Origin of the sequence: Streptomyces sp. MST-110588 (genome assembly GCF_022695595.1) — a bacterium.
Taxonomy (GTDB): domain Bacteria; phylum Actinomycetota; class Actinomycetes; order Streptomycetales; family Streptomycetaceae; genus Streptomyces.
The window spans coordinates 6,893,187-6,950,857 of the sequence record NZ_CP074380.1; the positions used below are offsets into that span (position 1 = coordinate 6,893,187).

General features: G+C 69.7%; 39 protein-coding genes, 1 tRNA gene and 7 pseudogenes (2 of these 47 cut by a window edge). 19 read left to right on the forward strand and 28 right to left on the reverse strand.

What is annotated here, in order from left to right:
* Nucleotides 1-489 carry the 5' portion of a LysR substrate-binding domain-containing protein gene (locus KGS77_RS30180; protein ID WP_242586285.1) on the reverse strand. It extends 396 nt beyond the left edge of the window, so the window shows 489 of its 885 coding nt (coding positions 1-489); it begins with the start codon at nt 487-489; its stop codon lies beyond the left edge, outside the window.
* Nucleotides 490-640: 151 nt separating this feature from the next.
* On the opposite strand from KGS77_RS30180, the gene KGS77_RS30185 reads away from it, so the two are divergent.
* Nucleotides 641-1,768, forward strand: coding sequence for a bile acid:sodium symporter family protein (locus KGS77_RS30185; RefSeq protein ID WP_242586286.1), 1,128 nt, complete (start codon nt 641-643; stop codon nt 1,766-1,768).
* Here the strand turns inward: KGS77_RS30185 and KGS77_RS30190 are convergent.
* Together KGS77_RS30190 and KGS77_RS30195 are read right to left on the reverse strand one after the other, a co-directional pair.
* A pseudogene (locus KGS77_RS30190) lies at nt 1,666-3,708 on the reverse strand (sialidase family protein); the annotation flags it as partial. The gene KGS77_RS30185 and the pseudogene KGS77_RS30190 sit on opposite strands and share 103 nt — an antisense overlap.
* Before the next feature lie 228 nt (nt 3,709-3,936).
* Entirely contained in the window at nt 3,937-4,887 is a 951-nt protein-coding gene (locus KGS77_RS30195; RefSeq protein WP_242586287.1) for a zinc-binding dehydrogenase, read from the reverse strand.
* Between the two features lie 110 nt (nt 4,888-4,997).
* On the opposite strand from KGS77_RS30195, the gene KGS77_RS30200 reads away from it, so the two are divergent.
* Nucleotides 4,998-5,444: a MarR family winged helix-turn-helix transcriptional regulator gene (locus KGS77_RS30200; protein WP_242586288.1), complete on the forward strand. Its 447-nt coding sequence runs from the start codon at nt 4,998-5,000 to the stop codon at nt 5,442-5,444.
* Nucleotides 5,445-5,612: 168 nt separating this feature from the next.
* Here KGS77_RS30200 and KGS77_RS30205 read toward each other — a convergent pair whose 3' ends face one another.
* Nucleotides 5,613-6,383 carry a MerR family transcriptional regulator gene (locus KGS77_RS30205; protein WP_242586289.1) on the reverse strand — a complete coding sequence of 257 codons (771 nt, stop codon included), beginning with the start codon at nt 6,381-6,383 and terminating at the stop codon, nt 5,613-5,615.
* A 200-nt stretch (nt 6,384-6,583) separates the two neighbouring features.
* On the opposite strand from KGS77_RS30205, the gene KGS77_RS30210 reads away from it, so the two are divergent.
* A complete protein-coding gene (locus KGS77_RS30210) occupies nt 6,584-7,078 on the forward strand; it encodes a GNAT family N-acetyltransferase (protein WP_242586290.1) in 495 nt (164 codons plus the stop codon).
* A gap of 167 nt (nt 7,079-7,245) precedes the next feature.
* On the opposite strand, the gene fdhD is transcribed toward KGS77_RS30210, so the two are convergent.
* Complete coding sequence (fdhD, locus tag KGS77_RS30215; RefSeq protein ID WP_242586291.1) at nt 7,246-8,199, reverse strand: formate dehydrogenase accessory sulfurtransferase FdhD; 954 nt, start codon at nt 8,197-8,199, stop codon at nt 7,246-7,248.
* Nucleotides 8,200-9,135: 936 nt separating this feature from the next.
* Between fdhD and KGS77_RS30220 the strand changes: the two genes are divergently transcribed.
* The 9 genes and pseudogenes from KGS77_RS30220 to KGS77_RS30260 all read left to right on the forward strand — a co-directional run bounded on the left by KGS77_RS30220 (nt 9,136) and on the right by KGS77_RS30260 (nt 18,065).
* Nucleotides 9,136-10,362, forward strand: a complete 1,227-nt coding sequence (locus KGS77_RS30220; protein ID WP_242586292.1) for an inositol-3-phosphate synthase — start codon at nt 9,136-9,138, stop codon at nt 10,360-10,362.
* Between the two features lie 127 nt (nt 10,363-10,489).
* On the forward strand, nt 10,490-11,524 hold the full coding sequence (locus KGS77_RS30225; protein WP_347404548.1) for an SCO3242 family prenyltransferase: 1,035 nt from the start codon (nt 10,490-10,492) through the stop codon (nt 11,522-11,524).
* Complete coding sequence (locus KGS77_RS30230; protein WP_242586293.1) at nt 11,521-12,573, forward strand: sugar phosphate isomerase/epimerase family protein; 1,053 nt, start codon at nt 11,521-11,523, stop codon at nt 12,571-12,573. Before KGS77_RS30225 ends, KGS77_RS30230 begins: the two co-directional genes overlap by 4 nt.
* Nucleotides 12,574-12,806: 233 nt before the next feature.
* A complete protein-coding gene (locus KGS77_RS30235) occupies nt 12,807-13,541 on the forward strand; it encodes an EboA domain-containing protein (protein WP_242587782.1) in 735 nt (244 codons plus the stop codon).
* Nucleotides 13,541-14,388, forward strand: a pseudogene (locus KGS77_RS30240) (TatD family hydrolase). Before KGS77_RS30235 ends, KGS77_RS30240 begins: the two are co-directional and overlap by 1 nt.
* A gap of 2 nt (nt 14,389-14,390) precedes the next feature.
* Nucleotides 14,391-15,725: a metabolite traffic protein EboE gene (eboE, locus tag KGS77_RS30245; RefSeq protein ID WP_242586294.1), complete on the forward strand. Its 1,335-nt coding sequence runs from the start codon at nt 14,391-14,393 to the stop codon at nt 15,723-15,725.
* Between the two features lie 45 nt (nt 15,726-15,770).
* The gene (locus KGS77_RS30250; protein WP_277994285.1) at nt 15,771-17,246 is read left to right on the forward strand and encodes a nucleotide pyrophosphatase/phosphodiesterase family protein; all 1,476 of its coding nucleotides are present in this window, start codon (nt 15,771-15,773) and stop codon (nt 17,244-17,246) included.
* A 258-nt stretch (nt 17,247-17,504) separates the two neighbouring features.
* The gene (locus tag KGS77_RS30255; protein WP_242586295.1) at nt 17,505-17,876 is read left to right on the forward strand and encodes a chorismate mutase; all 372 of its coding nucleotides are present in this window, start codon (nt 17,505-17,507) and stop codon (nt 17,874-17,876) included.
* Between the two features lie 104 nt (nt 17,877-17,980).
* Nucleotides 17,981-18,065: transfer RNA gene (locus KGS77_RS30260), tRNA-Leu, on the forward strand.
* On the opposite strand, the gene KGS77_RS30265 is transcribed toward KGS77_RS30260, so the two are convergent.
* Together KGS77_RS30265 and KGS77_RS30270 are read right to left on the reverse strand one after the other, a co-directional pair.
* Nucleotides 18,047-19,837 carry a recombinase family protein gene (locus KGS77_RS30265; protein WP_242586296.1) on the reverse strand — a complete coding sequence of 597 codons (1,791 nt, stop codon included), beginning with the start codon at nt 19,835-19,837 and terminating at the stop codon, nt 18,047-18,049. The two genes, KGS77_RS30260 and KGS77_RS30265, sit on opposite strands and share 19 nt — an antisense overlap.
* Before the next feature lie 473 nt (nt 19,838-20,310).
* A complete protein-coding gene (locus KGS77_RS30270) occupies nt 20,311-21,351 on the reverse strand; it encodes a transposase (RefSeq protein ID WP_242586297.1) in 1,041 nt (346 codons plus the stop codon).
* Nucleotides 21,352-21,677: 326 nt separating this feature from the next.
* Here KGS77_RS30270 and KGS77_RS30275 point away from each other — a divergent pair, with 326 nt between their 5' ends.
* On the forward strand, nt 21,678-23,828 hold the full coding sequence (locus tag KGS77_RS30275) for a hypothetical protein (RefSeq protein WP_242586298.1): 2,151 nt from the start codon (nt 21,678-21,680) through the stop codon (nt 23,826-23,828).
* Nucleotides 23,829-24,477: 649 nt separating this feature from the next.
* On the opposite strand, the gene KGS77_RS30280 is transcribed toward KGS77_RS30275, so the two are convergent.
* Nucleotides 24,478-25,254 (reverse strand): hypothetical protein, encoded by a 777-nt coding sequence (locus tag KGS77_RS30280; protein ID WP_242586299.1) that lies wholly within the window; start codon nt 25,252-25,254, stop codon nt 24,478-24,480.
* A 361-nt stretch (nt 25,255-25,615) separates the two neighbouring features.
* On the opposite strand from KGS77_RS30280, the gene KGS77_RS30285 reads away from it, so the two are divergent.
* Both KGS77_RS30285 and KGS77_RS30290 read left to right on the forward strand, forming a co-directional pair.
* Entirely contained in the window at nt 25,616-26,191 is a 576-nt protein-coding gene (locus KGS77_RS30285) for a DUF998 domain-containing protein (protein ID WP_277994335.1), read from the forward strand.
* A 48-nt stretch (nt 26,192-26,239) separates the two neighbouring features.
* Nucleotides 26,240-27,007: pseudogene (locus KGS77_RS30290) on the forward strand (transposase).
* A 1,400-nt stretch (nt 27,008-28,407) separates the two neighbouring features.
* Here KGS77_RS30290 and KGS77_RS30295 read toward each other — a convergent pair.
* The 3 genes from KGS77_RS30295 to KGS77_RS30305 form a co-directional block, all read right to left on the reverse strand.
* Nucleotides 28,408-28,782 (reverse strand): hypothetical protein, encoded by a 375-nt coding sequence (locus KGS77_RS30295; protein WP_242586301.1) that lies wholly within the window; start codon nt 28,780-28,782, stop codon nt 28,408-28,410.
* Complete coding sequence (locus KGS77_RS30300; protein ID WP_242586302.1) at nt 28,779-30,689, reverse strand: pre-toxin TG domain-containing protein; 1,911 nt, start codon at nt 30,687-30,689, stop codon at nt 28,779-28,781. The genes KGS77_RS30295 and KGS77_RS30300 overlap by 4 nt, the downstream gene beginning before the upstream one ends.
* An 822-nt stretch (nt 30,690-31,511) precedes the next feature.
* Nucleotides 31,512-32,183, reverse strand: coding sequence for a hypothetical protein (locus tag KGS77_RS30305; RefSeq protein ID WP_242586303.1), 672 nt, complete (start codon nt 32,181-32,183; stop codon nt 31,512-31,514).
* Between the two features lie 159 nt (nt 32,184-32,342).
* Here KGS77_RS30305 and KGS77_RS30310 point away from each other — a divergent pair.
* Nucleotides 32,343-33,364, forward strand: a pseudogene (locus KGS77_RS30310) (IS630 family transposase).
* Between the two features lie 54 nt (nt 33,365-33,418).
* Here KGS77_RS30310 and KGS77_RS30315 read toward each other — a convergent pair.
* From KGS77_RS30315 to KGS77_RS30330, 4 genes and pseudogenes are all read right to left on the reverse strand, one after another.
* On the reverse strand, nt 33,419-33,793 hold the full coding sequence (locus KGS77_RS30315; RefSeq protein WP_242587784.1) for a peptidase inhibitor family I36 protein: 375 nt from the start codon (nt 33,791-33,793) through the stop codon (nt 33,419-33,421).
* Nucleotides 33,793-34,443, reverse strand: a complete 651-nt coding sequence (locus tag KGS77_RS30320; RefSeq protein ID WP_242586304.1) for a hypothetical protein — start codon at nt 34,441-34,443, stop codon at nt 33,793-33,795. The genes KGS77_RS30315 and KGS77_RS30320 overlap by 1 nt, the downstream gene beginning before the upstream one ends.
* Nucleotides 34,444-34,582: 139 nt before the next feature.
* Nucleotides 34,583-35,820: pseudogene (locus KGS77_RS30325) on the reverse strand (IS701 family transposase).
* A gap of 123 nt (nt 35,821-35,943) precedes the next feature.
* Nucleotides 35,944-36,318, reverse strand: a complete 375-nt coding sequence (locus KGS77_RS30330) for a VOC family protein (protein ID WP_242586305.1) — start codon at nt 36,316-36,318, stop codon at nt 35,944-35,946.
* 882 nt (nt 36,319-37,200) lie between these two features.
* On the opposite strand from KGS77_RS30330, the gene KGS77_RS30335 reads away from it, so the two are divergent.
* From KGS77_RS30335 to KGS77_RS30345, 3 genes are all read left to right on the forward strand, one after another.
* The gene (locus KGS77_RS30335) at nt 37,201-37,650 is read left to right on the forward strand and encodes a hypothetical protein (RefSeq protein ID WP_242586306.1); all 450 of its coding nucleotides are present in this window, start codon (nt 37,201-37,203) and stop codon (nt 37,648-37,650) included.
* Nucleotides 37,651-37,826: 176 nt separating this feature from the next.
* Nucleotides 37,827-44,309 (forward strand): type I polyketide synthase, encoded by a 6,483-nt coding sequence (locus KGS77_RS30340; RefSeq protein WP_242586307.1) that lies wholly within the window; start codon nt 37,827-37,829, stop codon nt 44,307-44,309.
* Nucleotides 44,306-45,508 (forward strand): cytochrome P450, encoded by a 1,203-nt coding sequence (locus KGS77_RS30345; protein WP_242586308.1) that lies wholly within the window; start codon nt 44,306-44,308, stop codon nt 45,506-45,508. Before KGS77_RS30340 ends, KGS77_RS30345 begins: the two co-directional genes overlap by 4 nt.
* 194 nt (nt 45,509-45,702) lie before the next feature.
* Here the strand turns inward: KGS77_RS30345 and KGS77_RS30350 are convergent, their stop codons facing one another.
* The 13 genes and pseudogenes from KGS77_RS30350 to KGS77_RS30410 all read right to left on the reverse strand — a co-directional run.
* Nucleotides 45,703-45,984, reverse strand: coding sequence for a hypothetical protein (locus tag KGS77_RS30350; RefSeq protein ID WP_242586309.1), 282 nt, complete (start codon nt 45,982-45,984; stop codon nt 45,703-45,705).
* On the reverse strand, nt 45,978-46,409 hold the full coding sequence (locus tag KGS77_RS30355) for a hypothetical protein (RefSeq protein ID WP_242586310.1): 432 nt from the start codon (nt 46,407-46,409) through the stop codon (nt 45,978-45,980). Before KGS77_RS30355 ends, KGS77_RS30350 begins: the two co-directional genes overlap by 7 nt.
* A gap of 975 nt (nt 46,410-47,384) precedes the next feature.
* Nucleotides 47,385-48,359: a condensation domain-containing protein gene (locus tag KGS77_RS30360; protein ID WP_242586311.1), complete on the reverse strand. Its 975-nt coding sequence runs from the start codon at nt 48,357-48,359 to the stop codon at nt 47,385-47,387.
* A gap of 619 nt (nt 48,360-48,978) precedes the next feature.
* The gene (locus KGS77_RS30365; RefSeq protein WP_242586312.1) at nt 48,979-51,693 is read right to left on the reverse strand and encodes an amino acid adenylation domain-containing protein; all 2,715 of its coding nucleotides are present in this window, start codon (nt 51,691-51,693) and stop codon (nt 48,979-48,981) included.
* A gap of 64 nt (nt 51,694-51,757) precedes the next feature.
* Nucleotides 51,758-52,615 (reverse strand): SDR family oxidoreductase, encoded by an 858-nt coding sequence (locus tag KGS77_RS30370; protein ID WP_242586313.1) that lies wholly within the window; start codon nt 52,613-52,615, stop codon nt 51,758-51,760.
* Nucleotides 52,612-53,319 carry an alpha/beta fold hydrolase gene (locus tag KGS77_RS30375; protein WP_242586314.1) on the reverse strand — a complete coding sequence of 236 codons (708 nt, stop codon included), beginning with the start codon at nt 53,317-53,319 and terminating at the stop codon, nt 52,612-52,614. The genes KGS77_RS30370 and KGS77_RS30375 overlap by 4 nt, the downstream gene beginning before the upstream one ends.
* Before the next feature lie 182 nt (nt 53,320-53,501).
* Nucleotides 53,502-53,717, reverse strand: coding sequence for an MbtH family protein (locus KGS77_RS30380; protein WP_242586315.1), 216 nt, complete (start codon nt 53,715-53,717; stop codon nt 53,502-53,504).
* A 62-nt stretch (nt 53,718-53,779) separates the two neighbouring features.
* Nucleotides 53,780-54,400, reverse strand: a complete 621-nt coding sequence (locus tag KGS77_RS30385; RefSeq protein WP_242586316.1) for a DsbA family protein — start codon at nt 54,398-54,400, stop codon at nt 53,780-53,782.
* Nucleotides 54,401-54,450: 50 nt separating this feature from the next.
* Nucleotides 54,451-54,651 (reverse strand): annotated as a pseudogene (locus tag KGS77_RS30390) (SDR family oxidoreductase); the annotation flags it as partial.
* Nucleotides 54,606-54,860 carry a hypothetical protein gene (locus KGS77_RS30395; RefSeq protein WP_242586317.1) on the reverse strand — a complete coding sequence of 85 codons (255 nt, stop codon included), beginning with the start codon at nt 54,858-54,860 and terminating at the stop codon, nt 54,606-54,608. The pseudogene KGS77_RS30390 and the gene KGS77_RS30395, both read right to left, overlap by 46 nt.
* A gap of 106 nt (nt 54,861-54,966) precedes the next feature.
* Nucleotides 54,967-55,689 (reverse strand): thioesterase family protein, encoded by a 723-nt coding sequence (locus KGS77_RS30400; protein WP_242587852.1) that lies wholly within the window; start codon nt 55,687-55,689, stop codon nt 54,967-54,969.
* A 1-nt stretch (nt 55,690) separates the two neighbouring features.
* Nucleotides 55,691-56,761: pseudogene (locus tag KGS77_RS30405) on the reverse strand (beta-ketoacyl-[acyl-carrier-protein] synthase family protein); the annotation flags it as partial.
* Between the two features lie 31 nt (nt 56,762-56,792).
* Nucleotides 56,793-57,671: the 3' portion of a thioesterase domain-containing protein gene (locus tag KGS77_RS30410; protein WP_242586318.1), read on the reverse strand. The gene runs 102 nt beyond the window's last position; 879 of the gene's 981 nt are visible here — the last part of the coding sequence; its start codon lies beyond the right edge, outside the window — the gene reads right to left on this strand; its stop codon occupies nt 56,793-56,795.

Here is a 57,671-nt window from a genome sequence, read left to right on the forward strand (position 1 = left end):
CACCAGCCGGTCCCGCCACACCAGCCGTCCGCGCGGCCCCTGGGGGCGCCGCTTGGCCAGCACCAGGTCCAGCCGGCCGGCCGCGAGCCGCTCGTGCAAGGTGCCCGACAGCTCGACGGACAGCTCCAGCTCCACCTCGGGATGCGCCCGCCGGAACTCCTCCAGCACCTCCGGCAGCCGGGTCAGTACGAAGTCCTCCGACGCGCCGAAGCGCAGCCGGCCGCGCAGCCGCCTCCCGGTGAAGTGCCCCACCGCCCGCTCGTTGGCCTCCAGGATCGTACGGGCGAAGCCGAGCATCGCCTCGCCGTCCTCGGTCAGCTCCACGGTGTGGGTGTCCCGCGCGAACAGCCGGCGGCCGGCCGCCTCCTCCAGCTTCCGTACGTGCTGGCTCACCGTGGACTGCCGCAGTCCCAGGCGGTGGGCGGCCTGGGTGAAGCTCAGGGTCTGCGCCACGGCCAGGAAGGTCTGAAGCTGCGCCGGATCGAACACGGGGCCAGCCTAGTGCGCTCATCGCGATGTGTGATGGCAGTCAGCGCGATCAGAGGGGTTCCCGATCATCCTCGGGACGGGCAGGGTGGGAAACCGACACCGTACGCACCCGCCGCCACCCACCGCCCGCCGGTCCGGGGGAGAGGAACCCATGCGCCGCCCTCAGCTCAAGATCCCCTCCCGGCTGCCGGTGGACGGCTTCATCCTGGCGCTGGCCGGCACGGTCGCCCTCGCCGCCCTGCTCCCCGCCCGCGGCAGCGCCGCCACCGTCGTCGACGGCGCCTCCACCGGCGCGGTCGCGCTGCTCTTCTTCCTCTACGGCGCCCGCCTGTCCACCTCCGAGGCGCTGGCCGGCGCCAAGAGCTGGCGGCTGCACCTGGCGGTCCTGGCCTGTACGTTCCTGGTCTTCCCGGCACTCGGCCTGGCGGCCCGCGCCCTGGTCCCGTACGTCCTGACGCCCTCCCTCCACACCGGCCTGCTCTTCTTGTGCCTGGTCCCCTCCACCGTCCAGTCCTCGATCGCCTTCACCTCGATCGCCCGGGGCAACGTCCCGGCGGCGATCTGCGCCGGCTCCTTCTCCAGCCTCGCCGGCATCGTCTTGACCCCGCTGCTGGCGGGCCTGCTGCTCGGCGGTGCCGGTACCGGCGGCTTCTCGGCCGGCTCGCTGCTGTCGATCGTCGAAAAGCTCCTGTTGCCCTTTGTCGCCGGGCAACTGCTGCGCCGCTGGACCGGCGGCTTCCTCACCCGCCACCGGCGGATCCTGGGGTACGTCGACCGCGGCTCGATCCTGCTGGTCGTCTACGGCGCGTTCAGCGCCGGCGTCGTCCAGGGCGTCTGGCACCAGGTCTCACCCTGGCAACTGCTCGCCCTCCTGGGCGTGGAGGCCGTCCTGCTGGCCGTCATGCTGACGCTGACCTCCGCCGGCGCCCGGCAGCTCGGCTTCCCGCGCGCCGACCGCATCGCGATCACCTTCGCCGGGTCCAAGAAGAGCCTGGCCGCCGGGCTGCCGATGGCCACCGTCCTGTTCGGCGGCCACGCCGGGACGGCGGTGCTGCCCCTGATGCTCTTCCACCAGTTGCAGCTCATGGTCTGCGCGGTCCTCGCCCGGCGGTACGCGGCCACGGCCGGCCCGGAGGACGGCGGCCTGGGCCCGGCACGTCACGGGCCGTCGGACGGACGGACGCGGTCCAGCGGCAGCGCCAGCACGGCCGGTCCGCCCGAGGGTGCCTCGCCGGCGCGTACCGCCGTCAGCTCCTCCTCGCTCAACTCCCGGTCATAGACCCGTACGTCGTCCAGCGCGCCACTGAACTGGGCCCGGCTGTCCACCCTCTGCCCCAGGTGCACGCCGAAGACCGAGGTACGGCTGACGGAGCCGGGCACGTCCGGCGCGACCGTGCTCGCCGTGCCGTCGACGGTGAGCGTCAGCCGGCCGCCCGCCCGGCGCAGCGCGAGGTGGTGCCACCGCCCGTCGTTGCCGGCGCCGGCGGCGGCGACCTGGGCGGTCGCGGCGGTCCCGGTACCGCGCAGGGTGGTGATGTGGGCGAGGAGCCGGCCCGCGGCGGGGTCGCCGCGCAGCGCGATCTGCGGGGACCTGGGGCCTGCCCCGCCCATCCACAGGAACGGCTGCTCGCCGCCGGTGGCCCGGTAGCGGAACCACAGACTGCACGTGAAGTCACCCTCGCCCAGCGCCAGGGAGCGCCGGAAGGGCAGGCGTACGGCGTCGTCCTTGCCGTCGAAGGCCAGCGCGTCGCCGAACCGGCCGTCGGCCGGCCGGGCACCGCCCAGGACCAGGGCCGGCCGGGCGCCGGGCGCGCGGTCGGGCGTGGTGGGATCGGGCCCTCGGCGCGGGCCGAGCCAGTCCTCGGTGAAGCGTGCGAAGCGGATCTCGTCGCGGGCGTCCACCGCGCCGCCCTCGTACAGCAGGCCGGTCACCTCGCGGTCGACGGACACCAGGTCCGAGTAGCCGGACCAGTCGGTGGTCACCAGCGCGCCCCGCTCCACGCCCTCCCAGGTGCGCCCCCCGTCGTACGAGGAACGGATCATCATGGTCCGGCGGCGGTCCGGATCGGCGGGCGCGGCGAGCAGCAGGCGCTCGTGGTTCCCCGTGATCCGGCGGTTCCCCGTGGTCCGGCCGTGGCCACCGCCGCGGGACCGCAGGCGCAGCACCGAACCCTGCACCATCGGCGTGTAGAGCCCCGGCAGCGCCCGGAAGGGCGCGGCGAAGGAAGCGCCGCCGTCCCGGCTGATCGCGGCCGTACGGTGGCCCAGATCCGTACCGTCCTGCTCGCGGCCGTTGACGTACACCGACCCGTCCGCCCGCTCCAGCAGCGCCAGTTCCGAGGGCTTCTGCCGGAAGCTGCCGTCCGGCGCGGTGGGCCAGGTGTCCAGCGCGCCGATCCGCCAGGAGCCGCCGCCGTCGTCGCTCAGGGCCAGCGCGGCGTGGTTGGCGCTTATCCGGCCGCCGCGGTAGCTCTCGGCGTTGACGCCGAAGACCAGCCGGCCCGTGTGCCGTCCCCGGGTGAGCTGGATGCCGTGCACGGGCCCGGTGGCGTACCAGGAGTTCCACCCCGCCGGGCGCAGGGCCGCGGACAGGTCGCGGGGCGCCGACCAGGTGGCGCCGTCGTCGTCGCTGTACTGGAGGTGCGGGGTGCGCTCGCAGGGCACCGGACAACTGCGGCCGTCCGTACGGCCCTTGTTGTAGGTCTCGGCGAGCAGGACACGGCCGGTGCGGCGGTCCACGACGGGGGCCGGATTGCCGTGGGTGTCACCGCCGCCCTCGTTGACGACCTGGAGCGGGCCCCAGGTACGGCCGCCGTCGGTGGAGCGCTTGAGCACGAGGTCTATGTCCCCGGCGTCGCCGCAGTCGTGCACCCGGCCCTCGGCGAAGGCGAGCAGCGTGCCGCGGACGGAACGGACGACGGCGGGGATGCGGAAACAGGCGTAGCCCTTGTCCCGGCCGGCCTTGAAGAGCACCTGCTGTTCGAGCCCGGCGGGGGAGGGGGGAGCGGCCGGTGGTGGTGTGGCGGTGGCGTCCCGGGCCTGTGCGGGCGGCGGCGGGGCCAGGAGGACGAGACAGGTGAGGAAGGCAAGGAAGGCGAGGAAGGCAGGAAAGGTGAGGCGAGTGAGGCGGGTGAGGACCGCGGCGGCCGGCGGGGTGACGGCGCGATGGCGCCGGGGTCTGGAGCGGGCGCCGTGGTGCGTACGGATCACTGACGTCATTGTCCGGCCTGCCCTTCGCGGCATCGGCGTCGGCTTACGCGTGGTTGACGGGGCGTCTGGTCGTCGTCTGAGCGTCTGGCGTTCCTGCGGATGACCCGCGCTTGTCGGGTCATCCGGACATCCCATGTCCCTGTACGGTGCGCAGGAAGCTACTGGCGCCACGCGCACCGACACAAGGCGTGTGCGCCGTACGGGCCCGGAATTACCTCACATGGTGCGGCCCGGCACTCAAGGCACCAGCACGACCTTCCCGAGGTTCGTCCGCGCCTCGATGACCTCGTGGGCCGCCGCGGCCTCGGCCAGCGGGAAGCGCGCGTGGACGACGGCCCGCAGCCGCCCGGAGCCGTGCAGGTCCCACAGCTCCCGGCCGTGCCGGTCGTACAGGTCGCGCCGGGTGGTGGCGAAGCGGGCCATGGTCATGCCGGTGATGGTCTTGGAGCCGGCGAGGAGGTCGAAGGCGGGCACCGTACCGCCGCCGGAGTTGAAGAAGACCAGCCGTCCGCCCGGCACAAGGGCGGCCACGGCGCGCGGCAGCAGGTCGCCGCCGACGCCGTCCAGGACGATGTCGACGGGCTCGCCCCAGGAGGCGTCCTCGTACGTCACCACCTCGTCGGCACCCAGGTCGCGCAGGAAGGCCGCCTTGGCGTCCCCGGCGTCCGCACCGACCGCCGCCACCACCCTTGCCGCGCCCTGGATCCTGGCGAGCTGGACCGCGAGATGGCCGGTGGCGCTGGCCGCGCCGGTGATCAGGACGGACTCGGTGCCGGCGGGCCGCGCGGTGGCCAGCGCGGCCAGCGCCACATGCCCGCCGCGGACCAGTGCCACGGCGTCCTCGGCGCTCGCGCCCCGGGGAATGCGCGAGGCCAGGGCGGCGGGCACGGTGGTCAGGTCGGCGTAGGAGCCGAGGAAGGACAGGCCGGTCACCCGGTCGCCGATCGCGTGGCCGGTGACGTCCGGTCCGACGGCGACGACCTCGCCCGCCACCTCGCCGCCGAGCACCCCGGGCAGCGGTACGCCGCCGCCGTTGCCGTCCCCGCGCACCTTCCGTACGGACGGCAGCGACACCCCGATCGCCTCTACGCGCACCAGCAGTTCGCCGGGCCCCGGCTCGGGCACCTCGGCCTCCTCCAGGCGCAGCACCTCGGGACCGCCGTACTCGTGAAACCGGACGCGCCGCATGGGCGTACACCTCCACGGCGATGGAATCGCCGGTCGAAATTCATTGGGCGCCCCAACGATAACCAGAGATTCATTGGTGAGTCCAATGGTTTCTTCGGTACCCTCCTCCCATGGCCGACACTCCCCGCACCCCCTATGTGCCCACCCGCATCGGCAACCTCCCCAGTTGGCTGCTGGGCCGGGCCGCCGCCCGCGGCCATCGGCTCGTCGCCGAGGCGCTGGCCGGCGAAGGCATGCGGATGATGCACCACGCCGTCCTGTCGGCCGTCGCCGAACTCGGCCCCGTCTCACAGGCGCAGCTCGGCCGCACCCTGGGCATCGACCCCAAGGACGTGGTCGCGATCGTCAACGACCTCCAGAGCGACGGCCTGGTCACCCGGACCCCGGATCCCGACGACCGGCGCAAGAACGCCATCGCGATCTCGGCGGCCGGCACCCGTCGGCTGCGCCGTACCCAGGAGCTGGGCGAGCGGGCCAACGACGAACTGACCGCGGACCTGACCCCCGCCGAACGCAACCAGCTCATGGGGCTGCTGCGGCGGATCGCGCAGGTGTGAGGGGTCGGGGGCTCGCTCGGTCCTCGTCCGGGTAGCGCCCGGTCCTCGCCCCGGTGGCGCCCGGTCCTCGCCCCGATGCCGCCCGGTTCTTGTCCCGGTGGCGCCCGGTTCTGCGTCGGAAAGCGATCAGCGTCCACCAGGGAGCGATCAGCCTCCCTCAGACAGTGATCAATCCTCCGTCAGATAGCGGTGCAGCCGGCCGGAGCCCTCCAGCATCGCCGTCGCCCGCTGTGCCAGCGCCGCGTGCCGCCGGGCGATCGCCGCGCGCAGCGCCTCGCCGCCGCCCGTACGGCGCAGGTCCTCCAGTACGGGGCGGATCTGGAGCAGCGGATAGCGGCTCTGCCGCAGCAGGCTGATCATCCGGGCGTCCCGGACGTCCGCGGGACCGAAGCGCCGGTACCCGGTGCCCGGTTCACGGCCCGGTACCAGGAGCCCGGCGGACTCCCATACGCGCAGTGCGGAGGTCCGTACGCCCAGCCGGGCCGCCACCTCTCCGATCCGCAGCCCCGACCGCGGCACCGCCGCCTCGCCCGGGGCCTGCGCCGCGACCGCCTCCAGCGCCCGGCTCGTCGCCTCCAAGGAGAGCCGCTGGTCGTGCAGCGCCGCATGGGCGGCGTTCACGGCGGCCAGCGCCGCGGGCACGTCACCGGCGTGCACGGCCCGCATGACCGTCTGGGCGGTCCCCGTCCCGTACCCCCTGACGAGCACCCGGTACGTCAGCAGCGCCCGGCGGTGCCGGTCCTCGTACACGCGGTACCCGGCCGCGGTCCGCTCGGCCGGCGGCAGGATTCCGGCGTCCTCGTAATTGCGCACCTGCTGCGTCGAGACCCCGGCCACCCGCGCCAGATCGACCGGCCGCAGCCGCGTGCTCTCCGGCCTGCCCGTCCCCCTCGGCCTCCTCGTCCCCCTCGTCCTCTCCGTGCTCCCCGTACCTCCCATGCTCCCCGTGCTCCTCGTGCTCCTCGTGCTCTTCGTATCGGCAGGGCTCATGCGTACGTCCTTCCGGCGGGGGCTGCGGGCCGGCCCGTTTCCGGTCGGAACGTTATCCGGGCGGAGATCCGCGGACGGCCGGCTCCGGCCTCCCATCGGGCGGGTAAATCCGGTGCGGTCCACCTGCGGCGCGTGATAGTCACTCCGCCATGGATGATCTTGTGACGGAGCGGCTCATACTCCATCCCCTCAACGCCGGTGAAGCCGAGGCGATCGTGGCGGGTACGCCGGACGACGGTGCCCGCTGGGCGCCCGAATACCCCATGGACGACGACGTGGCGGCGGCCAGGCGATTCCTGCGCCACCGTGAGGAGGGCAACGGGGCCAGGCACCTGGGCGCGTACGAGATCCGGCGCCGTGAGGACGGGTACGCGATCGGGGGCGCGGACTTCCACGGCCCCGCGGACGCGGACGGCAGCGTCACGATCGGCTACGGCCTGGTCCCTTCGGCGCGCGGCCAACGGTACGCGGCCGAGGCGCTGCGGGCGCTGCTGACGTACGCGCGGGAGTGCGGCGTCGCCCGGGTCAAGGGCGACGCCGACCACGACAACGTCGCCTCCCAGCGTGTGATGGCCGCGGCCGGTATGCGGCTGGTGGGCGAGGACGAGCGGGTGAAGTACTACGAGACGGCCTGGACGGTGTGACGGCGGAGGCCGCTTGGGCGTACCGGCCGCTTGGGACGCACTGGCCGGTCGGTTCATGCCGGTCGGTTCATGCCGGCCAGTGCATGCCGACCGGTCAGTGTATGTCGACCGGTCAGCGCATGCCGACCGGTCCGTGCCGGTCGGTCGCTGCCGGTCGGTCCTGCCGGTCAGTCCGTGTCCGTCGGCGCCGCGTCGAGGGCGATCCGGTGCTCGCCCGCGTACACGTTCATCGACGTCCCGCGCAGGAAACCGACGAGTGTCAGACCGGTTTCGACGGCCAGGTCCACGGCGAGGGAGGACGGGGCGGAGACGGCGGCGAGAACGGGGATGCCGGCCATGACCGCCTTCTGGGCCAGTTCGAAGGAGGCCCGGCCCGACACCATCAGGACGGAGTCGGACAGCGGCAGCCGGTCCCGCTGCAGCGCCCGCCCGACGATCTTGTCGACGGCGTTGTGCCGGCCCACGTCCTCGCGTACGTCGACCAGTTCGCCGTCCATGGTGAACAGCGCGGCGGCGTGCAGGCCCCCGGTCCGGTCGAAGACGCGCTGGGCGTCCCGGAGCCGGCCGGGGAGGGCGAGGAGGGTGGCAGGGGTGAGGCGGGCCGGGGAGCCGCCGGGGGAGTCCAGGGGCCAGCGGGCGGTCGTACGGACCGCGTCGAGGCTGGCCTTGCCGCACAGGCCGCAGGAGGAGGTCGTGTAGACGTTGCGTTCGAGGGTGATGTCCGGGACGGGGACGCCGGGCGCGAGGCGGACGTCCACGACGTTGTAGGTGTTGGAGCCGGTGGCCGGCACCATGGGCAAGGCCGCGCCGGTGCCGCCGTTGGCGTCGTCGTCGATGTCGTCGTCTTTATCGTCGATGTCGCCTTCGGGGTCCTGCGGGGCGGTGGCCCCCGCACAGTAGACGATGTTCGCCAGGTCCCCGGCGCCTCCCAGGACGCCTTCGCTGACGAGGAACCCGGCGGCGAGCGCGAAGTCGTCACCCGGTGTGCGCATGGTGATGGCGAGCGGCCTGCCGCCGAGCCGGATCTCCAGCGGCTCCTCGGCGACCAGGGTGTCCGGGCGGGCGCTCACCGCGCCGTTCCGGATGCGGATGACGCGGCGTCGCTCGGTGACCCGTCCCATGTCTGATCAGTCCTGTCCGGTGATATACGTGCTGGTCGCCGTGGGCAACCCTTGAGGTAGAGGTTGTCATACGGATTTCCGCGCCCCGACGCTGGACGCACCGGGCTCAGGGCGTACGGATCTGGGCCGCAGGCGTACGGATTCGAGTTGCCCGCCGCGCCCTTCGACGCGGTGTGCGACATGGGCCGGGTGGCTTCCCGAGCCCCTTCTGCGGAAGGGCTTTCGGAGACGGTGGAACCGGGCTACGGTCCAGAAAATGTCACGGGCATGCCACGCAGGCACAGTCAGGGGCGCGCAGCGCGACGAGGGCACACCAAACACACTGAGCACGCCAAGCACGCCAAGCACGCCGAAACGTTCCTCCTCATCATCGACCCGCTTCGGGAGGCACGCGTGTACAGGAATCGGTCCGACGCGGCAGAGCCCCTTCCGCACGTACACCGGGAGCGGCACCTATACGTACACGGCGAACGTCACCGTCAAGGGCACTACCGGCCGGACCGTCGATGGCATCCGCGACGGTGACCGGATCACCCTCCGGCCTTATATCGTGGGCGGGGCAAGGGAGTTGACCGCACGGGGCGCCTCGGATGGATCCGGGAGCCCCGGAGATTCGTACGGGCGCGGCTGACGGCCGACCGGCCGACAGCGCCAAGGCGCCGGGAACCATCACCGACGCCATCGCGGACCCGGCGGTCCGGCCGCCCACCAGCAGCAGCACCACGCTCCACCCGAGGCAAGGGCACCGGCGCGCTGTACGCCGTGGACGGCTTCCCCGTGGACGGGGCTTCCCCTTCTCCACCGGGTGAGCGGGCCGCGCCCCCGCATCGGAACCGGAGCAAGCCACATCGGAGCGTGCGACCAGGGGGAGGGGGACGAGGTGTCCTTCCGTTTCGTCCGGAACGAGGAACAGCTTGCGGCTGAGGGGCGTGGGTTATGAACGGGCGGGGGAGGGAGGACCGTACCGGCGTCTGGCTGATCGGCGCGCGTGGGTCGGTCGCCACCACCGTGGTGGCCGGCTGTGCCGCAGTCGTCGCCGGGCTGCACCCGCCGACCGGCATGATCACCGAGACCGAGCCGTTCGCCGGTGTTCCGCTGCCGCCCCTGCCCTCGCTGGTCTTCGGCGGCCATGACACCGCATCGGACCCGCTGCCCAAACGGGCCGATGAACTGGCGGCGGGTGGCGTCCTGCCGTACGGGCTGCCGCGGGCCGTCCACGCCGAGCTGTCCGCGGCCGACGAATCGATTCGCCCGGGAGGCCCGCAGCCCGGCGAGACCCGCACCGACGAGGAACTGATCACCGCATTTGCCACTGACCTGCGCGCCTTCGTCCGCACCCACGCACTCACTCGCGCCGTCGTCATCAACGTCGCCTCGACGGAACCTGCCGCCTCGGCGGAACCTCCCACGTCGGCAGGACCGGCCGCGTTGGCGGGACCTCCCACGTCGGCGGGACCGGCCGCCTCAACAGAATCCGCAGGACCGTCCGCTCCCGCAGGACCCGTCGATGACCGCCTGCCACCGAGCTCCCTCTACGCGTACGCCGCCCTGCGCGCCGGCTGCCCGTACGTGAACTTCACCCCCTTCACCGGCCTGCACCACCCCCTCCTCCACCAGATGGCGATCTGCAGCGGCCTCCCGTACGCGGGCCGGGACGGGAAGACGGGACAGACCCTGTTGCGCTCCGTGCTCGCGCCGATGTTCGCCCAGCGCGCGCTGGCCGTACGGGCCTGGTCGGGCACCAATCTGCTCGGCGGCGGGGACGGTGCCGCCCTGACCGACCCGGCCGCCGCGACCGCCAAGAACGCCGGCAAGGCCCGCGTCCTGGCCGACACGCTCGGCGGACTGCCGCCCGGAGACGTACACATCGACAACGTCCCGGCCCTGGGCGACTGGAAGACCGCCTGGGACCACATCGCCTTCGAAGGGTTCCTCGGCAACCGCATGGTGCTCCAGACGACCTGGCAGGGCTGCGACTCGGCCCTGGCCGCACCCCTGGTCCTCGACCTGGCCCGCCTGGTCGCCGCCGCGCACGCCGCGGGCCTCTCGGGTCCGCTGCCCCTCGGCTTCTACTTCAAGGACCCGTACGGCGGCCCCTCCGCCCTCGCCGACCAGTACGCCGCCCTGCTCACCTTCGCCCACCACCTGCGAGCCCGCCCATGATCAACCGCCCACCCCACCCCCGCCCCACTTCCCCGGCCTCGCCCCCACCCCTACTCCCACCTCCACCTCTGCCCCCGCCTCTGCCTCCGCTCATCCGTCCGCCCGGGCCTGGGCCGAACTGCTGCGGGTGTCCGCGCTGTGCACCGTGCCCGGCGCTCAGCTCGCGGGAGCCGCCGCGGCCGGTCACCGCCCTGACCGGCGCACTCTCCTCGCCATCTGCTCGTCCCTGTGCCTGTACGAAGCCGGGATGGCCCTCAACGACTGGGCGGACCGCCACACCGACGCCGTCGAACGCCCCGACCGCCCGCTGCCCTCCGGCCGTATCGCACCGTCCGCGGCTCTCGGCGCAGCGACCGGACTGACCCTCGCGGGCCTCGCCCTGGCCCGTACGGCCGGCCGCCCCGCCTTCCTCAATGCCACCGCCCTCGCCACCACGGTATGGGCCTACGACCTCCACCTGAAGAACACCCCGGCGGGCCCGGCCGCCATGGCCTGCGCTCGCGCCCTGGACCTCCTCCAGGGAGCGACGACCGGTCGCCCGTCCCCGCGCGGGGCGTCACACCCCCGGCACACCCCGCGCGGGACATCGCACCCCTGGCACACCCCGCGCGCGGCGCTGCTCCCGGCACTGCCCTCGGCCGCACTGCTCGGCGCTCATACGTACGCGGTCACGACCGTCTCGCGCCGCGAGACACAGGGCAGCTCCTCCGCCCTGCCACTGACCGCCCTCGCCGCGATCACCGCCATCACCCGCACCCTCACCCCTCACATAGCCACCCCCCGAACCACCCCCCTCGAAACCACCGCCATCCGCCCGCCCACCGCCTCTACAAATCCCCCCTCACCCAATACACCCACCACCCCCATCGCACTCCGCACATCCGACACCACCCTGAACCCCGCCCACGCAGCCGTCTGTACGACCCTGAGTACCGCCATCTGCGCCACCGTCTACGCCGCCACCGCCGGGCGCCCACTGTTCCACGCGGCCCTGAACCCCTCCCCGTACCTGCTGCGCCGTGCCGTAGGCGGCGGCATCCGCGCCACGATCCCGCTGCAAGCGGCACTCAGCGCCCGCGCCGGAGCGCCGGGGAGAGCCACCGCGCTGCTCGCACTGCTTCCCCTCGCCCGCCGGCTGTCCCGGAAGGTCAGCCCGACATGACCCCCTCGACAGCCCCGTTACGCCAGTTGCGACTGGCTTACGGAACCAACGGCCTCACCGACCTCCGCCTGGACGACGCCCTCCGCCTCCTCGCCGACCTCGGCTACGACGGCGTGGCGCTGACCCTGGACCACATGCACCTGGACCCGCTCGCCCCCGGCCTGGCAGCCCGTACATCCCAAGTGGCGTGCACTCTCGCTGAGTTGCGGCTGTCGGTCGCCGTCGAGACCGGCGCCCGGTACGTCCTGAACCCGCTCCGCAAGCACCACCCCACCCTCCTGGAATCGGATCCGGACGCCCGCGCGTCCCGTATCGCACTGCTGCGCACCGCCGTACGCGTCGGCGCGGACCTCGGTGCGACCGCGGTCCACTGCTTCAGCGGCGTACGTCCGCCCGGCACCCCCGAGGACGCCGCCTGGCGCCGCCTCGCCGACTCCCTCAGCCCCGTACTCGACGCCGCCACCGCGGCCCACCTCCCGCTCGCCGTCGAACCCGAACCCGGACACCTCCTCCACGACCTGTCGGGGTTCCACCGGCTGCGCGGCGCCCTGGGCGACCCGGACCCGCACACCCTCGGCCTGACACTGGACATCGGCCACTGCCAGTGCCTGGAACCCGCCCCGCCCGCGGACTGCGTACGGGCCGCCGCGCCATGGCTGCGCCACGTCCAGATCGAGGACATGCGACGCGGCGTCCACGAACATCTGCCCTTCGGCGACGGAGAGATCGACTTCCCGCCGGTACTGGCCGCCCTCGCGGACGTCGGCTACCGGGGTCTCGTCAGCGTCGAACTGCCCCGCCACTCCCACGCGGGCCCCGAACTGGCCCGCACCTCCCTCTCCTTCCTACACCGATCCCACCCCTCCCGCCCCTCGACAACACCACCGCAAACGTCCCCACCCGCCCCCCTGGCAACGGACCGAACCACGCCGGACCGAACCGCGCCGGACGAAGCCGCGCCGGTCCGAAGTGCACCAAAAGGCACCCTGCCGAAAGGAACCCCGCCGGAAGGACCCCCGCCGGAAGGAGGAGAACAACCGAGATGCTGACTCCCGACGAGTGGATAACCCGACTCCACAAGGCACTTCGCGACCGCCTCAGTGGCGGCGCACGAGCCTGGCTGGACGAGGCACTGGCCGAAGCCGAACACGCCGCCACCCGTAACCACAACCACAGCGCCACCCCCACCCTCGCGACCAGGCCCGATACAACGACCGACCCCACCCCCAAGACTGACCTCACCCCCGTGACTGACCACACCCCCAAGACCGACCTAACTCCCGTGACCGACCCCGCTCCCACGACCGGTTCCGCCCCAGAGCCGACGGCCCCGGCCCCGACCCCCGACCCGCTCGCCGCCTACATCCCGCCGCCTGTATGGGAGATGCGCTTCGCCTCGGCCGGCCGGCACTGCACCCGCCGCGTCCCGCCGCACGCGACGGACCCGGAGGCCGCCGAGGCGGCCCGCATCCTCATCCTCCATACGGCCCGCGCCGACACCTCCACCGTCACCCGGCTCTACGAGCACGGCACCGCCGCCGAACGCCGCGCCGTGCTCATCGCCCTGCCCCACCTGGGACTCGGCCCGCACGCCCGCTCGCTCGTCGAGGACGCTCTGCGCACCAACGACACCCGGCTCGTGGCGGCAGCCGTCGGACCGTACGCGGCCCGCTACCTCGACGCCCACACCTGGCGGCACGCCGTACTCAAGTGCCTGTTCACCGGCGTACCGGTGGCGGCCGTCGCCGGACTGGCCGAACGCGCCCGCGGAGACGGCGAACTCGCCCGCATGCTCCGCGACTACGCCCGCGAGCGCACCGCCGCCGGCCGTGCCGTGCCCGACGACCTCCACCACGTCCTGGACCTCACCGCATCCGCACCCTCCTCCCGTGCCACATACTCCCCGCCTTCCTCGTACTCCCCGTCCTCCTCGCCTTCGCCCGCCACCGGGCCATCGGCAGCCCCCGGAAACCCGCCGCCTCGCCCACCAGCCGCCCCCGCACGCGAGGAGCCCTGATGCGCATCTTCGACCCGCACATCCACATGACCTCCCGCACCACCGACGACTACGAGGCCATGTACGCCGCGGGTGTACGAGCCGTTGTCGAACCCTCCTTCTGGCTCGGACAGCCCCGCACCTCGCCCGCCAGCTTCTTCGACTACTTCGACTCCCTCCTGGGCTGGGAACCCTTCCGCGCCGCCCAGCACGGCATCGCCCATCACTGCGCCCTGGCCCTCAACCCCAAGGAGGCCAACGACCTCCGCTGTACCCCCGTTCTCGACGCCCTGCCCCGCTACCTCGTAAAAGACTCCGTCGTCGCCGTCGGCGAGATCGGCTACGACTCCATGACCCCCGCCGAGGACGCCGCCCTGGCCGCGCAGCTCCAACTCGCCGTGGACCACGGCCTGCCGGCCCTCGTCCACACCCCCCACCGCGACAAGGCCGCGGGCCTGCGACGCACCCTTGACGTCCTGCGCGAATCCGCTCTTCCCCCGATCGTGTCGTGCTCGACCACCTCAACGAGACCACCGTAGAGCAGGCCACTGACAGTGGCTGCTGGCTGGGCTTTTCCGTCTACCCCGGCACGAAGATGGACCCCGGGCGCATGGTGCGGATCCTGCGGCTGCACGGTACGGAACGGGTGCTGATCAACTCCGCCGCCGACTGGGGCCGCAGCGACCCCCTCAAGACCCGCCACGTCGCGGACGCCATGCTCGCCGCCGGTTTCGGCGAGGACGACGTGGACCGCGTCCTGTGGCGAAACCCCGTCGCCTTCTATGGACAGAGCGGACGCCTCGACCCGTACCCCCACGACCCCGGCGCCCTGTACGAAGGCAACTCCATCCTCCGCGGCGGAGAGTGAACGTGCGCTTCCGGCACCTCGACGGATCCACCGTCCACCTCGCCTACTGCACCAACGTCCACCCTGCCGAGACCCTGGATGGCGTCCTGGCCCAGCTCCGGAACCACTGCGAACCCGTACGCCGGCGCCTGGGACGCGACCGCCTGGGCATCGGCCTGTGGCTGGCCCGCGACGCCGCCCGCGCCCTGAGCGCCGACTCGTCCGCACTGCGCCGGCTACGCCGGGAACTCGACACCCGGGGCCTGGAAGTCGTCACCCTCAACGGATTCCCCTACCAGGGATTCGGCGACCACCACGTCAAATACCGGGTCTACCGCCCGGACTGGACCGAACCCGCGCGACTGGACCACACCGTCACCCTCGCCCGGCTACTGACCGCGCTCCTCCCGGACGATGCTGCGGAAGGCACCATCTCCACCCTCCCGCTTGCCTGGCGCACCGACTTCGACCCCTCACGTGACGCCGCGGCCCGGCAGGACACCGCCCTCACCGCACTGCGCACCCTCACCGCACACCTGGACGCCCTGCACGAACGCACCGGCCGCAGCATCCGCGTCGGCCTGGAACCGGAACCCGGCTGCGTCATCGAAACCGTCGATGACGCGATCGCCCCACTGACCCTCCTCACCACCCCCACAGCGACACCACCCCTCACCCACCCAACCCCCACCCGCCCGACTCCCACCCACCCAACCCCCACCCACTCAACTTCCATCCACCCCACCACCCCCACACCCCGTATCGGCGTATGTCTGGACACCTGCCACCTCGCCACCTCCTTCGAAGATCCCCGCACCGCCCTCCACGCCCTTCACCGGGCTGCCGTCCCCGTCGTCAAGGCCCAGCTCTCCGTCGCCCTGCACGCCGAGCACCCGCACCGTACGGACGTACGCGCCGCCCTGAGCGCCTTCGTCGAACCCCGCTTCCTGCACCAGACCCGTACCCGTACGCCCCAAGGCACCCTGCTGGCCACCGACGACCTCAACGAGGCACTGTCCGCGACCCCGCCCCTGCCCCCGTCGCCGCCCCCGCCCGATGCCTCCACGGGCGGCCTGCCCCGCACCACCCCCTGGCGTGCGCACTTCCACATCCCCCTGCACACCCCGCCCGAGCCCCCGCTCACCTCCACCCTCACCGTCCTCCGAGAGGCCCTCGCCCTGCTCGTCGGCGGCCCGGCCGCCCTCACCCACCACCTCGAAGTAGAGACCTACACCTGGCAGGCCCTGCCGCCCGCGCTCCGCCCCCGCACCCCCGGCCGGCTGGCCGACGGCATCGCCGCGGAGCTCTCCCTCGCCCGCGACCTGCTGACCGATCTCGGCCTGCGGGAACTCCTCTGACACCTCGCCCCGCTGCCCACGTCACCCAGCCCGCCAAGGAGCACCGTGACCACAGCATCCGGAAATCCGCTCCCCGACCCACAGCCACAGCCAGAGCCACAGCCCGAGCCGGAGTCGGAGCCGGAGTCGGAGCCGGAGTCGGAGCCACGACCGCATCGGCTCCTCGTCCTCGACATCGTCGGCCTGACGCCGCGCCTCCTGGACCACATGCCCCACCTGAAAGCCTTGGCCGCCAAAGGCTCACAAGCACCCCTGGAAACCGTCTTCCCCGCCGTCACCTGCACCGTCCAGTCCACCTTCCTGACCGGTGTGCCGCCCGCCCGGCACGGCATCGTCGGCAACGGCTGGTACTTCCGTGACATCGGCGAAGTGCGTCTATGGCACCAGCACAACGCGCTCGTCGGCGGCGACAAGCTCTGGGACGCCGCCCGCCGCACTCACCCCGGCTATACGGTCGCCAACATCTGCTGGTGGTACGCGATGGGCGCCGACACCGACTGGACCGTCACCCCCCGTCCTGTCTATTACGCCGACGGCCGCAAAGAACCCGACTGCTACACCAGGCCACCCGGCCTCCACGACGAGCTCACCTCCCTCCTCGGCCCCTTCCCCCTCTTCTCCTACTGGGGCCCCACCGCCTCGATCCGCTCCTCCCGATGGATCACCGACGCCACCCGGCACATCCTGCGCACCCGCCGCCCCGACCTCACCCTCTCCTATCTCCCGCACCTCGACTACGACCTTCAGCGCTACGGGCCCGACGACCCCCGTGCCCACACCGCCGCAACCGACCTCGACACCGTCATCGCCCCGCTCCTCACCGACGCCCGCGCCACCGGAGCCACCGTCGTCGCCCTGTCGGAGTACGGCATCACACGCGTACACCGCCCGGTCGACATCAACCGCGCCCTGCGCCGGGCCGGCCTCCTGGAGGTACACACCCAGGACGGCATGGAATACCTCGACCCCACCGCCTCCCGGGCCTTCGCCGTGGCCGACCACCAGATCGCCCACGTCTACGTACGCCGTCCCGAAGACCTCGACGCCACCCGCAAGGCCCTGACCAGCCTCCCCGGCCTGGCCCAGCTCCTGGACGACAAGGGCAAAAAAGACCGATCCCTGGACCACCCCCGCTCCGGCGAACTCGTCGCCCTGGCCGAACCCGACGCCTGGTTCACGTACTACTACTGGCTCGACGACGCCCGCGCCCCCGACTTCGCCCCCCTCGTCGACATCCACCGCAAACCCGGCTACGACCCCGCCGAGCTCTTCATGAACCCCCGCGACCCCTACGTACGCCTACGGGCCGCCGCCGCGCTCGCCCGCAAGAAGACCGGCATGCGCTATCGCATGGCCGTCGTCCCACTCGACCCCGAGCCCGTACGCGGCAGCCACGGCCTGCTCCCACCCGACCCCGCCGACGGCCCCATGATCATCTGCTCCCCTCCCGGCCAACTCCCGTCCCCCCTAACCGCAACCGAAGTGAAGCCCCTACTCCTCCATCTTGCCCACCCCCACTGACAACCCCCCTGACCACCCCAAACCCCCTTCCACCCCCTCCCACCCCCACCCGCACCCCTACCCCCCATCCCCACCCATCCGACCTCCAAATCTCTACCTTCCGTAACCGTGCCGTCACCCCAGCTCCCCCCGCCCACGCGCCCGCCCTACCTGCACGCCCCCGCACAGACCACACGGCTTCGCCGGTTAGCCACCCCCTCCCGGCCGGGTAGTGTGCAGGCGATCACGCACCACCCGACCAGGATTGGCGAGAGAAATATGAGCGAGGGGACAGTCCCGCCCGCCGGCGACGCGACCTCCGTAGCGGACGAGGCGGCGCGCGAGCGTCTGCTCTATCTGCGCGGCAGCATCGACAACCTCGACGCCGCACTGGTGCACCTGCTCGCCGAGCGCTTCAAATGCACCCAGCAGGTCGGCGAGCTCAAGGCACGGCACAGCCTCCCGCCCGCCGACCCGGCCCGCGAGGCCACCCAGATCGCACGCCTGCGCCGACTGGCCGAGGACGCCAAGCTCGACCCCGCCTTCGCCGAGAAGTTCCTGAACTTCATCATCGACGAGGTCGTACGCCACCACAAAGCCATCGCCGACCGCTCCGCCCCCGACGACACCCCCGCTTCCTCCGCCCCATAAGCCCAACTTATGCCCTTCCGGGATACGCAGGTGAAAGCCACCCCGAAACCTTGGTATTGTTGTCCATGTCGCCGCGGGGAACGCCCCGCCAAGACAGACACCTAGTCCGGGTGGCGGAATGGCAGACGCGCTAGCTTGAGGTGCTAGTGCCCTTTATCGGGCGTGGGGGTTCAAGTCCCCCCTCGGACACAGACCATTTCCCCACGGTTTCTCTGGAACCGTGGGGTTTTGTCGTTGTTGGGGGTGTGTGAGCTGGGCGGGCTGGGAGTGATCTCGGCTCGTACGGTGGTCGTGCTGGGGTCGTAGGTCAGCTGCAGCCCGAGGTGCCGGTAGATCTCGGTTTTGTCCTCGGCCGCTGCTTCGCGGATGACGCCGATGAGATCGCTGATGGAGCGGACGAGGCCGGCGATCTCGTCGCGGGACATGCGCGCGCCCGCGCCCATGGTGGCGGTGCGCAGGTCGGCTTGGGCTCTGGCACGGGCCGCTTGGGTCTCGGCGAGCCACCGGGTGACGACGGCGGGGTCGGCTCCGGCTTCGAGGGCGGCGCGGTGGGTGGTGAGTTTGGCGTCGCACTCGGCGATGGTGGCGCGGGCTGCGGTGGCGGCTGCTTGGTTGATCTCGGGCACGTCTTCGGTGGCGGCCATCGAATCGATCGTGTCGTCCAGGCGGTGTGGGGCGAAGACCGTGCCGAGCCAGTCATCCAGCGGCGGGGTGATCCAGCTTTCGCGGAGGTAAACGTTGCGGGGGTGCAGGATGCGCTGGACCAGGGCGTATTCCTCGGGGAAGCGGCAGCGGTAGTAGGCCTCCCCGTGGGACCACTGGCCTTGCATGCGGCGGGTGCAGGAGCCGCAGGTGATCCGGCCGCGGAACAGGTACGGGTTGCGGGTGCGGTGCGTGGGGTGGGGAGCGCCTTGGGTGGCGCGGGTGTGGAGGAGGTCCTGGGCGGCGGCGAAGGTGTCGTCGTCGATCAGCGGGGTGTGCACGATGTGCCGGGAGACGATCCACTCTTCCTTGCCGTTCCAGCGCATCACGGTGGTATGGCCCAGGGTGACGTCCTGGATGTCGAGCAGGGTCTCGTGCTTGTGCTGCCGGTTCCAGACCTGGCGCCCGGTGTAGCGGGGGTTGCCGAGGATGGCGCGGACCGCGCTCTTGGCCCAGGCCCGGGTGTCCCGGTGGCGGTTGCGGGCCGGGTCGTGGGCGGACGGGCTGGGGATGCCGTCCCGGGTCAGGCCCTCGGCGATGGCGAAGATCCCCAGACCGCGGAGGAACTCGGTGAAGATACGCACGACGGTGTGGGCGGTGACCGGGTCCGGCTCCAGGCCGGACAGGCGCTTGCCCAGGGCCGCCTTGCCGGGGTTGGGGTGGGGGCCCAGGTCCACGAGCCGGTAGCCGTAGGGCGGTCGGCCGCCCAGGTAGCGGCCCTCGACAAGGGTCAGGGCGGCCATCGCCGCCCGCACGCGGATCTTGATGCGGTTGCGCTCGCCCTTGGACATGCCGCCGAACACGGACATGATCAGGTCGTGCGCCTCGTTGTCCGGGTCGATGGCACCGCCGACCTCCGGGACCCACAACGGGACGCCGAAGTGGGTGAAGAGCGGAAAGGTGTTGCCGAACTGGCTGCCGTAGAAGGCGCGCTGCGGCTCGCCGATCACGACCGCGTCGAAGCCGCGCTGCGGGTCGGCGAGCCGGGCCAGGAGGTCCACGGCGCGCGGACGGCGCTTCCACGGCAGCGTACGGGTCTGCCCGGTGTCGAAGTACTCGCTGACCACCGCGCCCCCGGCCGGCTCGATCAGGGCCCGGGCCCGGCCGAGCTGCCACTGCCGGGAGGCTTCGGGGTCCTGTTGGTCCTCGGTGGAGACCCGGCCGTAGAACCCGAACCGCAGACCGCGGCGCGCGCCCGGCGGGGCGGGGGTGGTTGCGCGGCGGGCGGGCAGCCAGGAAGGGAGATCATCGTGCGTCATCGGAGTGCACTTTCTGCTGGTGGTCGGCGTGGTCGTCCACCGATAGCCCGCGCTCGGGCAGAGCGGAAGTCCGCTCGGCATACCGCCGCACCCCTAGCCGCCCGGCGACCCACACGGGTCCGGCTGACGACCTAGGGGTGAGCGGTGACTCCGGAGGAGTACGAGCGGTGGATGATCCGCGACTGCGCACGCTGCGGCCGTCGGGCCCCGAAGTCCGCCGAGTGGTCAGACGGGCCGATCTGCGGGACCTGCTACGAACGGGCGATGCGAGTCCGCGGCCCCTGCCCCTATTGCGACACCGATCGGCTGCTGCCGGGGCAAGACACCGGTGGCGCACCGATCTGCCGGGACTGCTCGGGCATCGCCCGACTTCTTCTGTGATCGCTGCGTCTTCGAGGGACTCCTGCTCGGCGGACATCTCTGCGAACACTGCACCCTCACCGACACGCTCGCCCGCCTCCTCGACGACGGCACTAGGTCGTTTCCGATGGCTCTTGGACGGTGTCGCGAAGCCAGATGACGATGGCGGCGACGGTGAGGGCGCCGTTGAAGATGTGGTCGCGCTTGTCGAAATGAGTGGCCACCGCCCGGAACTGCTTCCACTTGCTCACGCAACGCTCGACGGCGTTTCGCTGCCGGTATTGGGCCGTGTCGAAGGCCGGTGGACGGCCGCCTGCCCGACCGCGGCGTCGACGGTTGTCCCGCTGGTCATCCGGCTCGGCGATGGTTGCCTTGATGCCTCGACGTCGCAGGTAGGCACGGTGGTCGCGGCTGGAGTACGCCTTGTCGCTACGGAGGCGGCCCGGTCGGCAGCGCGGGCGCCCCTGACCACTGCGCCCGATCAGCAGTCCGGCTAGCACCGAAGGGAGCATCCGGCTGTCGCCCCGCTGACCGGGCGTGGTCTGCCAGGCCAGCGGTCGGGCCCGGTCGTCGGCCAGCAGGTGGGTTTTGGTGGTCTTATGTCCTGAATATGAAAGGGAGTTGGTAGTAGGACAGCTTCTGGAAATGGTGCTGTGCGAGAGATGAAGGTCGGCCCTTCGGAGTCGCCCTGCGGGGTGCCCGCCGACGGTGTCGTCCTTCGGGGCGCTGTCGGCTCGTCCGGACAGGGCAGCGCGGGCGGCGGCGTAGGCGTCGATCGGGTCGGACTTGCCGGTGCGGCGGCGTTCGGCCTCAACGGGGCGGTTGACCTCGATGACCTGGTGCCCGAGAGAGCGGGCGGTGCGGGGGAAGCCTGCCCCGTAGGAGGAGGTGCCTTCCACGCCGATCGCGGTCACATGTCCGTGCGCGGTCAGGAAGGCCAGAGCCGCGGCGTATCCGGCGGCGGTGGTGGCGAACTCGGCGTCTGCGAGGTAGCCGCCGTTGTCGCTGATGACAACGACGTGGATGGTGTCGGCATAGGAGTCGACGCCGCCGAACACGCCCTGGTCCGCGGTGACCTCCGCGACCTCTGATGTCATGCTGATGATGCCTTCCAGCCGGAGGTGGGCACCGGCCGGGTGGCGCAGACAGGACATTGAGGGGGCTTCTGACCAAGCTCCTGTCAGGTCATGTTCCGCCCGGCCGGAGCCATGCGAGCAGGTTCCGGCGGCCGGACAGAACAACAGGAGGACAGCCCAGCAGGGCGTCAGTCAGTGCCCGAGCCACGACCACCGGAACCCGAGTATCAGGATCAATGTCAGTGCCGTCGTGTAGGAATCTACATGGCACATTGGCGGCCATCACCACGACTGTCGTATGGCAAGCATCGGCGGATCTGAGAGGGGACGCAGTGGGGAAATCTCAGCAGAAACGGAGAAATAAGCCCAGTCGGAGGGCCGGTTTAAAGTTTCCTGTCGGCTACGTGTTCGTGCACGGGGTCGGAAACCAGAGGCCAGGTACGGTCGTCGGCAGTTGGGGAAGCTCTGTCATCGACGCAATACGTCACGCCGAACAGTTCGACAACGTCGTCTGGAAGGCAAACCCGCTGGCGCCGCCCAGTACACAAGTTCCGCACCACTCAATAGCAGAATTTCACAAGGGTGTTGAGCCACCGCGCCAGGTACTGTTCGCCGAGGCGTTATGGTCGCAGGAATTTGCGGGCCTGGGGCGCCCCTCGCGGTTGAAATCCGCGGCATGGTTGCTGCTCCGGCTGCCATTCTTGTTTGTCCTTCTTGGTCCGGACCAGCGTGACCGGGCTTGGCTGACAGCACCTTCACCAGGGTGGCACGGAAGCCTGCGGAGCAGTCTCAACCCATTTTCGGTCCTGCATAGCCCCGCGACGGCCCCGCTGCTCCGTTTCTGCTGGCGTGTCACGATACTTCTGCTCCTGTTTGTGGGGCTCGCCAGCGTAATCGCGGCAGCGACGCTCTATCCCGTGGTTGCCGGCCTCGTCGTGGCCTTTCTTGTGGCCGTCGCTTTCTTCCTTGGTACACGTTGGAATGTGGCCTGGCACGTTCAGGTCGCGGCAACTGATCAGGAGAAGACACAGCATCTCATCGACCAGTTACGAAATCGTCTGCGTTGGATGGAGTCCCGGTGCGACAACGTCGTCATCGTCGCACACTCCCAGGGAGGTTTTCTCACTCATCAACTGCTCGCACAAGATACGTTGTCCAAGCACCCGAAGGTCGTACGGTTCGTCGGCGTCGGCTCAGGCCTCAAGCCCCTCTGGCTCCTGCGCGCTTTGTCCACCCACCGACTCACACCCGCATCCTGGGGTGTGATGGCAGGATTGCTGGCGGTCTCATTCGTCACTGCAGACTTCGCCTGGCGGGGCATCCCGGATGTCTTGCGCAGCGGCCTGCATGTCGTGTCAGACCTGCTCTCCATGCTCCTGGTCCCGCTGTCTCTACAGACCGGTGAGGCATTCGAATTATGGAGTGCAAGTGCAACGCATTCGATGAGCGACCTCTCCCTGACTGTTGCCAACTCCCTTGCCTATCCCGACACCTTCCATCTGATCACGCTGGCAATCGGCGCCACCGGCGCCTGGCAGATGAACGGTGAGATCTACCGTGCCCTGCAGAAGGAACCCTTGGCGCCGCTACAAAGGAAAGACTTCTGCTGGCGGGAGTACAGCAGCCAGCACGACATCGTGGGACGCATGTCAGAACCCCGACTGCCCAGGGACGTTGAGCAACCGCCGTTACCGGTCATCGGACATCCGTTGCGCGACCACACCCTGTACTTCAAGCCCGATGGCATGTTGCCCCGACGCCTGGCTGCTGACCTGATGGACGACCTCAAGGATGCCGGGCACGCGGGTTCACAGAATGCCATCGCGCAGCGGTGGACCAGCGCAGCCACTGACTACGAGCAGCTCCTTTCCGCCCAAGCCCAACGTCGCCGGGCTCTCCATGGCATGGTCTTCGCGCTCGGCGCGGTGCCCCTACTCACTCTCGTGGCCATCGTCACCGATTCGGTCCTTCTCGCCTTCGTCAGCTCTTGGATCCCTCTGACGGTGTTCGCACTTGTCACCGGTACGGTCTTCCGCTGGGCCGCGCGCCGAGGACATCGCCGAGCAGCAGAGGCATTCGCGGCCCGGCTGAGCGGCTTCGGGCCTCATCGAGCAGCGCGTGCCCGGATCGTTCTTCCGGGACACCGCTGGGTCCCGGCCAGCACCTCGTTGATCGCAGGCATTCTGGCACTGTTCGCCGGCCTGTGGTTCTGCATCCATCCAGTCGCGGGGAACCCTGCAAACCCTTGGCCACCCGGCTATCCAATGATGCTGCCACTGGGGGGCGGACTGCTCGTGATAACCACAGCCATCGCCGCTGGCTACCCCGTCGGCAAGCGCTATGGCCTCATCGCCCTGGCAATCTCCCTCGTCCCCCTGTTCCTGCCCATACGCCGTGCCTACCAACTGGGACTTGGCTGGGCAGCGGTGCCCGGACTCGAGTTGACGGCGGCAGTGACCGCCTGCACCTTGATCGCTCTATTCACCACACGCCGAGGAAAACGGTTCACGAAAACCCTAGAACTCGGACCACTTCAGGCCAACGCAACCCCCTGATGTCTCCGCTGCGCCATTCCTGCTGACCGCCGACACCCTCATCACTCTGCATCCTGGTCTCCTCCCTGTCGTCGCAGAACTGACTCCACCACACACCACAGGCTCGGCCAGGGTGATGGCCCGGACCTCTGCCGTTGCTGCCTCATCCACCCGAACACTCGAGTTCGTACACCTTGCGCGCACGGCGTTGGCATCCGTCCGGACGGGTCGAAGGTAACTGTGCTCGCTGAGGGGCAACAGCGCGGACGGAGAGGCCAGCTAATGGGCTGTGACCGTGTCATCGTGAAGCCTCGCCCGCCGGGACGGCCTGCTCGCGCATCGGCCGCAGCCGTCACGGAAGAGGAGAGTGGTCGCAACCACTTCCGCCAGCGTCATCAGGGCAGCAGCTGATAGCGGCTGAGGTAGCTGCCGCGGCCACGGGCTTGGATGGTCACCCTGGCGGGGGCTGGGAAGGATCATCCTTGGTTTGGCCAACTTCTCGCCACGCTCAATAGGGATTGCGGGCCGCAGACCTCAGTGTTGTTGGCATGATCGTAGTGGCGGGCTGGCCGACCAGCCAGAGGAAGGTAGTCCAGCCCTCGCTGCCCTGTACGGAGTGGTGAGTGCCCCCGAGGGCTGGCACTACATGCGGAAAACGTCATCGACCAGGCTAACCCGTCGCGTCGTTTCCCGTTCGGGTAGTCGCTTCCCCGCCGCTCGCGCGTTCGGTAACTTGGTGCACTGACTGCAGGCGTTCGGCAGATTCCTTGGCGCCGAATTCCATCAGTACCGTGCACAGGCGGTCGATGACGAACTGTTTAGCATCGGAAGCCAGTCCTTCGAAGAAGGACTCCAGGAGGCGAGAGGTCTGCACCCATTCGGCGCCGGGGGCGAACGTAGCCACTTGGCTGGCGATCTCACTGATGACGTTTTGGGTCTCTTTGGTAACCGCAGCTGGGTTCTCCAGCAACAGTTGCGCCAACGCGATGGTCGGGTCGTCCCGCAACAAGTCTCGGAAGTCGGTGTATTGGGTGATGCGGAGTTGTTGCTGTTCGTGAGCGGCACGGGCACCAGATATCCGATGTGCACGCGCCTGGGCATCGAGAAGGTCCTCCGGTCGGACATGGAGGTGCACCGACGCCCACTGCACACGTATGCCGGCGTCGGTCAATTCGGCTGGCATCCCCATCTGAGCGTTCGCGTGGTGTTCCAGCTCGACGTGATCAAGGATGGAGCACGCAGCAGCCAGTCGGCTGACCTGATTGATGACGTAGCATGCGGCCACTGCCGCGGGGTCATGGTGATGAATGCCCCTCGCTCTCATCCACAGGCCCTCGGTGCGGACGTCGAACCGGTAGCCGCCCTCCGCGCTCGCGACAGTGAAGGCGAGATCGATGGAACCGCTGCGGACGGACCGGGAGCGGCCCCTAAGCAACTGATGGGCCATCCTGGGGGCGCGGGCAGTGCGGGTCGGCAAGCCGTAGCCGGTTCAATAGGTCGGAGTGCAGCCTGCTGGGTCCTACTTCGTCGAGGTGATCCCCTTGGATCATCCAGTGTTCGGCCAGTCGCACCAGGTTTAAGAAGTGTTGGCCGCGGAGGTCGCCAGATCGTGTGTCGTGAACCGCGCGCACAAGGGTTGTCAATATAGATTCTGACGCGTCGTCATGGGTCGCAGCGACGTCTAAGAGACGTCCCGTAAATGATCACTTGGGGACAACGGCCAGAGGACGCCACCTTCTGTCAACCAGGGTTGACGCCACCATCCCGTCAACCTATGTTGACGGGATGGGGAATCAAGTGCTGCTTGCCTGGCTGCTGGACCTCTCTTCACCATCGCGTATCTCGTAGAAGGCGCCGGCCGTGTGGGCTATAGACCGCTCCGTCATCCCGTCAGTTCGCTCGCCCTCGGCCGTGCCGGGTGGGCTCAGACCCTCAACTTCCTCTTCGCGGGCTTGCTATCGCTGATCTTCGCCGTGGGCCTCTGGCGTGATGGGCCTTCCCGCTGGGGTGCCTTACTGATCGGCGCGTGGGCGGTCGGCCTGCTTGGCGCAGGTGTCTTCCGCACGGATCCGGTGAGCGGTTACCCAGTCGGCACCCCCGATCAGCTTCAGCACCCCACCCGCGTCGGGGCTCTGCATGACCTGTTCTCCCTCATCGGATTCCTCGCCCTTGCCGTAGCCTGTTTCGTCTTCGCCCTGTCCACCTCGCTGGGATGGGCCCTCTACTCGATCGCCAGCGGTGTACTCTTCGCAACCACGATGGCGCTGGCCAGTGCCGCGTTCAGCCAGCATCAACGTTGGGTGGATCTGGGCGGACTTATCCAGCGCGTCTCACTCATGATCGGCTGGACCTGGCAGACGCTGCTCGCCGTGCGCCTTCTGTAGACCTGACGGTCGTCTCATATCGCTGCTCACGGCAGAGATGATCTTTCCGTGGCTGGTGTGATCACGGTGTCGGAGCCGTCTTGGATAGGCCCCTTCACGGGGCTGAGCCTGCGATGCTTCACCAAGTTGGTGAGCGCACTGCGGCGCGAGGGCGCGGACACGGTCCGTAGAGGCCGGCCGTGGAGCCTTCCGCTGGAGGACCGAGTCCTGCTCGTGACAACCTACTGGCGCACGAACTTGACGATACGGCAGCTCGCTCCGCTGTTCGGCATCTCAAAGTCCGCAGCTGACCGGGTCATCGACCACCTCGGCCCCAGGCTCGCACTCCAGGCACGCAAGCGATTCCGCAAGGACGCCGTACTCATCGTGGACGGCACGCTCGTACCTACCCGGGACCACACCGTCGCCGAGCAGTCGAAGAATTACCGGTACTCCACCAACCATCAGGTCGTGATCGACGCCGACACCCGCCTGATCGTCATGGTCGGCTGACCGCTTCCCGGCAACCGCGCCGACTGCAAGGCATGGACGGAATCCGGCGCCAAGGCTGCCGTTGGCAGGACCACGACGATCGCGGACGGCGGCTATCCCGGCACAGGACTCGTCATGCCACATCGCCGACGCAAAGGCGAAGAGCTGCCCGACTGGAAGCAGGCACACAACAAGTCCCACAAACAGGTCGGGGCCCGCGTCGAGCATATCTTTGCCCGGATGAAGGGCTGGAAGATCCTGCGTGACTGCCGCCTCAAAGGTGACGGCGTCCACCACGCCATGCTCGGCATTGCCCGCCTGCACGACCTCGCCCTCGCCGGATAGGCGAGCATGCCGCGCCAGGGGGACTCGCGTCCAACCCGAGCCGAAGATCAATTGCGGGACAGCCCTTAGGCTCGCGCCCACCGAATGAAGCGTTACAGGGGGTACGCGATGGCGCACCTGCTCAGCCGGCAGGAACTGGAAGTAGAAGTCCAATACTATGCTTTCGCCTTCCAGGAGGCGGACGACGGGTTGGTGCCGATTCCGTTCCCGGATGACGCCGCACCGGACAACGATTTCCTTTCCTTCCATGAACGGAGGGTCGACGTCAGCAGTGGGGGGGGGGGCACACTCACACCGCCCTATTGCTTGCCGAGGTATGGGACGGCGCCCCACCCAAATCGGATGGCGAAGACTGGGAGGCCGAGGCCGAGGGTGAAATTGACTCCCCGACGGGAGAGCTGGCCATCTGGGAGATGATGGGGAATTCCGGAAATTACCTCGACCTCGGACGGCCTCGGACTCTCTGGCCGCATGCGGGCGCGGTGCTCGGGCCGTGAAGCCGTGCGTCGACTGGCCTGGGTTGATGTCCCCAGCGGAGTCGAGCGCTATCTCACGCAGTTCTGGCCTGCCGATTGAGTGCGGTGAGCCGGGTGGAGACCACATTCGTCCCCACCCGGCATGATGCCTTATTTTATGACCATGACGTATGCATCAACTTCTTCTCCGTCTGCGTTCCGGCCGCCCAGGATCCGTTTTTGCTGTCGAAGCCAGAGAGCATGACGCCGCCCGCTCTGTTGCCTCTCCAGGGATGGGTAGTGCGGAATAGTCACTCTTCGGAACGGAAGGCTCCCGTAAGGCTTGCACTGTTCCCCGATACGTGCTGACGAATGGCTATTCATCACATTCTCGGAGCCCCCAGATCACTATTCGGGTAATTTTTTCCCCAATATTTCTTGCGGATACTTATTGCGATGTTCCGATTGGCCCTGTAGCGCGATTCATCGCGCCCCAGCCGGCGCAGCGGCCGATCGCTCCCGAAGCCAGGAACATTTTTTCTGGCGCCGAATTTCGAGAAGTGATACTTGAAGCGGACTTTCCTATTGTTGGCGTTCGGAACGGTGCCCGGTATCGCGAGGAGAAACTTGGACTGACCGGCAGGGCGGCCGTTTCCTATCACTGACTGACTGTTGCACTCCCCCGGGGCCTCTTCGGTGGCCACCGAGTGCGGCGAACTCAGGCTGGTCGGTGATCTTCTTGATCATGTGCTGCCACAACTCGCTGGCGTAGGTCGTTGTCACATTGTTGGGGGATGAGGCCGAGTCGGCGGGTGATGGTCGCGGTCCGGTCGGCGGACAGGCCGCTGGTGAGAGCCATGGCGGCGAGAACGCGGATGCCAGCGCGGACGTCGGGCCAGCCGGCGTCCTGTCCGACGGTCCTGCACTGCCAGGCGGCCAGACTGGTTATCGCGTCAGGACTTCAAGAGCATCTTGAGCTGCCTCGATGACCCCGCTCCACAGAGGGGACGCTAGGAAGTGACTATCGGGACTCTGGCCACCGACAGTGTTAATGATCTCATCCAACCGGTCCGCGAGACGCCTCATCGCTTCCGCCTCGTCGGCACAGGACAGAGTGATGCCGATGGCTGCCACCGGATCGTCCAGCACGGCAGTATCGTCCAGGGAGTTGAGTGTCAGACTGAAATCATCGTAGTAGTCCGGGTGCGGGTACTGCTGTTCCATCCAAATCTTCTGCTGGTATTGCTGGTCGGCAAGATGCCGCACGGCGAAAATTACCCGCTCGCGCATTTCTGGGAACCGGATATCAATACCAGTCATGGCTTGTTCCATTCCTTCCACTTGACCCACTCATCGAGAGGAATGTGTGCTTCACGGGGGTCGTTTTCGATGCTGCCCGAGATCTGCTTTCCGTTCCGTCCGACAACTTTACCCCCCGAGTTGATCACCACGTGGTCGACCTGCTGGTATTTTTGAGGATTGTTCGGATTTCCCTTATCGATCCTGATGCCGTTACCCTTGCCGTCGTTCCAACGGTACCCGACTCCCTTACGAGTAACACTCTCATACCCCTTCAAAGACTCCGGCACCTTATGCCAGGCATCCTTGCGCAGCCATCCGTCGATCTTGCCGGTTGCCTTCTCCGCCTTCATGGCCTTGCTTAGCTCTTCGGCGGTAATGAATTTCTTGCCGGCCTTCATCCAGCGCAGCATGACGATCGAACCGATGAGGCGCTCGGGCCCGGAAAGCTCCTGCCCGGTCACCATGTCCTTGCCGTTGATACCTTCGCCTATCCCCTTGATGTCGCCTGCGATGGGGATGAAGTCCAGAATCCCAGACATGATCGTCTGCAGGACGGGACTCTCGTCACCCTTGGGGCCGCTACGGAGGTAGTCGTCGATTCCGGAGAGATCCAGGTCCCGGAAGAGGTGCTCAAAGATTTCCGGATGCTCGCGGGCGTCAATCGCTTTCATCTTGGCCAAATTTATTCTCAGCCCGGCCATTTGGCGATCAATTTCGCTCATTCCAGCATTAATGCTGGCATTCATCTGGTCCAGTTCCCGGTTCATCTGAGCCAGATCTTTGTTCATCTGGTCCAGTTCCCGGTTCATCCGAGTCAGATCTTTATTTGTCTGGTCAAGATCTTTGTTCAACCGGTCCAGATCTCTATTAGTCTGATCCATCAAGCCGCCGGGCCCGAAGATACTGCCCCAGTCAGAAGGAAGAGAAAACCCCTTGTCCAGGTTCTTGAAGGTCTTGTCCCATTCCGGTCCGCCGACGTTCAGGTCGCCGATTCCCTTTATGCCGTCAGCGACGGCCGCTACGCCTTTTGTGATCTCCGGAAGCCTGTCGAAGCCGCTGCGCAGCTCCTTACCGTAGGAAGCCCAGAAGTCGAGGTTGGCCAGACCGCGCTTCCTGGCCTCCTTGAGTTCGCCCGAGAGGCGGTGACGGAACTTCTGGTCCCTGAGTTTCGCCGGGTCGCCTGCGGCCTGTGAGAGGTCGCCCTGCAGCTTGATGAGCTGCTTACCGACCTCCTTCCTGTCGGCCAGGTATATGACGACTATCTGCGCATAGGCCAGCCAGGTCATCGTCTCCTTCGCCGTGGCCTCGGGCATGTATTCCACCCTCAGGCAATTCAGCTTGCCAAGGAAAGATGCGTCCTTTTTACAGTTGCCATTGGCGTTGACGCCTTTCAGCTCACCGATTTCCGCCTCGACTTCTCGCTTGAGACGGGCCAGGAGCTCCTTGTCTTCCAAGAGGACGAGCGGGTCACTCAGGATGCGCAGCACCTGCGAAGGGTTGCCGAGTACTGAGTCATCCTCGCCTCGGCCATGTGACACCTGATACAACAAGTGGAGGTAGTAGATCAAACCTGCAATCTGGGTTGCTTCGCCTTTGACACGGTCCAGCAGGCAAGTGATGCGGTTAGTGACCGGCTCCTTGGAGCATTCCTCGATGGAGTCACCTACTACATCATTTGCCTCACTTTTCATGCACTCGATTTTTTTGGAGGGCAGGAGTCCGTGACATGCTTTGAAGATTTTCGTGATTACCGGGTCTGAATCACCGGACTTAGGAGTGACGGCAAGTGCGGATGACATGCCGCCCGTGAGCAGCACGGAAAGCACCAGAACGAGCACCGTCATTCTGGTTGCGAGACGTCTTTTCATGATTCCTTGATCATCGTGATACGGTGTGGCGCGAATCCAGCGATAAGCAAGCCCCACGCGCCATCAGGTCCATAACAGTTGACAGGTGGAGCAAGACGGGCACACTTCCTGCAGCGGGGCAAGCGTGCTCGTGTCGCGCATAGAGCGACACTCTATGGGCTCCCCTCATCCATGATCAATCCCGCCTGATTCCATTCCACTGCTCAGGCTTCATCTGCTGGCCGACAGCACTTGGCCGCCCGTGCCCCCATCACCAATAAGCGCGCCGGTGCCGGCACCGTGCCTATCCGCCCGGAACTGGCCACCAGCACGATGTTCACAAACTCTGCTCCTGAGCCAGGCCAGTTGGACTAAGACTCCGGAAAAGACCTTCCCCTCCCCTTCCGTGCCCCAGGTGCAGGCCCCGGCCGCCCCTGCGTGGGAGGGTTTCCAGGAGAACGAGCCTGAGACCCAGGAAGCAGCCCGCGTGCTGGCCCGCCTGGAGGCCGTGGACGGCCGTCTCCGCCTCTTCCAGTCCCAGGCCAGGAGCTGGTCCCGTTGGCCGTTCAGTGGCTCCAGAACGGCGCCTCCGCCGTGGAGATCACGGACGCCGTGGTTCAGGGCCTCCCGGCCAAGGTATGGGCCCCGCCAAGCTGGTGGCCGACCGGCTGATTTGGCAGATTCCGGCCCCGCGTCGCCGCTGGGCAGAGTTCGCCGACTGCTCTGCTTGCTGCACTCCGCTCCAGGCCGGGCGGTCCGGTCTGCGCGCCATGTGCTCCGGGCGGGCCCTCCACCCGGACCTCCAGGCCCTGGCTGTCGATGACGCGCCGGACCCTGCCGTGGTCGCCCGTGCCGCTGAGATCCGCGCCACGATGCCGGCCCGCTGGGCCAGCGGCCGGTTCAGCTCCAGCAGCCGCCGGGTGATCTCGGCAGGATCCAGTTTCGGCCGGTGCGGGTGCAGGAGCGCCGTGGGCTGAGCGGGCTCGGTGGAGAAGGCCTGCGCACCTGGGCGTTTGCCCGCCCCTTGCTGAAGTCGATCGACACGCTGTGCGGGCCGTATTCGATGTCGTCCTCGTTCAGGGCGCTGACTTCCTCGGATGTGCGGCCGGTGGCCGCCATCAGCAGGACGCGGTACGGCTGGAGATCGCGATTGTGCAGGAACAGCTGGTGCACCAGGTGCCGTAGCAGCCTGCGCTTGCCGCTGCCGGGCGGAGCATCCGGCGGCAGCAGCGACCGAAGGGGCGCCGGCATGGCCTCCCACGTGGGCAGGTGCTGGCTGAGTTCAGTGACGGAACAGGCGTCGTGGGCGATGGCCCACAGCGGGTTCGCCGACTCCTGCCCTCCTCCCGCGGCGGGATCGCCGCCGCGGGCGACCAGGTCCCAGTCGGCCTGAATCCGTGCCTCGATGGCCAGGCGGTCGGCCCAGGCCGTCTTAACGATCTTCTTCTTGTCGGCGCGGGTGAACTCATCCAGCTCCGCCGTCTGCCCGCGGCGCAGGCCCAACGCCCCTTCGCCCCAGCTCGGAAGAGGCCCGGCGACCGGGCGGCCAGGGTGCTCGATCCGCCGTCCCACCAGGATGCGCAGCTTGCCGGCGAGCTAAGCCCGTATCCAGAAGTCTTGCGCGTATCGGAGGGCAAGACCGTGTGGGGCGGCAGGTGTTGACATGGCCCTCGCCGGGTGTTCGATCGAAGCGCCAGCATCGTCCGCCCACCCGGCGAGGTTGTGGTCAGTGTGCGCCCGCCCACCGTGTTCGCCAATGCGTCTGACGCCGAGCGTGAGCGATTACGGGACTTGCTGCGCGGCCGGGGCCGGACGGTGGTGCGGGCGGTGATGGTCCTGCTGTCTTTGCACGGCCTGTCACCGGCACAGATTGCCGTGCTGGTGGAGTACGACCCGGCCACGGTGCGCCGCTGGATCAGCCGCTTCAACGCCTGCGGGGCAGCGGGCCTGGCCGACCGGCCCCGCAGTGGACGGCCGAAGCTGGGCGGCCGGCGGCTGCCCACGCGGATCGCTGCACTGCTGGCGCGGCCGGGCCCCTGGACGGTCCCACGGCTGCATCGTTACCTGCACCGGCCGGTGATGAGCCGGCGCACGCTGTACCGGCGGGTGCGGCAGGTGGCCGTCTGGCGGCGGCCCAAGCTCGTCGCCCGCGGCGATCCGCGGCGCCCGGCTGTGATCGCCGCCATCACCCGCCGGTTGCGGCTGCTGCCGGCCGGAACGGTGGTGTGGGCGGCCGACGAGACTCATGTGCACCTGCGGTCCACCTGGACCACGTTCGCCCACCGTCCGCCCATCGCCACCCCGGGCAAGAACCGGCAGCTGACCGTGCTGGGCGCGCTGGAGGTGACCACCGGCGCCTTCCGCTACCGGCTCGGCCGCCGCCGTGCGGCCGACTTCCTGGCACTGCTCCAGCAGCTGGTGGCGGGCTTCCCGGCCGCCCCGGCCGTGGTGGTGCTGTGTGACAACGACCCCATCCACCACGCCCGCGTGGTCCGCGACTTCGTCGCCGCCCGCCCCGGCCTGCACCTGTGGTACGGAGCCCGCTACAGCCCGCACGACAACCCCATCGAGCGGATCTGGGGCGCGCTGAAGACGTTCATCGCGAACACCGCCACCACCTGGCCGGGCCGCCGACGACAGATCCACGCCTTCTTCCGTACCCACTCTCCCGACCAGCTCCTGACCACCGCCGCCCCTGGACCAGCCCCTGGTTCCCGAGCAGTTATCGACAGAACTTCTGGAATGGCGCTTAGCCGGTCCCCCATCGGGCTGCATCCGGCGGGGGCCGGTGGCCTGTGCGTATGGATTCAGCACTCCATGACCCACTTGTGGGAACCGCCGCTGTCGTTGGCCCAGGAGTCGGAGGCGACCTCTTGGCCGGGGCCGAGGCAGACCGTCCCGAGACCTACCTGGCCGGGGTTCTCGTAGACCTGGACGTGGTCCTTGATGCCCGGGCCAGAAACCGCATGGTTGGCCCAGGAGGAGTCCGCATCAGCGATCGGGGCCTCCCACTCGTCGTCGTCGCCGGACCAATTGACGCGCTGGCCTCCGAAGTTGGGGTATGTCCAGGCGCAGAATTCACCGCTGGGGCAGTTGGCTGCACCTGCCGGGCTGGCTGCGGCGAGGCCGCCTGTGAGGAGGAGCAGTGCTGTGGCGGCGACAGTGAGCAGCCTGTTTTTCATCATGAGGGGTCGTGGCCTTTCTGGTGAGGGGATGGCTGGGCCGCCAGCAGGCCGGCCGCGCGGTGCAGTGCGCGGTCGCGAAGCTGGCGGTAGGTGGTGATCTCTTTGCGGTGCGCGGCACGGATCTCAGCGAGTTGGGCAGGCTCCAGCCGGGCCCGCAGTTCGCCCAGGCCGCTGGCGCGTACACAGGGGGCGTCCTTGTCGGGGCAGGCGGCTCGGCGAGCGAGTGCCGCCCGGTATCTGGGGTCTTTGCCGAGCTGGACCTCTGCCTCGGGGCGCAGATTGTTGACGGTGACTTCAGCGCGGAACCAGCGGGCCTGGTCGCCGTAGAGGAAACGCTGTGCCTGGGCCAGGCAGCCGTCCGTGTGCGTGCGGACGGTATAGCCGGTGGCGAGGGTAAGCGACAGCTGAGCCGGGCCGGTACCGAAGAGCGCTTTCTCGTCCGGGGGAGGCCCGGCGGCGCCACGGGTCGTCATGCACCGGTCCACGAGCACCTGCTGGGCGGCCTTGATCAGGTCGCTGCGGCCCTGCTCCGAGGCGGGCAGCGTCGGCCGTGACTCCGCTGCGCAGCCTCCGGCAAGGACCATCGCCAGCACGGCCCCGACCGTCGTCCAGCCCACCGCCTGCGCCCGAGCAGTACTGATCGTCACACCAGTTCAAACGATCAACTACAGCCGAGGGCACGCCGTTGGGCTAAGCCCGGCGGGTTGCCTGGTATAGGCCGATACCTACTTGCCCGTGAGGATCCGTCGGACAGGCCCTTAGTACTCCAGCTGTAGGTCGTGATCTTCACGTCTGGGATGCGGCTTGCCGCCGGTAGTGACTGGTGCGTGATCGTGCCTGGTGGCGGCGGCGCCAGTCGGACCAGGCAAGCCGGTGGGCTGTGTCGCGGACGGGCCGGACGACGAGCGCGATGAACAGGCGGCAGATCTCGTTGCAGGTCAGCGGGATCAGGTCGTCCGGCGCAGGCCGGTGTGCGTGTTCGTCGGCGCGGACGACGGCGAGGAAGGTGTGGGCCAGCATTGTGAGGGTGACCCAGCGGGCCCACGAGGGGTAGCGGCGGACCTGGTGTGCATCCAGCCCGGCCAGTTCCTTCTCGCTTTGGAGGGTCTCCTGCACTCGCCATCTGGAACCCGTGACCTTGACCAGGGTGGCCGGGGATGCCGGCGTGGTGGAGTGACAGCGGTAGTAGGCGAGTTCACCCGTGCTGCGGTTGCGGCGGATCAGCAGCTGGTTGCGGCCCGGGGCCGGCTCGGTGAGGTCGATGACAGCCCGGGGGTAGAACCGCTGCCCCTTCGCGCCTCGTCGGGCCGGGAGCTTCTGCCAGGCTCGTTTGGGCACCTTCGCCGCCAGGGCATCGGCGCGGAAATTCCCCGCGCCGGTGGGCACTTCGGCCGAGCATGCCACCGCGAGGACATAGCCGATGCCGCGTTCCTCCGGAGTCGTACGGAGTTTCGGGTTGCCGCCGTAGACCTCCTCCCCGGTGACCCAGCCGACGTGTGTCCGGCGTCCAGGAATCGTTCGATCATCGTGCGGGCCAGTTCCGGTTTGGTCGCGAAGGCGGTGTCCTGGCCGAGTCCGGCTGCCCGGCAGCGGTCCGGGTCGCTCGTCCAGGAGCGCGGGATGTACAGCTCCCGGTCCACCGCCGCGTGTCCCCGGCTGCCGGCGTAGACGAGGTAGACGGCGACCTGGGAGTTCTCGATCCGTCCCGCCGTTCCGGTGTACTGGCGCTGGACGCCGACGGTGTGGGTGCCCTTCTTGACATCGCCGGTCTCGTCGACGACCAGCACCGCGGCATCGTCGTGGAGGTGCTCGACGACGTATTCGCGCACGTCGTCGCGGACGGCGTCGGCGTTCCAGACGGCCCGGCACAGCAGATGCTGCATGCCGTGCGGGGTGGTCTCCCCGGCCCATTCCGCGATGGTCCAGCAGTTTTTGCGCGGCAGGTCCGACAGCGGGCCGAGCACCAGCCGCCCGGCCCGCAGGCGGGGCTCGTAGCGGCTGAACCGGCCCACGATCTGGCTCATGGCCACCTCGAACGCTTCCCGCCATCGGGCGGGATCTCTGCTGTGGCCTGCGGCCACCGTCTCATCGTTAGTCCACACAACTCATGATGATCAACGGTGGCCGCGCCCCTGCGGTGTCTCCTGTCAGTCCCGGACGAGGCAGAACGGGTGACCTGCAGGATCCGCGAAGATGCGCCAACTCCGCCTCCTGTCCCCCGCATCGAGCAGTGAGGCACCCAGACTGAGAACCTCTTCCTGAGCTCGGTCCAGGTCCTTGACGCCCAGGCCGAGGTGGAACTGCTGAGGCCGAGCGGGATCCGGCCACCGTGATGGCTGATGGTCTTCCACTCGCTGGAAGGCCAGCACGAGCCCGTCGGTGTGGAGCGTCGCCCAGCCGTCGCCGAGCGACCACCGCGGATCCGGCTGGTTCACTACGCCGCCGAGAAGCGACTGGTAGAACCCGGACAGTGCAACGACATCGGCACAGTCCAACACCACACACTGCAGCTTGGCGATCATGAAGGGCAGCGTCTCACGACCCCTGATCACGATCTACAGCTGGAGTACTAGGTGCCACCAGCTTCGGAGGCCAGCTTGGCCGTGATGACCCGGTGTTAGCCCAAAGCATCCGCGACGACCGGGGCGGACATCTCCAGCACGTGCTGCCGGATCGCGACGGTGCGACCGACGGTGGTGTGTTGTCCCGGCTGTCCATCCAGCGGAACAGAAGTTCTGCGAGCGGTTTGGGAACGGGGGACAGCGGCTCTAGGATCCCTGATTTTGCGATCAGCACCAGGCGCTTGACCAGCAGTGATGAACAACGTGAGCAGCTACCGCCGCTGTCGTCGCCGGTGGTTGGTGAGCAGTTCTCGTTTCGAAGGCGCTCGAAGGCGTTACTTTGCGCGACACGGCGGTTGGTGCATGGATGCGGCCGCAACATGACGAGCTCGGTCTCGCGCTGCGCACCTGCCTGGAGGCACTGCATCCGCCAGTTCTTCCGAGCGATCCGCACGATAGTTGATTTCCCGCCACTTGCCAGCACGCCTGCCCTGTTGTCTCGCCTGCCGCTTGAGCCCCTGTGGCAGTGTGCGCCACACGTTTTCGCTTCAGCCGACCATGCGACGCCATGGGGACGCTACTGTCACTGGAACCACTCGTTTAACAGTGGCACCTGTTCCCCGCTGGACGTACGAGCGTTCGCTGGACCCTTGTCTCTTGTTGGTGCGCATGTGTCGGTGCGGCACTTCAGTGAAACAGCATAGCTTCGTGCCAGTAAATACGCATGATGATAGTAATACGAATCCTATTCCTCGTTTCTGTCTGGTTTTTTCGGCGTCGCAAAAAACCAGCCGGGAAACCTCAGTATGCCGGTTTTCCAATCTGGGAGAGTGAGGTATCGGAATGGGGCAGAAGCAGGTAGCGAAGTTCACCCTGGAGGTGAATTCCAAGCGGGTGCTGCCGGGCGCCGAGCGCAACGAGGTCTCCGCGGCGGGCGAGGGGCGGGTGGCCGGCACTGCGGCCTTCATCGTCTTCACCCACACCGGGCAGCCGCTGCCCGATGGCTCCGAGATCGCCACGGGAAATGGTTTCCTGCGGTCCAAGGAGGGCTGCGGCATCGCCTTCCTGCAGGGCATCGGCGGTTTCAGGTGCCAGGAGAACGAAACGCCTGCGCCACGGCAGGCGTGGCAGGGCGCGGTGGCCATCAAGAGTGAATCGCCGCAGTTCCGGAAGCTGAACGGTCGGGTCTTCTGGCTGGAGGTCCACCTGGACCTCGACGGCAACTCGGTGCACCGCTGGTTCGCCCTGGACCTGTGCGACGAGGACGAGGAAGAGGACGACTTCGGCCTCTGAGCCGGTCGTCGCACCGCTGTGGCGCTGTTCTCGGATCCGGGTCCGTTTCCGGGGGCGGTGCCACTGGCGGCTTGCCGTTGTGGTCTACGGCGTGGTGCCGGCATCGCTGCACCGAATTCGCCGTGTTGTGAAGCCGTTGAATTTCCGGATTCTGTGCGGGGAAGGGAAGGGCTGTAATGGCGACGTCTTTTTCGGACTACCCGATCGCGGTCGTGGGGGCCGGATGTCGTCTGCCCGGCAAGGTGCAGTCCCTTGCGGATTTGTGGCGGTTGCTGGCGGAGGAACAGTATGCGGTGCGCGAGGTGCCGCCGGACCGGTGGACACAGGCCGAACTGGCTGAACTCCCGGCACAGGTGCTGGCCCGAATGCGTCATGGCGGCTTTCTGGACGGGGACGTGTATGCGTTCGATGCGGCCGCGTTCGGGATGAATGAGCACGAGGCGCGGTTCGCCGATCCGCAGCACCGGCTGCTGTGGGAGGTGGTGTGGGAGGCGCTGGAACACGCCGGGATGCCACCGATGGGGCTGGCGGGGGCGCGGGTGGGGCAGTACTTCGGCTCCTACGCCAAGGACTACCTCCTGCGCACGCAGCGCGGGCCGACGGACTGTGACCCGTACACGTTCTTCACCGCCCTGGACAGCGTGGTCACCGGCCGGCTCGGTTTTCTGCTGGATGTGCGGGGTCCGGCCCTGCCCGTGGAGGGGGCGTGCGCCTCGTCGTTGATGGCGGTGCACGCGGCCTGCCAGGCCCTGCGGGCCGGGGAGGTGGAGGTGGCGCTGGCCGGGGGTACGCAACTGGCGCTGGGGCCGGAGCTGGTGGCCTCGTTCGCCCGCTGGGAGGGGTATTCGCCGACGGGGCAGTCGCGGCCGTTCGATGCGCAGGCGGACGGCTTCGTGCGGGCCGAGGGGTGCGGGGTGGTGGTGCTCAAGCGGCTCGCGGAGGCTCTGCGGGCCGGGGACCGGGTGCTGGCGGTGCTGCGGGGCTCGGCGGTGAACGTCAACGGCATGGGGACGCGTCTGACGGCCCCGTCGGCTGCGGCACAGGTGGAGGTGTACCGGACGGCGCTGGCGTGTGCGGGGGTGGACCCGGGGGATGTGGGCATGGTGGAGGCCCATGGCCCGGGGACGCCGGCCGGGGATCCGGTGGAGTTCGCGTCGGTGGCCGAGGTGTACGGGGCGGGCCGCGGCAGGTGTGCGCTGGGCTCGGTGAAGTCGAACATCGGGCACGCGGAGGCGGCCTCGGGGATGGCCGGGCTGCTGAAGGCGATCGCGGCGGTGCGGCACGGGGCGGTCCCGGCCACGTTGCACTTCACGCGGTGGAATCCGCTGATGGACCCGGACGGGACGCGGTTGTTCGTGCCGACCGCCATGGTGCCCTGGCCGGTCGCGGGTGCGGGGCGGCTGGCTGCGGTGTCGTCTTTCGGCGCCACTGGCAGCAACGGGCACGTCATCGTCGAAGCGCCCCCACAGCGTACGGCGCCCGTCTCCCGCCGTCGGGCGCCAGCCGATGCGCCCGCGCGCTCCGGTGCGGCGGGTGGTGCGGACAGCGAGGTCCGGGCGTTCTTGTTGTCCGGCCGCACGTATGGCGCGGTGCGTGAGTCCGCGGGGCGCCTGGCGCTCTGGCTGGAGGCCGACGGCGCCAACGCTTTGTTGGCGGATGTGGCCCACACGCTGGCGGTGCGTCGCTCACACTCCGTTTACCGGGCAGCCGTGACGGCCGGCGGCCGGGCGCAGTTGCTGGCGCGGCTGCGGGCCGTGCACGAGGGCCGGCCGGTGGACGGCGTGGCGCACGGGGAGCAGGTGCCGGGGGCCGGGGAGCGCGGGCCGGTGTGGGTGTTCGCCGGGCACGGCTCGCAGTGGGCCGGGATGTGCCGAGGTCTGCTGGATACGGATGCGGCCTTCACCGCCGCGATCGACGAGCTGGAGCCGCTGGTGGCGGCCGAGTCGGGTTTCTCGCTGCGTACCACGCTGACGGCCCGGCAGGTGGTGACCGGCTTCGACCGTGTCCAGCCCACGCTGTTCGCCGTGCAGATGGGCCTGGCGGCGATGTGGCGCTCTTGGGGCGTGGAGCCCGCCGCGATCATCGGCTACTCCATGGGCGAGGCCGCGGCCGCGGTCACCGCGGGGGCGTTGAGCGTGGCGGACGGGGTCGGTGTGATCTGCCGCCGCTCCCGGCTGATCCTGCGCACGGCGGGACAGGGGCTGATGGCCTCGGTGGCCCTGGGCCACCGTGAGGTCGAAGAGCGGCTCGCGCGGGAGAACGTGGTCGGGGTGTCGGTCGCGGTGATCACCGCCCCGCATCTGACGGTCATCGGCGGGGACGCGGCGCAGGTGCGCGCCCTGGCCGCACGCTGGGAGGCCCAGGGCATCGGGATCCGGCTGGTCAACGTGGATGTGGCCTCGCACACCGGGCACATGGACGCGCTCAAGACGGCACTCACCCAGGAACTGGCCGGCCTGCAGCCGAGCCCGGCCCGCGTCCCCTTTTACACCACGGCGCTGGACGACCCGCGCGAGGCGGCCGGCTTCGATGCCGCCTACTGGTTCGCCAACCAGCGTCGGCCGGTGCAGTTCGCGCAAGCCGTACGGGCGGCCTGGGACGACGGGTACCGGCTGTTCGTCGAACTCGGCCCGCACCCCCTGCTGAGCGGTGCCATCCCCGCCAGCGCCGGCGGCCCCGTCGCCGCCGTCGCGTCCCTGCTGCGCGACAGCGACGAGCGCAGCGCCTTCCTGGCGCAGCTCGCCGCCTTCCACACGGCCGGAGGGAACGTCGACTGGGCACGCCACTACGGAGACGGCCGGCTGGTGGACGCTCCGGCCACGACGTGGGAACGCCAGCACCTGTCGGTCCCGCCGTCGCGTCCCCGCGCGGCAGCAGGGGTGGCCGGACACCCGCTGGTGGGTCCGCACGTGGCGGACCCGGACACCGACGGCCGTCACCTGTGGCAGGCCCGGCTCGACCCCCAGCAGGTGCCCTGGCTGGCCGATCACACCTTCAACGGCGCCCCCGTGCTGTTCGCGACCGCCTACGCGGAGATGTGCGTACAGGCGGCCCTCGACCTCTTCGGCGGTGCGCCCGGGCACGTCCGTGTCACCGACTTGCACATCCACCGGGCGCTGGCGGTAGCGCGCCCGGTGACGGTGACCGCACACGCCACCCTTGCCCGCCCCGGCCGGGCCGAGTGGGCCGTGGAGACGGGCAACGCCCAGGACGGCCGCACCCACCACGCCACCGCCCGCCTTGAGCACCTGGACCTCAGCGCCCCGGCTTGGCAGGACGCGCCCGAACAGCCAGACCTCGATGCGCTGCGGGCCGCCCACCGCCACGCCATCGACACCGGCGCCTTTTACACCGACGTACGGGAGACGCTGGGCGTGCACTACGGCCCGGCCTTCCAGGGGCTGCGCTCGCTGCGGGCGCACGACGGGCCGGACGGCACCAGCGTCCTCGCCTCCTACAGCCTGCCCGACGCCGCCCGCCCGGCCTCACGGCACCTGCACTGCCACCCGGTCATCCTGGACACCGCCGGCCAGGCCGCGGTCGCGGCGTGGCGACACGCCACCGAGACGGCCGAAGGCGGCATCGTCGTCACCCGCATCGGCTGCCTGCGGCTGTACGGCGAGCTTCCGGCCACCGGCTGGCTGCACGCCCGCACCCACCAGGCGGGCCCGCGCTCGGCCCGCGCCACGGTCCGCATCCTGTCCCCGGGCGGAGTCGTGGCGGCCGAACTGGCCGGCATCGAACTGACCAGCGTGCCCACACGCCGCCCCGACGAACACCTCCAGACCCGGCTGCTGGGCCTTGACTGGAGCGAAACCCCCCTGCCCGCCGTCCCCGCGGACACCACCGGGCGCTGGCTGCTGGTCCACACCGGCAACGGGCGGCCCTTCGCCGAAACCCTGGCCGCCGCCCTGTCCGCCAGCGGCACCCGCGCCGGCCTCGCCCCAGCCGACGACACCCCCGCACTGCGACCGCCCCCGGGCGATGACCACCACCGGGTGACCGGTGTGGTCTTCGTGCCCGGCACCGCAGGGGCCGACGATGGCGACCAGGCGATCGCCCTGGCGCAAGAGCACGTCATCCGCCTCGTGCACCTGGCCCAGGTGCTCACCGCCGGGGACGACGGCGGGGGCCCGGTGCGGCTGTGGGCGCTGACCCGCAACGCCGAGACCACCGCGGCCGGCGAGATGCCCAACCTGGCTCAGGCCGGGCTACGCGGCGCCCTGCGCACCCTCGGCTACGAACACCCCCGGCTGACCCCCACCCTCCTCGACACCGACGCGCACACCTCGCCCAACCGCCTCGCCCGAGAACTCCTGACCTGCCCCGCCACCGAGGACCACATCGCCTACCGCAACGGACGGCGCCTGCTCGCCTGCCTGCGCCCCGCCCCCTTGACAGCCGGTGACCGGCGCCGCCGCACCGCCGACTTCACCCGCGAGCGCGCCGACCTCGCCGCCCGCACCCCCGGCGACCTGGACTCGCTCGAACTGATCGCTGTCCCCCGCCGGCCCCCGGGCCCGCGCGACGTCGAAATCCGGGTGCACGCCACCGGCCTGAACTTCTCCCATGTCCTGACCACGGCGGGCCACTACGCCCGCCCCGGACAGGACCCGCAACTGCAGACCGCCTTCGACTGCGCCGGCACCATCAGCGCCGTCGGATGCGAGGTCACCCACCTGCGCGAGGGCGAGCGGGTCGCCGCCTTCGCCGCGGCCCCCTACCTCGGCTCCTCCTACGTGACCGTGCGGGCCGACTGGCCTGTCCTGCCGGTCCCGGACGCCATGAGCCTGACGGACGCCGCCTGTCTGCCCATCGCCTACCTCACCGCCTGGCACGGCCTGCGCAACCTGGCCCGCCTCCAGGCCGGACAGCGCGTCCTGATCCACTGCGCCAGCGGCGGCATGGGCCTGGCGGCCGTCAACGTGGCCCGGCTGTGCGGGGCCGAGATCTGGGCCACCGCCGGCACCGAAGCCAAGCGCACCTACCTGCGCGGCCAGGGCATCGGCCAGGTGCTGGACTCCCGCACCCTGGACTTCGCCGACCACCTCCGCCAGGCCACCAACGGCCACGGCATCGACGTCGTCTGGAACTGCCTGGCGGGCCCCGCCCAGGCCGCCAGCCTGGACCTGCTCGTACCCGGCGGCCGCTTCATCGAGATCGGCAAGAAGGACGTCTACGACGGCACCCGCCTCAGCCTCGTCCCCTTCGGCCGCAACCTGTCCTTCCACACGCTCTACCTCACCCGCGACTGGCCCCAGCACCCCGAGCTGACCCGCACCGCAACCGAGGTCACCCAGGCCCTGGCCCAGGGCCTGCTGCCGCCCCTGCCCGTCACCGCCCACCCCGTCACCGACGCCGCCGACGCCTACCGCACCCTGGCCCAGGGCCGGCACACCGGCCGCCTCGCCCTGACCTGGCCCGCCCACGGCAGCGCCGAACTGCCCGTACGCCCCCAGGACGTGCCCCTGGTCCGCGACGACGGCAGCTACCTGATCACCGGCGGCCTCGGCGGCCTCGGCCTGCTCGCCGCCCGCTGGCTCACCGACCATTACGCCGGCACCGTCATCCTCACCTCACGCGACGCCCCCGACCCCCACACCGGGCAGCACATCGAAGAACTAAGGCAGCGCGGCACGCGTATCGAAGTCGTCCTCGGCGACATCGCCGCCCCCGGCACCGCCGAGCGCCTCGTACAGGCCGCCACCGCCACCGGCCACCGCCTCGCCGGCGTCCTGCACGCCGCCGCCGTCATCGAAGACGCCACCACCGAAACCCTCACCGACGACCTCATCCGCCGCGTCTGGCACCCCAAAACCACCGGCACCTGGCGCCTGCACCAGGCCACCGCCACACACGACCTCGACTGGTGGGTGGCCTACTCCTCCGCCGCCTCCACCCTCGGCAACGGCGGACAGACCGCCTACGCCGCCGCCAACGCCTGGCTGGAGGAGTTCACCTCCTGGCGCCGCGCCCAGGGCCTGCCGGCCACCTGCATCGCCTGGGGCCCCTGGGCCGACGTCGGCGCCGGAGCCTTCATGCAGGCCCGCGGCTACGAAATGATCGCCCCCGAAGAAGGCATGGCGGCCCTGCGCCACCTCCTGGCCCACGGCCGCCCCCGCACCACCTACACCCCCGCCGACTACCACCGCTGGCTGCAAGCCCACCCCACCGCCGACCGCCTCGCCTACTTCGCCCCCCTGCTCGGCACCACCGCACACGCCACCGACACCGGCCCCAACCTCTCCACCGCCCTCGCCCGGTGCACCACCCAGGCCGAACGCCACCACCTGCTCCAACAAGCCGTCATCACCCACACCGCCACCGTCCTGCACCACGACCCCGCCGCCCTGACCCCCGCCACCGCCTTCAACGCCATCGGCCTGGACTCCCTGATGTCCACCAGCCTGCGCAACAAGCTCGAACATGACACCGGACTACGCATCCCCCCCAGCGTGATGTGGGCCCAGCACAACCCCGCCGACCTCACCCACTACCTCCTCGAACAACTCCCCACCCCCGCCCACCAATGCACGGCACCGAACGGAAACACCCACACCTCCGCAGCCGGGACACCACCGCCCCCGAACGCCTCGGCCCCCACCACCGGACCCACCGGAACCGGCCTGCGGCCAGGAGCAGGAAGCCCGTCACGATGACCGCCGCTACGCCCGCACCGCTGACCCTGCAGGCCCTGGGCATCCCCGCCGTCCGGCACAACCCCTACCCCCTGTACCGGCAACTGCGCGAAACCGCACCCGTCCTGTGGGATCCCGTACGCCACCACTGGACCGTCACCCGCCACCACGAAGTCACCCAAGCACTGCGCTGCCCGGCCCTGCACGCCGTACCCCGCCGCCTCGGCCCCCGCACACCACCCACCCTGCGCCTGCTCAACACCGCCATGCTCGACTCCGACCCACCCGACCACACCCACCGGCGCCGCGCCTTCACCAAAGCCTTCACCCCGCGCCTGACCGCCGACCTCGCCCCCGCCATCACCCAGCACGTCGACACCCTCCTCAACCGCGTGCACGATCACGGCCGCATGGACCTCATCGAAGACCTGGCCGCCCCACTGCCCCTGCACACCATCGGCCAGATGCTCGGCGTACCACCGCAACAACGCACCCTCCTGCACGCCGGAGCACGCGGGTACGCCCGCCTGTGGGGCGGCGACGAAACAGACCAGACCACCGTCAGCCAAGCCGTCACCGACGTCACCAGGGCGATCGACTACTGCCGCGAACTGATCACCCAACGCCGCCACGCCCCCCGCTGCGACCTCATCAGCCGCCTGGCCTCACCAGCCGACCGGGCGAGCTCGCTCAGCGACGGCGAACTGGCCGCCAACCTCTTCATGGTCTTCACCGCAGGCCACTACACGACCACCGACTTCCTGGGAAACTCCGTCATCGCACTCGCTCACCACCCGCACCAATGGCAACAACTGTGCGCAGACCCAACACTGGCCCCGTCAGCCGTCACCGAACTGCTGCGCTACGAAGCCCCCGTCCAGTTCGTCATCCGCCTGGCCGCACAAGACCTCACCCTTGCCGACCAGCACATCACCACCGGCCAGCTCGTCGTCCTCCTGCTCGCCGCAGCCAACCGCGACCCCCGCGCCTTCCCCGATCCCGACCGCCTCGTCCTCACCCGCACCCCCAACCACCACCTCACCCTCGGCTTCGGCATCCACTCCTGCCTGGGAACAGCCCTGGCCCGGATACAAGGCGAGATCACCCTGAGCCGACTGGCCATCCGCATGCCTCGCCTCCGCCCGGCCGGCGACACCATCCATTGGAAGACCACCGCCGGACTCCGCGGACCTCTCCGCCTCCCCGTCCGCTGGGACTGACCACCGCTCCACGGCCGAGTGCCCGGGCTCCGTAAGGCGGGCCAGCGCGGTCAACCGTGCACGCCGCGTCGCCCCGCGTGGCTGGCATACGCGGGTCACGCCACCACACAGCCCAGCCGTCGCTGAACTCGCGGTCACGGTTGACACGCCGACCGCTCCAGGCGACGAACCGCAGCGCTACCCAGGCGGCAGGTTCACCAACCGTCCGGCGTCTTCGGATAGGCGCTAAGAGTCGGCAGGCCCAGCCGGATACTCTCCCGCTCCCGTCGGTTCCGCCCAAGGCGGTACACGAACCGATGCACACCGTTGTGCCGCTGATTGCGGGCCCCCACGGCCACCAGTGCCTCCCGCAGCCAGACCTTCGGGTCCACGCCGGCGCGAGGAACTGGCGCGCCCAGCCGAAGCAGCAGCTTCTCCGCATACTCGTGGCCCTGCTCCTGGCGGCGCACCTTCTGCGCCATGCGCTCGTTCAGCACAACACCGCGTTGGGCAGCAGCTTGACCGTCCGCGGTACCGCCCGGCCCATGTAGAGCGCGTTCGTGGCCTGGTAGATCGTGCCCACGTGCCCGGCAGTTACCAGGGTGCCGGAGGCATCTCTACGCGGCACGGGGTCGGCGAACGAGACGACCCCGCGTACACCGAGCACCAGGAGTTCGTCGAAGCAGCGGGCCAGGAACCAGCTTTCGGCGTTGGTCGGGACCTCGTCCACGAGGACGAACCGCGAGCACTCCAGGGACTCGATGTATGGCTGGAGGTCCGGGAGCGGCCTGGTCAGCACGGCGGCCGTCACCGGCACCCCGAACACGGCCACCCCGCACAGCTGCGGTTCGTTGGCACCGATGTCGTACAGCCCGAAGCGGAACCGCGCGGAGGGGAAGGACGCGGAGTAGTGGTGCCCCACCACAAACTCTTTCGCCGCGGTCTCGGGCAACGCCTCAACCGCGTACCGCCGAGCATCGAACCCGCCTTCGCTGACGTGGCGGAAGGAGTGTCGTCTGCCTCGCCACCCCTGACACCGATCGGAGGCGTTGGGGATCTCGGTCAAGTCGTCGAATGGAAGGGTGCCCTGGACGAGTTTCAAGGATCCGGAGCCCATCACCCTGATACCGTCATCGGCCAAGCGGCAACACGCGAGAACCGTCCGCAGAACCGGTGAGTCCCGCGGTGTCGGAGATTGTCCTGTCCGTGCGAGCGGAGGTGAGCCGACCACGGACGAACCCACAAGGACGCTCATGGCGTCCTGTCCGCGGAGCGGAGGTGAGTCGATCTCAACCTCCGCGTATCGGTGCGCGGCGGGCGCTGAGATCGGGCCCGGGCCGGCGGTGCACCTGCTGCGTCCTCGTGCGCCCGTGCGGTGCACCGTCGCGCTGAAGCGGTGTCATCTGCCAGGGGACATGAGACCAGGCCGTATGCGGCCGAGGCTGACGGGATGGGAATCGGCCGCGCGGGTCCTGGGTCGCGCAGCACGCGCACCCGGGCACGGAGTTCGTCGGCGAGCGGCTGTGGCAGTCGCATCGATGTACCAACCGCCGCATCACACAACGTGACTTCTTCGGGTGCCTCCGAAGCGACGATTGCTTACCAACCACCGACAACGACAGCAGCGTTCACTGCTCACGTTGTACAACACTTCTGGTCAAACGCCCGGTATTGCTCGCCAAGTGGGGGATCCCAGAATGACAGCCAGGCCCGCACCCTTCGTTCATTCAAGGAGCACACCCACCCCTATGGCATGGCCAGCGCCAATTCGGCGCTGAGCGATGTAATCCGTGGAGTATTGGTCCAAGTCCCCCCTCGGACACCAGCTGAGACCCCAGTTCATCTGGGGTTTTCTGCATTTCTGGGATGCGGCGTGACCAACCACGTGACCAACAGCTCAGAGATTTCCCAGGTCAGACCAGGGATGACAGGCCGAAGAGGCGGCACAGGGCCTCTTCTCCGTGGGTTCGCGAGGCGCGGGGCGCGGTGGCAGGAGTCTGTCCGCTTGCCGGGTCGTGCGCGGTGGGGGTGGTGGGGCGGGCGGCAGGCCGAGGACGACCTCGGGGGTACCGGTGAGCCGCTGCAGCCACAGGGCGACGGCGGCGATCAGCGCGGGCGGCCAGGTGACGCCGACGTCGCCGGCCGGATCGCGCAGCCGCTGCGTGTCGGGGCCGGCGAGGCGGGCGGTGCGGCGGGCCAGCGAGCGGGCCAGGGCGGGCTGCTTTCCGGAGAGACTGACCGGCTCGGGGCAGTCCTTGAGCCGGTCGATCCGGTAGGCCCGGTCGGCGCCGAACCGCTCCGAGCGGCGGTACTCGGCCGTCAGGTCCAGGAGTTCTGCGAGAGGTGCGAACGGGGTGGCGGGTACCGGCTCGCCGACCGTGAGCGCCGAGTACCCCTCTGCGGTGCGGCGGGCCACCATGTTGACGGTGAAGCCGTCGACCAGCAGGTGGTGGTAGCGGTGCAGCCAGAGGTGGCGGTCGTCGGCGAGCTTGAGCAGCGCGAAGAGGAAGAGCTGGTCGCGCTCGGTGTCCAGGGGCCGGGCGAAGTCCTCGGCCATCCAGGACCGGGCTGCCGCCCAGGGGTTGGGCTCGGCGCTGACGTCGACGACGTGCAGGGACCAGTCGAGGTCGCCGGCGGACACGATCCGGGCGACGGGTCCGTCCTCGGCCGGCAAGAACCGCAGCCGCAGTGTCTCGGCCTCGTCGACGACGCGGCGCAGCGCTTCCTCGAAGAGCGCCGCGTCGACCGGGCCGCTGATTTCCAGGAACTCACCCGTGTTGAAGATTGTGTTCTGCGGATTCATCTGCTGCGCGTACCAGACACTCGATTGGGCGGCGGTCAGCGGCAGCAGGGCACCCCGGGGGTCGGACACAGCCACTCACCCTCAATACATTGATGGAAATCATGGAGAAAGTCGCGTGGTCGAAGATTCCCGAATGCCACGGCCGCATCATGTCTAACAGCGCTCTTCGGTCACCGACAACGACGGTTGCAGAATGATGCCAACCCGGCGGGCCGGCAGCCGCGTCAGCGTCGGTGCATGACCGACGAGACGGAACCAGCACCAGCACCCACTCTCCTAGCCGTCACGCGCCGGACCGGTATTTCCGTGAACGGAATTGGTGGCGATGATGGCGCCGCGCGAGGAAGTGACGGTGCAATGGGCGGGGACGCCGTACCGGAGCCGTCCGGCGGCGATTTGCTGTACGGCGGAACGCGGTTCGCAGTCCGGCCCGGTGCGGGCGGATCGCCCGATGAGCGAGGTGCTGCGCGACTATGCGGAGCCGGGCCGCACGCAGGCCGTCTTCACTATGCGGTACGCCGACGGAATGATCGCCACGGAGACCCGCATGACCGCCACAGATGAGCGGACCCGGCGTGGCTCCGGGCAATACCGGCACCTGATCCGCACGCCGAGCGGAATTATCAGGATCGCCTTGCTGCCCGCCGTCGAACGCCGGGTCGATATTCCTCGGAAAGGGAAGTGCAGGCTATGCCTGGGCGGATCTGACGAGTTCGATGAACTGGCCTGCCGTGGAGTTGCGGTAGAAGTCCTGGGTGGTGACCTTCGGCAGGCCCTGTTCCCGCATCTGGCGCAGGATCCGGATCACCAGCAGGGAATTCCCGCCGAGTTCGAAGAAGTTGTCCTGTGCGGTGACGACGGCGTTGAGTTCGTGTCCCCACAGTTTCAGGATCTGGGCGGCCAGCGGATCGCCGTCACCGGCGGCCGGTGACGGCACCTCCGGAGCGCTGTCCTGGGCCGCGGCCACCGGCGCCGGTGCGGGCAGGGCGGCGGTGTCCACCTTGCCGTTGATGGTCAGCGGAATCGTCTCCAGCCGGGTGACCGACGCCGGGACCATGTAGGCGGGCAGTACGGCTCTGGCATGGGCGAGGACATCGGCGGTGCCGGCCGGACCGCGCAGCGTCACGTAGGCGTCGATTCGGGCGGTGGCCGCGTCGCCGGGCACGTCGTGCTGGAGGACGGTGGCCGCACCCGTGACCTCGGGGTGGCTGAGCAGCACGTTGCGGATCTCGTCCAGTTCGATGCGGTGGCCGCGCACCTTGACCTGGCTGTCCAGGCGGCCGAGGTGGTCCAGGCCACCGTCCGGGCGCAGCCGCCCGCGGTCGCCGCTGCGGTAGATGCGCCCGCCGCCGTGCGGGTCGGTGACGAAGCGTTCTGCGGTGAGTTCGGGCTGTCCGAGGTAACGGTCGGCGACACCGGCTCCGCCCACGCAGATCTCCCCTGCGGCGCCCACCGGCAGCACCCGGCCGCGGGGGTCGCGGACCGACACGGACCATCCCGGCAGCGCGCGGCCGACCCGGCGTCCGGTGGCGCGCACGTCGGCGGGGGTCACGGTGTGCGCAGTGACGTGCACAGTGGTCTCGGTGATGCCGAACATGTTCACCAGCCGGCAGGTGGTGTGGGAGTGCCGGGCGAACCACGGGGCGAGCATCCGTACGTCGAGCGGTTCACCGCCGAAGACCACCAGGCGGACGGCGAGGTCGGCGCCGGAGCGCCGGTCGGCCTCGATGAGCTGGGCGAAGGCCGACGGGGTCTGGCTGAGCACGGTGACCCGTTCGGCGGCCAGCAGCTCGTGGAACAGCTCGGTGTCGCGGGTCACCCAGTAGTCGACGACGACGAGCCGGCCGCCGGTGAGCAGGCAGCCCCAGATCTCCCACACCGAGAAGTCGAAGGCACTGGAGTGGAAGAGCGTCCACACGTCGTCGGTGCCGAGGCGGAAGTCCTCACGGGTTGCCTCGATCAGGGCGGCGACGTTGCGGTGCGGCACCACCACGCCCTTGGGCCGCCCGGTCGATCCCGAGGTGTAGATGACGTACGCCGCAGCGGTGGGGTCCTCGGTGCGCGGCGGCTGCGACGGCGCGCCGGCGCCCAGCTCGCGCAGCGCGGCGGGGGTGACCAGCCGTACTCCGTCGAGCCGGGGGAAGACGCCCTCGACGCCGACCACGACGGTGGCGCCCGCGTCGTCCACGGTGTACCGCAGGCGTTCCTCGGGGTAGCGCAGGTCCATCGGTACGTAGGCGCAGCCCGCCTTGAACACTCCGAGCAGGGTGACCACGAGGTCGGCGTCGCGTTCCAGGGCCACACCCACCATGGAACCGGGGGTGACACCGAGGGCGCGGAGGCCGGCGGCCGTGCGTTCGGCACGGGCGTCGAGCTCGGCATAGGTCAGGCTGGTGTCCTTGGCGGTGACGGCGACCGCGTCGGGCCGGGCGCGTGCCACCTCGGCGAACAGGCCGTCCACGGTCCGGTCGATGGCCTCGGGCTGTCCGATGGCGGGCGAGAGACCGAGCTGCAGCACACGCGCCGTCTCCTGCGGCGTCAGCAGTTCCACGGTGTCCAGGACGTCGTCCGGCCGGTCGGCCAACTGTGCCGCAACGTGCGCGACATGGGCGGCGAACCGCTCGGCGACGCAGGCGGCCAGGTGCCCGTGGTCGTGGTACAGGACTGCGGCGGCGGTGCCGTCGGGCCGGCGAGTGACGTGCAGCAATCCGGGGAGCACCGGCGCGAGGTACGGCACATGCCGCTGCCCCGGGCGGGCGTCCTCGACCAGGATGCCGATGCCGGACAGATGGTGCGGTGCGCCGGCCGGCTCGGCCACCCGCTCACGCCACGCCCGGACGTGGTCCGCGGCGCTCAGCGTTTCGTCGACCTGCTCGCCGGCGCCGTAGCGGGCGAGTACCAGCGCGACGGCCGCGAGGAGCAGCGCTTCGTCGGCGGGAACGCGGCCGTCGAACGGCACGGGCACCTCGCCGGTGTGTCCGGCCGCGGCCGGGACGCCCAGGCCCCATTCCGGAGCGGAAGGCCGGGGCCCTGCCGGACCGTCGGCGCTCCCGGCCCCGGTCCGGTCGACCAGCACGAGCGGGTCCGGCGTGCCGAAGGCGAGGTCGTGGCGGGCCACCAGCACCAGGTCGGCGTCGCCGTCGCGGTGCTGCAGCAGGACGGCACGCAGGCCGGGGCCGCCCGGCCGCAGCGGCCGGGCCGCCTCCCGGGCCACCCGCCGGCGAACGGCGCCCGGGTCGTCGGCACCCGGCGGCGGGGGCTCTTCCCACAGCCGCAGTCCGGCCAGCTCCGGCCGGCTCTCCGGGACGCCCGCGCGCAGGCGCCGCTCCAGTTCGGTGGCGTCGACAGGGCCCGGCATCCGGACCACCAGGCTGTGGCAGGACGCGGCCTGAGTTCGGGACATGGTCGGACTCCTGGGTACGAGACGGAAGGATGGTGAGCGGAGGGGAGCCCGGACGGGCCGTCCGTCAGCGGGCGCTGAAGCCGCCGTCGACGGTGAGGGTGGTTCCGGTGACCTGGCGGGAGTCGTCGCCGGCCAGCCAGAGGGCCGCCCCGGCGATGTCCTGCGGCTCGATCAGCGCGTTCATCGGCTGTGACTGGACGAAGATCTCTTCGTGTTCGTCGACGTCGACGTCGAGGGAACGGGCGATCTCCGCGAGCATCCGGCCCTCGTGCAGCGGGTCGTCCCGTACGGAGCCGGGACACAGCGCGTTGACCCGGACCCGGAACGGGGCGTAGTCGAGGGCGGCGGCCTTGGTCAGGCCGATCAGACCGTGCTTCGCGGCGACGTAGCCGGCGAAGTGGCGGTACCCGACGAGCCCGGCGGTGGAGGCGACATTGACGACACTGCCGGAGCGCTGCTCGATCATGGCCGGCACCAGGGCCTTGGTCATCCGCCAGGCGCCTGTGAGGTCGATGCCGACCATCAGCTCCCACTCGTCCTCGGCGATCTCGTGCACGGCCTTGCCCGAGGGGGCGGCGATGCCCGCGTTGTTGAGCAGCACGTCCACGGTGCCGAAGCGGTCCAGGGCGCGGGCGGCCACCTCGTCGACGGCCGTGGGGTCGCGGACGTCGGCGACGGCGGTGACCACGGCGGCGCCCTGCGCGCGGCACAGCTCGGCGGTGTGTTCGAGCTGGCTGCCGCTGCCCAGCGGATAGGGCACGCCGGGCAGGTCCCCGGCCACATCGACGAGGACCAGATCCGCTCCTTCGGCGGCGAACCGTACGGCGCAGGAACGGCCGAGGCCGCGGGCCGCGCCGGTGACCACGGCGACCTTGCCGGTCAGAAGCCCGGTGGAGGTGCCCGGGGGCGTGGCGGTGCTCATGACCGCGGGCCCGCGAGGGCTTCGGCGACCGCGCCGATCAGGGGCAGCGGGGAGTCGGTGAGGTACATGTGGCCGCCGGGCAGTTCGGTCGCGCGGAAAGCCGCACGGGTGGCCTGCCGCCACTCCTCGGCCTGCGCCCGGGTGACCAGGGTGTCGTCCGCGCCGCGCAGCGAGGTGACGGGGACGTCCAGGGGCTCGTCGGAGTCCGGTCCCTTGTAGTTCTCGTGCATCTCGACGTCCGCGCGCAGCACCGGCAGCAGCAGCTCGCGCATGTCGGGGTCGGCGAGCGCGTCGTGCTCGTATCCGGCGAACTCCTGGACGCGGGCCAGGAACTCGTCGTCACCCAGGCCGGTGGCGTGTCGGCTGCGGCCGGTCCAGGGCCCGGGCGAGCCGCTGACGAAGAGGTGGGTGAGGGCGACGTCGGCGGACCGCTGCAGGCGCCGGGCGAGTTCGAAGGCGAGCACCGCGCCCAGGCTGTGCCCGAACAGTGCGACCGGTCCGCCGCCGGCCTGCTCGGCGACCGTGCGGCTGAGGGCGTCGGCAGCCTCGGTCACGTCGTGGAACGGCTCCTCGATGAACAGTTCCTCCCGCCCGGGCAGTTGCAGCGGGACGATGCGCGGAGCGCCGTCGGGGAGGTCTCTCCAGGCGCGGTAGAAACCGGCGCCGCCTCCCGCGAAGGGGAGGCACAACAGGGAGTGGGTCATCAGTGGCATCGCTTTCTGGGAAAACGGCTTCCCGTCACCGGCCGTACGACGACGCGGCCGGTGCGCGGCCCGCCGCCGCCCCTGCCGGCAGCGGCTCATCCGCCACACTGTCATCGGTGGGCGGCCGGGGCAACAGGCGTTGCAGATAGCTGCCATGCCCGTCGCCGGTCCGGCACGGGCGGTCAGGCGGCGTCCATCGCGTCGGCGAGCGACTTGGGCCGCATGTCGGTCCAGTGCTCGTTGACGTGGCTGAGGGCGTCCTGCCGGTCGGTCTCGCCGTGCACGACGGTCCAGCCGGCCGGGACTTCGGCGAAGGCCGGCCACAGGGAATGCTGGTTCTCGTCGTTGGCGAGCACCAGGTAGCGGGCGTCGTCGTTCTCGAAGGGGTTGGTGGCCATGGTCGGTCGGTTCCTTTCGTGAGGGTGTGTGAGGGTGTGACGGACGGCGGTCGGGGCGCCGGTCACTTGACGCGGGCGCGGAGCTGCTCGACGAAGGCGGGCAGCCGGTCCACGCCCCAGTACTTGTCGAGTCCGGTGATGAAGAAGGGCACGCCGAAGACGCCGTCGCGGTGCAGGGAGTCCAGCGCGGTCAGTCCGCGCTCCCGGATCTCCGGGTCCTCGTGGGCCCGGGCGAGCACCTCCGGATCGATGCCGAGGGCGCGGCCGATGCGGCGCACCGTGCCGGGGTCGGAGATGTCCTCGCCGAGCTCCCAGCGCGCCCGGTAGGTCTCGGCGATGAACGCGCGCCCGGCACCGAGACCTTCGGCGGCCAGATACGCGAGGTGCGCCACCTCCCAGCGCGGCGCGGGGTCCACCGGCCAGACCATCTCCAGGTCGCGTGCACGGGCGAGGCGGCGCATGTCCTGCAGGATGTAGAGGTGCTTCTCCTTCGACATGGGGACGTACGGCAGCTTGACGTTGCCGCGCTCCGGTTCGTCCAGGGCCGGCTGGTCGGGCTCGCAGAACGGCAGCCACCCGATGCGGTCGGCGACGTCCGGATAGTGGTCCAGCAGGTCCCGGTAGGCCATCCAGGAATAGGGGCTGCGGAAGGAGAAGTACCAGCGCGGTCCGCGTCGTGCCATCACCGCCTCCAACTGTCGTGTGCGAGCGTGGTTCAGATCTTGTGTCGGGCTCAGATGGTGATGCCGCCGTCGATCTGCAGCACGGCGCCGGTGATGTACGCGGCCCGGTCCGAGACCAGAAAGGCGACCAGGTCGGCGACCTCTTCGGCGGTGCCCATGCGGCGCAGCGGAATGGCGGCGAGGGCTTCCTTGCGGGCGTGGTCGTTCATCTCGGCGACCATGTCCGTGTCGATGAAGCCGGGGGCGACCGCGCCACCACGTCCATGCCGACGACGCGCAGTTCGGGCCGCAGACCGGCGGTGTCCAGCCCGTGCTGGGCGAGGGAGAAGCTGTCCGCCGCGAGCACCCCGCCCTCCTTCTGGAACCGGCCCAGGTCGGCGTCGCTGCCCGGCACCGCGAGGACGACGCCGTCCTGGACCAGGAAGAGCAGGGCGGGCTGCCCGGTGATCACCTGGGTCACCGCGTCGCGCCGGAAACCGGTGTCCGCGGTCGCGCGCCCTGGCTCTCGATGAGCAGCAGCCGCGGAGCGCTGTTCTCCCAGTCGGTGCCGTTCACCACCTGCTCGGTCACGCCTTGGGCGCCTTGCCGTGCAGGGCGTTCAGGACGTGCTGGTCGAAGTTGACCAGCCTCCAGTCCCGGTGGTTCTCGATCAGGGCGTAGCCATGCACGATGCGCCCGGTGGCGGTCTTGACCAGCTTGCCGTCGCGCAGCACGTACCAGTCCATACGGGAGGTGTAGGTGAAGTCCTTGAAGACCTCCTCCACCGTGTAGGCGGTGTACAGGTCCTCCTCCATCAACGCCTCGTCGAGGACGCGGATGTCGGAGCGGGGCACCACGGGGATCCAGCGGCGATCGTCCAGCAGGGTCTTGATGGAGATGCCGCGGTCGGCGACGAAGCGGTCCTTGCCCTCCTCCATCAGCCTCAGGTAGCCGGACATCTGAATGCGCTCGGTGAAGTGGCAGTAGGGGTAGGGGATGTTCCACTTCCAGGCGTAGGCGTTCTGCCCGGCGGTCAGCGCGGCGAGGATCTCCTCCTCGGCCGGGGCCGTGCTGCCCTGCTCACGCTCCAGGTCGTCGCCGAGGCGGGCGACGGCGAACCGGGCGAGCTGCTCGGGCACCTCGCCGGCCGCCTCCAGGTAGGTGTCCATCCGCAGGGACACCCGGACCTTGGAGGTGACGGCCTTGTGGATCTCGCCGTCGCGCTCGAACTGGACGGTCACCTTGAACCCGAGGGTGGTGTCGCCGTCCTTGGCCCAGGGCACGACCTGTGCCTCGGCGACGTCGTTCATGTGCGCAGCCGATGGCGCCGAGCGCGCTGGCCGCGCCCATGGTGTGGCCGAGCATCGACTTCATGGAGACGGTGCGGGGCGGGGTGTCACCGAAGACCTGGCGGATGGCGCCCGCCTCGGTGATGTCGTTGGCCTTGGTGCCGGTGCCGTGTGCGGAGATGAGGTCCACCTCGTGCGGGGCGACGCCGGCGTTGTCCAGGGCGAGCCGCATGAGGCCGGCGACGCTGGCCTGGTCGGGCGCCACCTGGTGGTGGGCATCGCAGTTGAGGCCGTAGCCGAGCACCTCGGCGTAGATGGTGGCGCCTCGCTCCAGGGCGGTTTCGAGCCGCTCCAGGACCAGGACGCCGGCGCCCTCTCCGGTCAGGATGCCCTTGCGGTCGATGTCGAAGGGCTGGCAGCGGTCCGGGGCGATGGTGCCGAGCCGGTAGAAGCCGGTGAAGGTCTTGCGGCACATGGCGTCGGCGCCGCCGCAGAAGGCGAAGTCCGCCTCGCCGTAGCTGACGGCGTCGAAGCCGTAGCCGATGGCTTAGTTGCCCGCCGAGCAGGCGGTGGGGATGGTGAGCGCCTCCACGTCGCTCAGACCCAGCTCCTGGGCGATGGCCACCGACAGCCGCCCGGCCGGCACCCGCCGGGCGGCCACGGGGGCGAACGTGCCTGTGCCATGGACGAGTTCGTGCTCGACCAGTTGGTCGAGGTCGTAGCTCTTACCGTCGGTGGTGCCGATGGAGATCAGCCCGCGCCGGGCGCGCAGCCAGGTCAGGTCGAGTCCGGAGTCCTCAAGGGCCATCCGGGCAGCCGCCGTCGAGAACTGTGCGGCCCTGCCGAGCTGTTCCACGTCGAGCGTGCTGATCCAGTCCCGCAGGTCGAATTCCGTGATCTCGCACCCGTTCGCGTGGGTGAAGCCCTCGGTGTCGAACACCGTGATGGGCCGTGCACCACTGCGGCCCGCGCGGAGTCCCTGGAGGAACTCCTTCGCGCCGAGTCCGATGCTGGAGACCACCCCGAGTCCGGTGAGGACCACCCGGTGCCGCTCCGGCCGTATCCGGCCGAGGCCGCTCACTGCCGTCGTCATGCCAACCTCCCAGTCCGCGTGAGCGGTTCGACTACCAGCCGGCCGACTCCGCGACGACCTCGTAGACGCCCTTGAGGTTCACCATGCGAGGCAGTTCGCTCTGGTTGATGACGACCGCGAACTGCTTCTCCAGGGCGGCGAGGATCTCGATGGCGCGCAGCGAGTCGGCGTTGTGGGCCGCCTTCGACGATGTCCAGCAGGGCCGCCGCCTTGTCGAGTACACCGATCCCGCTGGACCGCCGAGGCGGGGTGGTGGCGCTCGCCACTGCGGTGCCAGCCGTGCGCGGATGTCCGCGACGAGCGTGCCGCGCTGCGCCGTCAGGTAGAAGTGGTCGCCGGGCAGCACGGTCAAGCCGAAGCCCTTGGGCGCCACGGCGGCCCAGCCGGCCATGTCGTGCGCGGCGATGTCCGGATCGCCGGCGCCGAGGTAACCGGCCACCGGGCAGTCCAGGGGGATGCCGGGCCGGGCGGTGTAGCGCGCGACCGCGGCGAAGTCGGCGCGGATCGCGGGAAACACCAGCTCACGCAGGTCGGTGTCGGCGAGCAGCGCGGCGTCGGTGCCGCCCAGGCGCTGTACCTCCGCGATCAGCGCGGTGTCGTCGGCGAGGGCTGCGGTGCTCGGGGTCAGCAGGTGCGGGGGCTTGCGGCAGGAGACCATCAGCAAATGGGGGGTCACCCGGTGGCGGGCCTGGAGCCGCAGCGCCAGTTCGTGGCCGACGGACGCGCCCATGCTGTGGCCGAAGACGGCCAGCGGGGTGTCCAGCAGGGGCGGCAGCTCGTCGGCGAGGGCGCCGGCGAGCTCCTCGACGGTGTCGCAGGGGTCCTCGGCGATGCGTTCCTGACGGCCCGGGTAGCGGGCGGCGAGTACCTCCACGTCGTCACCGAAGGCGCGCCCCCAGTCGTGGAAGAA

Coding starts and splice junctions, on each gene's coding strand:
- KGS77_RS30200 (WP_242586288.1), top strand. CDS start 4,998: ATGGCCGACACTCCCCGCACCCCCTATGTGCCCACCCGCATCGGCAAC.
- KGS77_RS30335 (WP_242586306.1), top strand. CDS start 37,201: ATGGGGCAGAAGCAGGTAGCGAAGTTCACCCTGGAGGTGAATTCCAAG.
- KGS77_RS30255 (WP_242586295.1), top strand. CDS start 17,505: ATGAGCGAGGGGACAGTCCCGCCCGCCGGCGACGCGACCTCCGTAGCG.
- KGS77_RS30295 (WP_242586301.1), bottom strand. CDS start 28,782: ATGACTGGTATTGATATCCGGTTCCCAGAAATGCGCGAGCGGGTAATT.
- KGS77_RS30280 (WP_242586299.1), bottom strand. CDS start 25,254: ATGGCCCATCAGTTGCTTAGGGGCCGCTCCCGGTCCGTCCGCAGCGGT.
- KGS77_RS30400 (WP_242587852.1), bottom strand. CDS start 55,689: ATGAACGACGTCGCCGAGGCACAGGTCGTGCCCTGGGCCAAGGACGGC.
- KGS77_RS30265 (WP_242586296.1), bottom strand. CDS start 19,837: ATGACGCACGATGATCTCCCTTCCTGGCTGCCCGCCCGCCGCGCAACC.
- KGS77_RS30185 (WP_242586286.1), top strand. CDS start 641: ATGCGCCGCCCTCAGCTCAAGATCCCCTCCCGGCTGCCGGTGGACGGC.
- KGS77_RS30230 (WP_242586293.1), top strand. CDS start 11,521: ATGACCCCCTCGACAGCCCCGTTACGCCAGTTGCGACTGGCTTACGGA.
- KGS77_RS30375 (WP_242586314.1), bottom strand. CDS start 53,319: ATGACCCACTCCCTGTTGTGCCTCCCCTTCGCGGGAGGCGGCGCCGGT.
- KGS77_RS30345 (WP_242586308.1), top strand. CDS start 44,306: ATGACCGCCGCTACGCCCGCACCGCTGACCCTGCAGGCCCTGGGCATC.
- KGS77_RS30340 (WP_242586307.1), top strand. CDS start 37,827: ATGGCGACGTCTTTTTCGGACTACCCGATCGCGGTCGTGGGGGCCGGA.
- fdhD (WP_242586291.1), bottom strand. CDS start 8,199: ATGGGACGGGTCACCGAGCGACGCCGCGTCATCCGCATCCGGAACGGC.
- KGS77_RS30385 (WP_242586316.1), bottom strand. CDS start 54,400: ATGGCACGACGCGGACCGCGCTGGTACTTCTCCTTCCGCAGCCCCTAT.
- KGS77_RS30365 (WP_242586312.1), bottom strand. CDS start 51,693: ATGTCCCGAACTCAGGCCGCGTCCTGCCACAGCCTGGTGGTCCGGATG.
- KGS77_RS30270 (WP_242586297.1), bottom strand. CDS start 21,351: ATGTCCTGTCTGCGCCACCCGGCCGGTGCCCACCTCCGGCTGGAAGGC.
- KGS77_RS30330 (WP_242586305.1), bottom strand. CDS start 36,318: ATGATCGCCAAGCTGCAGTGTGTGGTGTTGGACTGTGCCGATGTCGTT.
- KGS77_RS30195 (WP_242586287.1), bottom strand. CDS start 4,887: ATGCGGCGCGTCCGGTTTCACGAGTACGGCGGTCCCGAGGTGCTGCGC.
- KGS77_RS30220 (WP_242586292.1), top strand. CDS start 9,136: ATGAACGGGCGGGGGAGGGAGGACCGTACCGGCGTCTGGCTGATCGGC.
- KGS77_RS30205 (WP_242586289.1), bottom strand. CDS start 6,383: ATGGGAGGTACGGGGAGCACGGAGAGGACGAGGGGGACGAGGAGGCCG.
- KGS77_RS30315 (WP_242587784.1), bottom strand. CDS start 33,793: ATGAAAAACAGGCTGCTCACTGTCGCCGCCACAGCACTGCTCCTCCTC.
- KGS77_RS30380 (WP_242586315.1), bottom strand. CDS start 53,717: ATGGCCACCAACCCCTTCGAGAACGACGACGCCCGCTACCTGGTGCTC.
- KGS77_RS30370 (WP_242586313.1), bottom strand. CDS start 52,615: ATGAGCACCGCCACGCCCCCGGGCACCTCCACCGGGCTTCTGACCGGC.
- KGS77_RS30210 (WP_242586290.1), top strand. CDS start 6,584: ATGGATGATCTTGTGACGGAGCGGCTCATACTCCATCCCCTCAACGCC.